Origin of the sequence: Segatella intestinalis (assembly GCF_029348455.1) — a bacterium.
Classification (GTDB): Bacteria; Bacteroidota; Bacteroidia; order Bacteroidales; family Bacteroidaceae; genus Prevotella.
Map to the genome: position 1 here is coordinate 57672 of NZ_JARJVV010000008.1, position 57671 is coordinate 115342.

The following is a 57671-nucleotide window of genomic DNA, read 5'->3' on the forward strand; positions in this document are numbered from 1 at the left end:
GTTTTGAAAGAACAGCATATGGTAAACCTTATCAAGGATGCCATGACGCTTCCTAAAGACAAAGGAACCAATCAGCCTATCGTGAGCTTGGAACAATTGCGCTATGACGTAAGTACGCATTATAAGTACATCAAAAAACTTTTGCTTCTTTATAATGTGGAAACCACAAGACTGCAGAAGGAAGGTAACTTCTTCTCGTTCGATAGGTTTAGATATAACTACAAAATGGTCAACGGAAAGGAAGAAAGAGCCGACAAGACCTGGACTTTGGAGCATATCCATGCACAGAACTCGGATTGTCTCCCGGAAAAGAAAAAGGATTCGTGGTACGAATGGATTGTCTGCAACAAGGATGCTCTGAAAAAGATGTCTTTAGGCAGTCCCGAGCTTACACAAGAGCAAAAGAATATCATTGAGGCATTGGAACGTGACGAGCCTATATGCCGTTCAAAAACATATGGATATGACAAGATTAAAGCCCTGTTTGACGATGTTGCCAGATTTTATGATTTGCTGGATGCTAAAGCCGACAAAGCGGTTGCCGTACACCAGTTGTCAAATATGACATTGTTGGATTTAGGGCAAAATGCAATGGTAGGTAAATCGCCGTTCGAAGTAAAGCGTCAGTTGATATGCAATGAAATATCCTCAAATAAGTATTATCCAATTTGCACCCAGAAGGTATTTTTGAAAATGTATGACCAAGAGGAACTACAGATACATTCTTGGGGGCAACGGGACAGAATTCTGTATTATGAGGATATTAAGAAAAAACTGGCTCCATATATAGTTGCCACGGCATTGTAATTCAAACATGATAATCATGGATAATCAAATAGGATATAAAACTACATTTTGGGAACTGGTCAGCAAACAGCCCATCAGCATACCGACCCTGCAACGTGACTACATCTATGGGGCAGGAACAGAGAAAACGGAAACGGTTCTTTCCAATATGTTATCAACATTCAAGACGGCCTTGGATAGTGTAACGCAAGATCCGAATGACAGGAAAGAAGAAACCCTGGATTTTGTCTATGGGAGTGATTCCATTGCGAAGGATTTCATGCCACTTGACGGTCAGCAACGCCTTACAACACTTTTCTTGCTTCATTATTACGCAGCACTTATCTCTCCTGACACAACAGAGGAGGATTTTGCTACCTTGGCTCGTTTCAGTTATGCAACGAGAAACTGTACCGTGGCTTTTTTCAAACAGATCCTTTTTGCCAAGCACAAGGACTTGGCGAATGAAATCAGTATGAATGGAACAGGAGAAAAGGTCATAAGCGAATATCTGGAAAACTTGGATGAGTTTAGAGGGTCTTTCTACGCTGATCCATCTATCATGTCTATGCTGGTCGTTCTGGATAGAATTCATGAAACATTTGGCCATCAGACAGATTTGTGGGACAAACTAACTTCATGTGATTGCCCCATCAATTTCTATATTCTTGATTTCGGGCGGTTTGATTTGTCTGATGATCTTTACAACAAGATGAACTCTCGGGGAAAGCCCCTGACTTCTTTTGAGATTGTCAAGGCGAAGATACATAAACTGATACGAAAGATTAACATCGATAAGGCGAATAAAATCGCCATCAAGTTTGATACTACGTGGATGCAATTTATATGGGAAGCTCTTGGTTACACGCAGGACTTGAAAGCCGTGGATCCCTCTTATATGAATATGCTACGCGCCATATTTGTTTGCTTTGATTATATCTCTGGGTATGACAAACCGAAATATAAGGATATTAGTGACGAGTGTTTATCTCACCATCTGTCTAGTGCTATCAGAGTAAGGTCGATGGAGATGGTTTTAGATACTTTGTCCGCTTGCCACCAGAATATCCCAGATGAGCTTAAACCCGATTTCAACGAAAGTTTGTCTTCTGCCATAAAGGGAGATATGCATGCTGGTGACTACATCCGTTTGTATTCTTATTTCCTCGGTCTGCACCTTAACCTTGACAAGGAGGAATTTGTTATACGCGAACGCCATCTGCGGAATCTTATCGCCAACAGTGCAGATCAGACCCGTGAAGAAAGATTGACGGATTTGTTGAACGACACTTCGCGTCTGATGCACGGGCAACTACTGAAGTTTAGTAAAGCGAAAGGGTTCAATTCACTTTCATGGAATGAGGAACAGCAAAAGGAAAGTTCAAGAGACGTATGGAGGAGTTTGTATCAATATGAGGATGTCTCCGAAATCAATGGAACACTGCAGGCTTTTACCACAGGATTGAATGACGATGGCAAATTGGACCTTAATAACAGTTCGTTTGTACAGAGCCTGAAAAATCGTTTGGGCAAAGCTAAACATTTCTTTGTGTCATCGGCAAATGAAAAGTTGAGAGAAGAACAGAAACGGTCTGCCCTTCTCTCTTTAGGCGATTATTCCATGTGCCGCTTGAACCATGAGGGATATCGCTACTATGGCGTTATCAACGGTTCCTGGCAAAATTTTACCGGCTATCATAAATTCGGAAGCCGTAACCGTATCATGGAAGTCTTTGACTTGATAGACACGTCGGTTCCGGTAAGCGCAATGGTAGGTTGCACAAAGTCCGTGTGTCCTGAGAACTGGCGCTATTATGCCGTGAAATACGCTGGTGAAATTACTGTAGCCTACCGTTCTACGGACTATGGTTATCTCTATTTTCAAAGAGCTGAAGAACAAAATTCTTTTGACCCAAATGCCTCTTCCCTGGATGTATGCATTCTACAAAGTGGATATTTCTCAGCTACAAATGTGGCTTGGAAGATGTTGAACCGATTGGTGGAATTGCTCTCACAGGAAAAGTATTACATATATCTAGACAATCATGGAGGGAGTCCTATCATACTTTCACGTATCTCCAATGATGTGAGACTGGATATAGAAATCGACGGTTGGCATCTGTACGGCGTTTCTTCGGATGTTTTGCAAGATTTAGGTATCGCACATACTATTGTTGGTACACCATCAGGTGAAGGTGACAACGATATAAATCAGCAAGCCAATACAGTCAACTGTCTATGCTACCACAATAATGGTTCGGACTATGTAGAAGAAGCTATTGCTCTGTTGCAGAAGCTTTCTATTAAATATCCTGATATGTTGGTCGTCAAATAATTTTGTTCGATTCAACCGAGATTATTTTGGATACGCAGATTAGCGCAATCCATACAAAGAGAGAGATTGGAAGGCTATTTTTAGTCCATCCAACCCTTTCTCTTTATAGCCTAATTGTCAATTCAAGTCTGCAGACCTATAAGAATGGAAAATATGGTGTTGCCAACTGGGAAAATCCGCTGACCTGGTATAATAAAAAAGCTAAACACAAAAAGGGGACTACTTAAAAGCACAAAAAAAGTCCTGCAAATCTTTCGACTTACAGGACTCTGTGCGGAGAGAGAGGGATTTTATACCACTCTACCAGCTTCCGTGACTCGTTGATATTCAAGTGCCGTCTTTAAGCATTTTCGCTTATTTAGCACGAAAAATGGCGCAGGACTGGCGCAAGACAAAACGTCTTAAAACACTGTGTATGAATGACTTTTGTTACACAATTTAGCTATTTTAAGAAATCTATCGACTCTATTTTCTACTCCACCCCTCAAATCTTTGAGGAGATTATGGCATTACGACACTCGCTTCTTACTTTTAAACAAGTCGGTTGCCATTGTTTTCTGTTTATCATCTCATTGCCTTTGTATTATGTTTATGAATAGCCCTTATGAAAGGGGGATAATACTACACCATGACCACTATCTTACCATTATTATTCAAATGCCTATAAGTCAAATATGACTCTGAAAGTTGTATCTTTATGTAGCATCATTGATTTTCAAGATGTTACATAACTTTTATAGGCATTGAAATATGTAGCCTACTTGTAGCGTCTTGTAGCACGATGTAGCGTTATATCCTATTATTGGTACAAATTTAGTATAAAACAATTAGAATAAAGATAAATTCCTCGTGTTTAACACTAACTTTGCACCAAAAGATTTTATGTTAGAGGCTACAAACAAAGTCCTTTACCTTTGCTTGGTATTCTTCCTTGGTCATACCTCCAGTCTCTATCATTGAGTCAAGTACATCGCCAAGCTCATCAAAAGCAATATCATGATGATATTCTTTTGTTGTTCCATCCTTCTCTCCATAGATACGGTAGTAGTCAGAACCTTCATCCAAAGCAATATATACCTTAACTTGAAATTGGAAGCCATTCACCTGCATGACAAGTGCCGCCATAGTGAAGTTTTAGTAGTTTGGTTTTATCTTTTCCATTTCGTCTATTCTCCAAGATGTTTTTGCCAAATCGGCTCAAAAGCCCGTTAAATATACATAAAATCGGCTCAAATAAACCCAATTATTGACAAAAAATGAGTAAATTTGAGCCGATTAATAAATAAAGAATATGACAATAAATATAGAAATATTACAGTTTTTACATTATCATCCCTTGGCAAATAGGACAGAGATTATGGCGGGACTTACGAAAGCTCCCAGTGATAGTACAATGAAAAGGTTACTTTCTGCCGCTGTTAAGGAGGGAAATATTGAGACGGCTGGACGTGGTCCTGCTACGAAGTACAAACTTACTCCACAGGCTCACGTAACAATGCCTTTGGATTTAGCTACTTATTTTGATAAAGATATTGATGAACGCGAAGTTCAAGAATCTTTCAACTTTGATTTGATTCGTGATGTTCTGCCTAAGGTGGAGATTTTCACAAAAGAAGAACTTGAAGTGTTGAATGATGCACAAATGGAGTTTGAAAAAAATACTGAAGGTATGACAGAATTGGAATATCGTAAGGAAATGGAACGTCTTGGAGTTGATTTGTCTTGGAAATCCTCACAAATAGAAGGCAATACCTATTCTCTTTTAGAAACTGAGCGATTGTTAAAAGATAAGCAGACGGCTTCCGGGAAGACAAAAGAAGAAGCTATCATGTTGCTTAACCACAAGGATGCACTTGATTTTGTGCTTGACATACCAGATTATTTGAAAGAACTGTCTGTGCACCGAATAGAGGATATTCATTCTATCCTGACAAAGGAGTTGGAAGTTGAAAGAAATATCCGTCATCGTCGTGTTGGTATCACGGGAACCAATTATCGCCCTCTTGATAATGAATTCCAGATTCGTGAGGCTTTGGAAGATACTTGTACATTGGTGAATGGAAAAGATAATGTTTTTGAGAAAGCACTCTTGACATTGGTGCTATTATCGTATATTCAAGCCTTTGTGGATGGGAACAAGCGGACTGCAAGAATCACAAGCAATGCTGTCTTAATAGCAAATGGCTATTGCCCGATTTCTTTTCGAACCGTTGACTCCATCGACTATAAGAAGGCTATGCTCATGTTTTATGAACAGAATAACATCGCTGCTTTCAAGAAAATCTTTATCGAGCAGTTCTTGTTTGCTGTGAAGACGTATTTTTAAAGGAAATAGGTATTTATAAAAAATAGCGATATGAAATTGTTGGAAATATTAAAAAAAATGTTGTCTTGTGCTACAACAGAGACTTCGGAGTCAACTGAGGTTGGGAAATCAACAGCGTTGCCTTTGGTAGATAGCAACAAGGAATCTAAGGATTATGCAGACTTGGATGATATACGTTTAATTGTTGGCGATAAAACTTTGGCATTGGTATATAATGTTTGCTTGGGCGGTCTCCATAATGTGCTTTCTTATGATCCATGTTCACACGATACTCAAGATTGCTTTTCAGAAATAAATGCCATTATAGAAAAGAATCTTGAAGAAGCCTATGAAAGTATTGTTGTCAAGACAGGAGAAAATCAGTATTTACTTAATATTGGAGTAAACTTACTGTTGGGGCCCGGTAGTCTATCTCAACAACTATGTGATGATGTTATAAATGTTTTTTATCCCATCATAAAACGTTTTATTGATGAAAATGTTGTAAACAACAAAGTGGGTGTTTATTCTGTTTTCACGGGTGATGGAACTTCTGTTGGTTTACTTAGCCTGGTCAACCTTTTGGAAAAAGATGGCTACATTTGTTGTGGGGTAGGAACTTCTTACGATAATCACTCATCTCCTTTAAAACGAGCAAAAGGTTGGCATGGTTTTACATATATAGCCTTGGAAGAACTAATAAAAGGCACAGAAAAGTTACCTATGATTAAAATACTTTCTTTGTTACATGATAGGTTGATTGAGAAAATGCAACAAGCTAACGGGCAGAATGACGACAATTCACGAGAGAATACAGAAGATGATAGCATGTGGTGAAGGCAAAGGTCCTCGTAGTGGTCATGAATCATATGAAATGGAACTTGTGAAACCTATATTGGAAAGAGAGGTTAAGCAAGGGAAATATATAAAAGAGAAGCGTGCAAGATGAGACTGTCATAAATCATGGGGCGTATATACCTTTGGGAACAATTGATAAACCTGTTTCCGTTGAAAATTTAGGAAGATTGCATTTTGCATCGAAAAATGCAAAAAAGGATTTTATTGAACAGTATTTAAAGATGCAATAATGGAAAGGACGATTTTTGGACATACAATATGGTTAAAATCTATTGGATGTAATGTTGTTGGTAGAGCTGGACAACCTATATCCCCATCAGTAAACCTTTTTGTAAAAGTTACAAAGGGTTGCAATGCTCATTGTCCTTTTTGTAGTAATGCGGGATGCCAAAATTCCACATCTCCATTTGACGTTGATAAACTGATTCGCATCATACATGAGTTAAAAGACAATGGGATTATTGTTAACCGGGTTAATATTACAGGAGGAGAACCATCTTTGGTGTTACCATTGGTGGTGCGTATCCTCAGTGCTATAAAAAAAGAACGTTTTGATGATGTACACCTACATCTCAATACAAATGGAGCTACGGATCAAGCGCAAGACTTGATGCAACATCCACGTTGGGATAGTATATCTATGTCTTTGCATCATTATGATACTGAGCGCTTATCTGAATTATATAGATGCAAACTATCAACACAATTATTTCAGTTTAAAGGCGTGAATAAGCAGATAGTAAATTTTAGCTGCAATCTTGTGAAGGGTTATATTGATAACAAAGAAGAAGTTCAAAAGATGCTTAATCTGACTTTGGATTTGGGTATTCATCGTATCGGTTTTGTAGCTCTTATGCCTGTTAACGACTTTTGCAAAGAACATTTTGTGGATATTAATGATATTCCTTTCTCAGAATTACCACATGTCTATTTCACTGGTGCTAAGGATCGGGGAGTAAATTGTAAATGTAGTAATTATCTTTATAATCGAGACTTGAAGATATTAGAAATTTATATGCGCAATTATGCCAATCCGCGATATTGTGAGTCTTCCCTTGTTTTTGATGGAGAATACCTTCGTCAAGGTTTTTATAGTGATAACATCATTTATTAATTTATTGATAGGATGGAAGTTCTTAGTGACATTTTCGAAAAGAGGAAGAATGATTCTCGTTGGAATACCTCTTATCCTCTCTCTCCTGATGATTGGAAAGTATATCGTGTATCAGGAGAGTTGTCTTTTTCTGGAGAAAAAGAAATGTCTTTCTATATCCACATTCCATTTTGTAAGGGCTTATGTTCTTTTTGTGAATACACAAGGATGCTTTGTCCAAGTGAGGAGCTGCAGGAACAGTATATAGCCACATTAAAACATGACATTTGGAAATTTATTAAAAAATACCCATCAATCAAACTTTGTGGATTTGATGTTGGTGGGGGAACACCAACAGCCTTGAATGACAAGCCGTTTGAACTGCTTATGGGCTTATGCAAAGAGGTTAGGGCTGCTTTAAATATATCAGAAAGTTTTATGCCAAGCATAGAGACTACATTTGATACTTTATCGGTTTCCAAAATCGAAACATTGAGATCCGCAGGTTTCAGAAGGGTATCACTTGGAGTTCAGTCCACTATGGAAAATGTCTTGTTATGCAATCATCGTAAGTCTATAAAAGTAGATATGATGAAAAGTACAATATCTATGTTGCATAGCAAAGGTATTAGCATCGTAAACTTAGATATGATGTATGGATTGAAAGGGCAAACGGTTGAAAGTCTTCGCCAAGATGTGTTTGTCTTAAAATGTTTGCAACCAGAGCAAGTAACCCTTTATGAACTACGTACCAATATGATAAGAGAAGAAGACCATATGACTAAGGATGAACTATATAATTCTTATTCTTTTCTATATAATTCTTTACGTGATTTGGGGTATTATGCTCGTTTTGGACAAAACACATTCTCAAAAAGGGCAAATGACATAGGCGTGAGTTCTTATTTAAGAGAAAGAATGATGAATGCTGGTGCCTATAAAGGATTTGGCATCTCTGCTCAGAGTATGAGTCGAAATGGTGTATCCTATAATATCGGCAAACTTAAAAAGTCATTCAATGATTTGTTTGCAATGAAATCTTATGATGAAGAATATGTTTATCAACTTCCACCCAAAGAACTTGCGTCAAAATATATAGCCATTAGTGCTTATAATGGTTCTTTCTCATTGGAGAAACTTAGTGAATTATTGGGATGTGATGCTACCACTTATTATTCAGTCCCATTGGATTTTTGTGTTTCACGTGGTTATATTGAGATTTCAAATGAAAGAGTTATTGTTACCCCATTAGGTTTTAAGTATTATGGAGCATTGTTTTCCTTGTTTTATGCTTCATGGTAATTTGGTAAATGTTTTTATCCCGAAAATAATATTTCGGGATAAAAGTTATTTTATACCATCACGCTTATCATTCTTCTGAAGTCATAGATATGGAATTTTACTCTCCCATTTTTGAGATGGAAGGTATGGAGATAATTTCTCATTTGGGCCTTTGTGCGTTGGATAGGGCAATCATCGTCCATATAGCACTCTTGATGAGCAAGTAAATAATTATAGGCAGGAACTCCAAAATAGTCCTCGATTGTGTCAAGATGCCAATGACATATATGACCATCTTCTTGATATCCGAATAGCTCTTTAGCCTTGTATAGCCAATCCTCTATCGGTCTTCCGGTCTCTTTATCTTTGCCTGATTTGTGATAGTAATACTTGAGGCTATAAAGAATTGAAGAATAGTCTTTCAAGTCGAAGTCTTGGTATAATTCATGTTCTTCCATGTTATTAATATTTTAGTTCAAAAATGTATTATACGAAAAAACCGCAAACTTCTGATATTCAGTTGCTTGCGGATTTTAAAAGCGGAGAGAGAGGGATTCGAACCCCCGGTACCTCTCGGTACGACGGTTTTCAAGACCGTTGTAATCGACCACTCTACCATCTCTCCTTGCAAGATGACCAGCTTGGTTTTCTTTAGCGGTTGCAAAGGTACGACTATTTTTTCTTTCTGCCAAATATTTATGAAACTTTTTTTGATTTTTCTTTAAAAAAGTGGTTTTACGCATGCTTGTAGGGCTGTTTATACAAAAACGGGGCTACCGCCGTAGCCCCCAACCTTGATAACCTTAAATCTAATACTATGAAAAACACACTGCAAAGATAAGTATTTCTTTGATACATGATGTCAGATATTCCGAAAATCTTATCTTTTTGGCAGTTGTTTTGTTTATTTTTCATCTAAATATCCCTTTTCCTGAAACTCCTGCATGAGAGGATAGGCCAAAAGTTTGGCATCAGGGTGGGGGGCTCCCGTGGTGCCAAGAGCACGAAGATCGAAGAAATGACGCCAGTCGCTGATGAAAGCTGTATGCACGAGTTCGGTGTTGCAGTCGAGTGGCAGGATGGCTCGTGCCTCCTGTGGTTTGCAACCGGCATTGATCATATTCATATATGAATACTCTGCGGCGAGGTTGGCAAAGAGCCAATACTGCAGTTTGCTCCATTGCTGTGATTTGCCTTCGGCTACTTCCTGACAGAGTGAAGAGAATGTTTCGGGCGATATTTCAGCAGTTGCGTCATCGAAGTCGGCTTGATTGGAAACCCACTCTGGCAGGTTGATGGTTATCTCGTTGCCAAACTTGTTCTTGGTGTAGTTGCAGTAGCGTGTGCTCTGCTCGGCCATGGAGTTGGCACGATGGCGATTGTATTCGCGGGTGATGGAAATCTGGGTGGTGAAATGCACGGTGATGCGCAGCTCATGTCTGCCAGCCACGTAGTCGCTGAGATACTTCAGGTCGGAGAGTGACTTGTTCTCGGCAAGAACGCGCATGTTGGTTGTGATGTAATCCTTGCCCTCGACGGTATGGCAACGGGAGAACTTGTTGGTGAGATAAAGTGGCAGCTCGCCATGATTGCACACGAGATAGACGGTGCCATGTTCGAGCATGGCGAAGTGCTCGCTCTGAATCATTCGCTCGACGAAAGGCCTGGCAGAATCGTCTGTTGTATGGTCTTCACTCTTGTAGCATACTCTTCCGGCACGCTCTATCTGCTTATAGATGCCGGCTTCTCCTGCGATTTGTTCCCAAATCTCATATTGCGGTTTCTGGATTTTCATTTCTTGATGGATTTGATTGTTTTGCATGCAAAGGTACATTAAAAAGCATGGAATACCAAATTTTTTCTTTTTAATTCTTTTCCAAATGGATTTAATTGTGTAATTTTGGCGCAAATTAGAAAATATGGAAATAAAACCAATAGCACATTTTCGCTCACCTTTCAAGAGTAAGTTTGGTGTTCCCAAGCAGGCTGGACTGGTGGCAGAGTTGGAGGGAGAGATCGTCTTTGAGCCCGAATACCGCAACGCAGATGCGCTTCGTGGCATAGAGGGTTTTGACTATCTGTGGCTGATATGGGAGTTTTCTGCCAACAGGCATGCTGCCAAGAGTCCGGTGGTTCGTCCTCCGGTATTGGGCGGCAACGAGAAGGTGGGTGTCTTTGCCACCCGCAGTCCATTTCGTCCCAACAATATCGGATTGTCTTCTGTGCGTCTGTCGCATGTGGAGTGGGAGAGTAGCCGCGGTCCTGTAATTCATGTGAAGGGTGCCGACCTGATGGACGGTACTCCTATTTATGACATCAAGCCCTATGTGGTGTATGCCGACTGTCATCCTGAGGCCCGCAGTGGCTTTGTGGATGAACGCAAGTGGAATAAGTTGCAGGTAGAAATATCTGATACAGTAAAAAACTTTCTGCTGTCTCAGGGAATGACGGAAGAAAAGATTGGAATTTTGAAAGAGGTGCTGGCGCAAGACCCTCGCCCGCATTATCAAAAAGACCCTCATAAGGTATATGGAATGCCTTATGAGGGTATGGATATTCACTTTACGGTATGCAATCAGATACTAACCGTAGTGAAGTAGTCGTTTGCTTTACTTGGCGAAGGTACTGAAGTTGACATTCTCTACCTGAATCTTGCAAGCCTTGTCGATGTCCTGAGCCTGCTTATTGTAGAAGATGTTGCAGTCTTTGATGGTGATGTCGTGGATCATACCTTCCTGTCCATGTGCCACGATTCCGTTTTTACAACCTCTTACATAAACGTTGCTGATATGGATGTCCTGGAAGTTGGGAACGAACTCAGCTTTCTGGACAGCCTCCTTAGGCTGCTTGGCACCTACGTGGTTGTCCCAGTAAGTGGTCTCGAAAGTGATGGCATCGCCTGTGATGTCGGTCATATAGATATGGTCTATGAAGATGTTCTCTGTCTTTCCGCCTCGCTTGACAGCACTCTTGAAACGAAGTCCGGCATCAGTGCCCTGGAAGGTGTTGTTGCGTACCAGGATATTCTTCATGCCACCAGAGAACTCGCTACCAATGACGAAACCGCCATGAGCGTGATATACGGTGTTGTCCTGAATGTTGATATTCTCGCAAGGACCTGCCTTGACACCGCTTTCGCCAGCTCCTCCCTTCATGCAGATACCGTCGTCGCCCGCATCAATGACGTTGTTGACAATGAGTACATCCTTACAGCTTGAGATGTCGATGGCGTCGCCGTTCTGGGCATTCCAAGGACATTTCACGGTGATGCCGTCGATGACGACATTCTGGCAACGGGTAGGGATGATGTGGAAACGAGGAGAGTTGAGCAGGGTGACACCCTGTACGAGAACGTTCTGACAGTCGGTGAAGCGGATCATGTGGTTGCGGTATTTCTCCTGCTCCTCCATCGTGGAAGCCACATTGGGCTGGTGTTTCAGATTGAAAGGATACCAGAGGTCGCCCTTGGCAGAGACACTACCTCCCATTTCCAGGAACTGTTTCCACTCCACGTCGCTAACCTTGCTGCGTTTTACAGCTCGCCACCATTCTCCGTTTCCGTCGATGGTGCCTTCACCTGTGATAGATATGTTCTTGCGCTTGCTGGCTGTGATGGCTGTTGCGGCTCTCAGCTCCTTGGCACCTGTAGTCTTGTCGACCTTGATCAGGTCATTCTTATCCTCGGAGAACACGATGATGGCGTTCTTCTCGAGGTGCAGGTCGATGTTGTCCTTGAGTGATATGAGTCCTGTAAGATAGATTCCTGCAGGTACATTCAGATGACCGCCGCCCTGTTTGTTGAGCTGGCTGATGGCTTTGGCGAAAGCTTCTGTGTTGAGAGTCAGTCCGTCGCCCTTTCCACCACAGTCGAGGATGCTCAACTGATTATCCGGTATGGTGGGCAGGGTGGGTTGTGGCATCTGTACAGGCAGGTTTTGGTAATACTTGGCATAATCGTTGTTGGCTTGTACGGCTGTAACAGCGAGAAGTGCCAGTAAAGAGATGATGATTTTCTTCATAATCTTTAAAATGTTTAGTTGTTTGAATATAGTTTGTTTTGTTTGTTTCCTGATTCTTCATTATAAAAAGAAAGGCGGCTCTAACCGAAGTCAGAAACCGCCAAATGAAAGGAGGAGTGGTACCACCAGGAATCGAACCGGGGACACAAGGATTTTCAGTCCTTTGCTCTACCAACTGAGCTATGGCACCATCGTTTTATTTTGCGGTTGCAAAGGTACAATATTTTCTTTGATTGAGCAAGAGAAAAGAAGATATTTTCTCTTGCTTAATGTTTATTAACTAAAGAATAATCCTTAAAGATGTCGTCAGACTCAGTCTTTCAGCGGGTTCCACCCCTGGGCTTTGAGTTCGAACTCCTGTCCATCTCGCGTGATGAGCATTCTGCCGAGGGATTCCTGTGTGATGTAGCCAATCTGCTTGATGCCTTCCATCTCTTCGATTTTGGCATGGTCGCCGATAGGTACGGTGAAGAGCAATTCGTAGTCCTCACCTCCATTCATGGCGCAGGTGGTGAGGTTCATGTTGAATTCCTCTGCCATGACTGCCGTCTGGTAGTCGATAGGGATGTTCTTCTCGTAGATGCGGCAACCGCAATGACTCTGCTGACAGATGTGCATCAACTCGCTGCTCAGTCCGTCGCTCACGTCCATCATGGCAGTAGGCCGTATGCCTGCCTCGCGCAACAGGGCTATGATGTCACCTCTTGCCTCTGGCTGCAGCTGGCGTTGCAGCAGATATTCCTTGCCAGAGAAGTCGGGCTGGAAGTTACGCATGCCTGCCAACTCCTGGTTGAGTGCAGCCAACTTCTGAGTCTCGCCGGCAGCCTTGGCTTGTGCCATCTTCTTGCGGATGTCTTCCACCTGTCCATAATATACGGCTTTCTCACGTTCCAGAAGCTGTAGACCCATATAGGCTCCGCCCAAATCACCCGACACACAGATGATGTCGGTGTCTTTGGCTCCATGTCGGTAGACAATGTCTTCTTTTGCAGCCTCGCCAATGCAGGTGATGCTGATAGCAAGTCCTGTAAGCGATGAGGTTGTGTCGCCTCCGACAATATCTACGCCAAACTTATCGCATGCCATGCGCAAGCCTTTGTAGAATTCGTCCATGTCCTCTACCGAGAAACGCTTGCTCAGGGCGATGCTTACTGTCATTTGCTGTGGTGTACCGTTCATGGCGAAGATGTCGCTGATGTTGACCATGGCACTCTTGTATCCCAAGTGCTGCAGGTCGATGTAGGTTAGGTCGAAGTGTACTCCCTCCATCAGCATGTCGGTCGTGACGAGAACTTCCTTGTCGGGATAGTGCATCACGGCGCAATCGTCTCCTACGCCATAAACAGTAGAAGCATTTTTGTTTTCGTGTCCTTTTGTGAGATGGTCGATAAGACCAAACTCACCCAATTTTGCAATGTCCAATTTGTTATAAGAATTTGAATTTAGCAAGTTCTGAAGTTGTTAAGACCGGCGAATCATCTCGCGCATGATCTCTGTCATCTTAGGCTGTGCGGCGTTGGCAGCTTTCTGAACCTCCTCGTGGCTGACTTCTACCGGTACGTCGAAGCCTCCCAGGTCGGTGATGATGCTGATGCCGAATACCTTGATGCCACTATGGCGAGCCACGATGACCTCGGGTACGGTACTCATGCCTACTGCGTCGCCTCCCAACAGTCGGTACATGCGATACTCGGCAGGAGTCTCGAAGGTAGGACCCTGTACGCCTACGTATACTCCGTGCTTCAGGTCGATGCCCTTCTCCTGGGCTATGCTGTCAGCCAAGTCGCGCAGACTCTTGTCGTAAGCCTCGTGCATGTCGGGGAATCGAGGACCTGTGGGGAAGTTCTTGCCACGAAGCGGATGCTCGGGGAAGAAGTTGATATGGTCGTCGATCACCATCAGGTCGCCTATCTGGAAGGTTTCGTTCATGCCACCAGAGGCGTTGCTGACGAAGAGGGTCTCGATGCCCAGCTCGTACATCACACGCTCGGGGAATGTCACTTCTTTCATGTTGTAGCCCTCATAGAAGTGGAAACGTCCCTCCATCGCCATGATGTCCTTGCCGCCCAGCTTGCCGAAGATCAGTTTGCCGGCATGGCCTTCTACGGTTGAGACAGGGAAGTTGGGTATCTCACTATATGGAAAAGCGTAGCTGTCAGTTATTTCTGAAGCTAATTGTCCGAGTCCCGTTCCCAGAATGATGGCGGTCTTTGGACTTGTGGTCATCCTTTCTTTTAGCCAGGATGCTGTTTCTTGAATTTTTTCGTACATAGCTTATGATTTTTTCGTTAAAGTTTTCTTCTTGATCGAGCATGAAGCTTACCTTGATGGGCAGCGCATAGATGCTTTGTCTTACGGGTTCACTCAGTCCTTCGGCTTCCTTCAGTCGCACGGCATCCTTCTCTGTCGTGATGATGATGCGTGGCTCGGGCATCGACTCGAAGGTGTCGTTGATGAGTTCGATGTCGCGTGGCTTGAACTGATGATGGTCGCCAAACGACAGGCTTCTGATGTCGCCTACATGGGGCTTGAGGTCGTGCTCCATCTGTTTGGGCGATGCGATGCCTGTGAGGAGCATGACGTGCTGCTGCTTCAGCTCATGGAGTGGGAGTGTCTTGTCGCAGAAGAGGCCCTTGGCATCGTCGTAGTCGATACACGTGAAGTAGAGCTTCTGGAAAGGATAGAGGCTCATGGCTTTAGTGAGCACACGGAACTCCATGGGACGAAGGTCTTTAGGACACTTGGTCACGATGACGATGTCGGCACGGTTCTTTCCGCTTAATGGCTCGCGTAGTCTTCCTGCCGGCAGCATCTTGTCGTAGATGATGAGTCGATGGTAGTCCACCAAGAGGATGTTGATGCCCGGTTTCACATATCTGTGCTGGAAGGCATCGTCGAGCAATACCACGTCCACATCCTTTGTCTCTTCGTCAGACTGCAGTCGCTCTATTCCTCTGACTCGCTTGGCGTCTACTGCCACATAGATGTCGGGGAACTTCTGGTGCATCTGGAAAGGCTCGTCGCCTATCTCGGGCATCGTGGTTTCCTCGGTTGCCAATACATAACCGCTGCTTTTGCGCTTGTATCCACGTGAGAGTACGGCAATCTTCATCTTGTCGTGCAACAAGCGGATGAGGTATTCCACATGCGGAGTCTTACCCGACCCGCCTACCGTGATGTTGCCTACGGATATGACGGGCAGGCTGAAAGTCTTGCTTCGCTTGATGCCTACATCGAAGAGCCAGTTGCGAAGGCGGACTGCCATACCGTATAGCCAGCTCAGCGGGGTGAGCCATTCGTTTATCTTGATAAGATCTCCTTCTGTTCTCATTTTTATTATTTTCACCTTATTATATATAGGTACATCTTGTCACAATAGATGACTGCACTTGGTCATAATAGATAACCGCGCCTGGTCACAATAGATGCCTAAACCTTATTATATATGGGCGGTTGTTATCTGATGTTGAGTACGTAGGGCAGCGAAGCCTGTACGGGCTCGTGCTCGTTGATGTGGCGCAACCACATGAATGGTGTGTACATGTCGCCCAAGGTGAGGCGCAACTGCTCGTCGAGATAGTTGCCGCTTCCTGTTTCTACATTGTTGAGCAACTGATCCATCCAGCTGGCTGGCAATGGATATTCATCGGTGTGATAATCCTTGACTTTAGCCAACTGGGCAGCCTTGGCTACAGCATCGTCCAGTCCGCCCAAGCCGTCGACCAGCTTGATGTTCTTGGCATCCGAACCGAGCCAAACTCGTCCTTGCGCTATCTTCTCCACCTCGTCGACAGACATCTTTCTGCCGTCAGCCACACGTTTGCGGAAAAGCGTGTAGCCACGGTTGACGTATGCCTGCAGGTAGCTCAGCTCTTCGGGAGTGAATGGACGGGCCATCAAAGCTCCCTGATAGCCGCTGTTGCGGTTGGTCTTCACCTCGTCGAACTTGACTCCCAGCTTCTGAGTGATGAGTCCGCTCATGTCGGGGAAGGCTCCGAAGATGCCGATGCTTCCAGTCAGAGTGGTAGGCTGAGCCATGATGTAGCGTGCGCCCATGCTCATATAGTATGCTCCCGATGCAGCCATTCCGCCCATCGAAACCACCACGGGTTTCTTCTTGTTGAGCTGGCTCACAGCTCTCCATATCTGTTCGGAGGCATAGGCGTCGCCGCCTCCCGAATTGATTCTGATAACTACAGCCTTTACGTCCTCGTCTTTGGCAAGGTCGTTCAGGTCGGCAATCACGTTGCTGCTCACAATCTGCTGTTCGCCACCCCACAGACTTGTTGTAGCCTGGCTGGTAATGCCTCCCTGGCAGTAGTAGACGGCGATGGTGCTTCCGTCGTATTTGTCCTCTACGGCAGCATTCACCTCGCTCATGCTTGCCTGTCGGATGCGTTTGGTGTCCTTGATGCCAAGCTGCTTCTTCACGATGTTCTTTATCTCGTCGTAATAGCAGAAACCGTCCACCATCTTGTGCGTCTTCAGCAGTTTGCTGTCTTCGAAGGCCACGAAGCCGTCGGCATAATGGTTGAGCGAGTCTTTGTTGATACCACGGCTCTTGGACACGTCGGTAAGCATCTGCTGCCACAATCCGTTGATGTAGCGCGAAACCTGCTCGCGGTTGGCATCGCTCATCTTGTCTTCAGTATATTGTTCGGTGAAACTCTTGAATTTTCCCACCTTCACTACCGTGTACTTGACGCCAAACTTGGCGTAGAGGTCTTTCAGGAACATGGGCTGAGAAGCCAGTCCGTGCCAGTCGACCGATCCTTCAGGATTGATGTACAGTTTGTTGGCCACAGAGGCGAGGTAATAGCATCCTTGCGTCATGGCGTCGCCATAGGCGATGATCCACTTGCCGCTCTTCTTGAAATCCTCGAGTGCCTTGCGTATTTCCTGTAAGGTGGCATAGTCGGTGATGAGTGCGCCAGGTTCTAAGTAGATGCCTTTTATCTTGTCCTCGTTCTTAGCCTTCTTGATGGCAGAGAGAATCTCGTTCAGCCCTAACTGATTGAAAGAGTTGCCCGTGATTTGTCCCATCACGTCCTCCTGTCCCTGCTCGTTGATGGTGCCTTGCAGCTTCATGACCATGACAGAATTGTCACGCAACGAAGGTTTGTCGCCACTCATCAGCATGCCTATCAGGCTGATGAAGGTAAAGATGCCCATGATAATACCAAAGGCGAAAATGCCCACAACGGTGGCTGCCACGCTCTTGAAAAACTGTTTCATAATGCGCTGAATTTATGTTGATTGTTTGTTTATTGTGCAAATTTAGCAAAAAAGCTACAATTACCAAACTTATTTGTGCTAAAAAGCAATAATTTAGACGAAATAACATCTTGTATTCGGATAAAATGCTTATCTTTGCAAAAGATTGCCGCATCTCAGCAATATGAAAGCAAACATTCCTTTGCTCCCGCAGAAACCTATGATGAGAATTTATTAAAAACTATTCAAAACAAATAACAATTAACTGAATCAACAAACATTATGGAAAGAACTTGGAGATGGTTTGGTAAGAACGACAAGATTACCTTAGCCATGTTGAAAGAAATTGGTGTGGAAGGCATTGTTACAGCCTTGCACGATGTACCTAATGGTGAGGTGTGGACCCGCGAGAAGATCCGCGACCTGAAGGAGTACATCGAAAGTTACGGAATGAGATGGAGTGTGGTAGAGTCTCTGCCTGTGGTAGAGAGCATCAAGTATGCCGGTGCCGACAGAGATGAGCAGATAGAGCGATATAAGGAAAGTCTGAGAAACCTCTCGCTCGAGGGTATTCATACCATCTGCTACAACTTCATGCCTGTGCTTGACTGGGCACGTACCGACTTATTCCACGACAACCCCAACGGCAGTACCAACTTGTACTTCTCGTTCCCACAGTTTGCTTACTTCGATATTCATATCTTGAAGCGCGAGGGTGCTGAGGCCGACTGGCAGGCAAAGGGTCAGGCCATGGGCCGTGACATCCTGAAGGAGGTGGAAGAACTGAAGAACAAGATGACTCCTGAGGACGATCATAAGCTGGTGGAGAACATTATCGTGAAGACTCAGGGCTTCGTGAGTGGAAATATCAAAGAGGACGACGAACATCCGGTAGAGTTGTTCCGTCAGTTGCTCGATCTGTATAAGGGAATCTCAAAGGAGCAGTTACGTGAGAACATGCGCTACTTCCTCAATGCCATCATGCCTACTTGCGAGGAGTGCGACATGTATATGTGTGTTCACCCTGACGATCCTCCATTCCCAATCCTCGGCTTGCCACGTATCGTGACTTGCGATGAGGACATCAACTGGTTCCTCAAGGCTGTCGACAATAAGCACAATGGTTTTACCTTCTGTGCAGGCTCTCTATCGGCTGGCAGTCACAACAATGTGGTAGAGTTGGCTCGTAAGTATGCCGACCGTACATGGTTCGTGCACATGCGCTCTTGCCATATCTTCGAGAATGGCGACTTTACTGAGGCAAGTCATCTGGGTGGACGTGCTGACCTCATAGAGTTGGCACGCATCTTCGAGAAGGTGAATCCCAACCTGCCTATGCGCGTAGACCATGGTATGTGTATGCTCGGCGACGAGAACCGTGGTTATAATGCCGGTTACAGTTTCTTGGGACGTATGTTCGCCATGGGACAGGTGCAGGGTATTCTTGCCACAGTAGACCGTGAGCTGGGCATTGAGTATCATCAGCCTGGTTTCTTTGATTAAAAGACAGAAAACGATTTTGCCAGTTGGAGAATTTGACAAGCCCAACTGGCTTTTTAATAAAAACAAACACATCAACCTAAAAATGTAATTATGAAGAAGATTTTATTGTCTATGGCCTGTCTGATGGCTGTGCTTGCCTTGTCAGCCCAGTCGACAGCTAAAAAGTTCGTACTCAACCTCACGGCTGACGGTGAGAGTAATCTGACCTGCTATTTGCCCCAAAACCCTTCGGGCAGAGCTGTCGTCGACTGTCCTGGTGGAGGCTATTCTCATCTGGCCCTCAATCATGAGGGATACGACTGGGCTGAGTATTTCAACAAGCAGGGCATAGCTTTTTTTGTGCTGAAATACCGTATGCCGCATGGCAGACATACTGTGCCCATGGAAGATGCCTGCAAGGCGATGCGCACCGTTCGCGACAGCGCCTCTGTCTGGAACATCAACCGTGAGGATGTGGGTATTATGGGCTTCTCGGCTGGAGGTCATCTGGCTTCTTCCGTCAGCACTCTGGCAGAATATGATGCTCGCCCCAACTTCTCCATCTTGTTCTATCCTGTCATCTCGATGAAACCAAAGAAGGGACATGGGGGCTCCAGCTATAATCTTTTGGGCGAAGAGGGAGTGAAGGACGAGAAACTCGTAGACCACTACTCAACCGAGAAACAGGTTCGCCGTCATCTCACACCTCGTGCCATCATCCTCTTGGCCAACGATGATGGGGCTGTTCCTCCTGTAACCAATGGCGTGGCCTATTATTCCCGTATGCGTCAGGAAGGAAATGAGTGTTCCATGTGCATTTATCCTACAGGCGGACATGGTTTCGGTTTTCGCAGCACTTGGGCCTATCACGATCAGATGTTGAGCGACCTTACCCGTTGGCTCGACAGCTTCAAGGCGCCTCGTAAGGACGCCATACGTGTGGCATGTATCGGCAACTCCATTACCGATGGTTCCGGTATCGATATGGCTACACAGAAAGGTTATCCTGCCATCTTGCAAAATAAGTTGGGCGATGGATATGAGGTGAAGAACTATGGTCTCAGCGCGCGTACCTTATTATGTAAGGGGGACGTGCCCTATATGAAAGAGATGGGCTGGCGCGATGCCTTGGCTTTCCAGCCTAATATCGTTGTCATCAAGTTGGGCACCAATGACAGTAAGACCCACAACTGGGTACACAAGGCCGAGTTTGGAAAGGATTTGCAGACGATGGTCGATTCGCTCAAGGCACTGCCCTCTAAGCCAAAGATTTATCTCTGTTCGCCTATTCCTGCCTTCAAGCCCTCATGGACCATTAACGACAGTGTGATAGTAAACGGTGAAATCCCTGTCATCAAGAAGGTGGCAAAGAAGAATAAGTGCGGGTTTATCGACTTGCATTCTAAGTACACCTTTGCCGACCTGATGCTCGACGATGGCATTCATCCCAATGGTAAGGGAGCTGTGAAGATGGCGGAAATCATCTACGAGGCAATATCCGAAAAGAAATAAACAACATGATGCTTGCCTGCGCCAGGCATCATGATGAACCCCTTTTGGCAGACGTGACTGACAATTTTGTCAGTTTCGTCTGCCTTTTGTTTCTTTGGCACGTTTTTGGCATAAGTCGAAATCGACAAGGCAAAGGCTCTTGCAGGGTTTTGCCATCAAACAACAAAATAACAATTAAAAAATATAGAATCATGAACATTAAACCATTAGCAGACAGAGTGCTGGTACTTCCTGCACCAGCCGAGGAAAAAGTAGGTGGAATCATTATTCCTGATACAGCAAAGGAAAAACCACAGCGTGGTAAGGTTGTTGCCACAGGAAAGGGAACCAAGGATGAGGAGATGATTCTCAAAGAGGGTGACACCGTTCTTTATGGCAAGTATGCCGGTACCGAGATCGAGTTTGATGGTACTAAATATATGATGATGCGCCAGAGCGATGTTCTCGCTGTGGTGGAAGAGTAGTTTTAAAGGTAAAAAAGTAAAAAGGCTTTTTAAAAGTAAAAAGGTAAAAAAGTAAAAAGGTAAAAAACTTTTTGCTGATATTAAAATATTCTTAGAAAGAAAATATTATGGCTAAAGATATTAAATACAATATGGATGCTCGCGACCTCTTGAAGAAGGGTGTCGATCAGTTGGCTAACGCAGTAAAGGTAACTCTTGGTCCTAAGGGCCGCAACGTGGTAATCGAAAAGAAGTTTGGTGCTCCTCAGATTACCAAGGATGGTGTTACCGTAGCCAAGGAAGTGGAATTGGAGGATAAGTTTGAAAATACTGGTGCTCAGCTCGTTAAGAGTGTTGCCAGCAAGACTGGTGATGACGCAGGTGACGGTACAACAACAGCTACCATCCTGACTCAGGCCATCGTTACTGAGGGCTTGAAGAACGTTACTGCCGGTGCCAATCCTATGGACTTGAAGCGTGGTATCGACAAGGCTGTGGCTGCTGTCGTTGCCTTCATCAAGGACCATGCAGAGCAGGTAGACGACAACTACGACAAGATAGAGCAGGTGGCTACCGTCTCTGCCAATAATGATGCTGAGATCGGTAAGCTGTTGGCTGACGCTATGCGCAAGGTCTCTAAGGATGGTGTCATCACCATTGAGGAGAGCAAGAGCCGTGACACCAACATCGGTGTGGTAGAAGGTATGCAGTTCGACCGTGGTTACTTGAGCGGTTACTTCATGACCGATGCCGACAAAATGGAGTGTGTGATGGATAATCCATATATCCTGCTTTACGATAAGAAGATTTCCAACCTCAAGGAGTTCTTGCCAATCCTTCAGCCTGCTGCCGAGAGCGGTCGCCCATTGTTGGTCATCGCTGAGGACGTAGACTCTGAGGCTCTGACTACTTTGGTAGTCAATCGTTTGCGTGGTGGCTTGAAAATCTGTGCTGTCAAGGCTCCTGGCTTCGGCGACCGTCGTAAGGCTATGTTGGAGGATATCGCTGTATTGACAGGTGGTGTAGTTATCTCTGAGGAGAAGGGTCTGAAGTTGGAGCAGGCAACATTGGATATGTTAGGTTCTGCCGACAAGGTAACTGTCAACAAGGATAATACAACTATCGTGAATGGTCATGGCGAGAAGGCCAACATTCAGGACCGTGTGGCTCAGATCAAGAATGAGATCGAGAACACCAAGTCTTCTTACGACAAGGAGAAACTTCAGGAGCGTTTGGCTAAGCTCGCCGGTGGTGTGGCTGTCCTCTATGTAGGTGCCAACTCTGAGGTTGAGATGAAGGAGAAGAAGGACCGTGTTGACGATGCACTCTGTGCTACTCGTGCAGCTATCGAGGAAGGTATCGTAGCTGGTGGCGGTACAACTTATATCCGTGCTCTTGAGGCATTGAAGGATATGAAGGGTGACAATGCCGACGAGACAACAGGTATCCGCATCGTAGAACGTGCCATCGAGGAACCTCTTCGCCAGATAGTAGCCAACGCAGGTGGCGAGGGCTCAGTAGTAGTCAATAAGGTACGCGAGGGCGAAGGCGACTTCGGATATAATGCCCGCAAGGATGTTTACGAGGATATGCGTCAGGCCGGTATCGTTGATCCTGCCAAGGTTGAGCGCGTAGCTCTTGAGAACGCTGCCTCTATCGCTGGCCTCTTCCTTACTACAGAGTGTGTATTGGTGGACAAACCAGAACCTGCTCCTGCTGCACCAGCAGCTGCTCCAGGAATGGGCGGTATGATGTAATAAATGTAATGTAAAGATATCAAAATGGGGGCTACTCTACAGAGTAGTCCCTTTTTATATGTTTTTTACTATAAAATCTTGCAAATTTTAGCAAAAAAGCTTGGCGCGTATTTGCTTTTTTTGTAACTTTGCAACGTAGAAAAATGAAAAAGACGGCTTAAGCCGCTAAAGATATTTTTTTGATTTGTTTTAGTAGATTAGTTTTTAAGTAGTTTGTTTTTGAAAATCGGTTGTCGTGAGACATCCGATTTTTTTTGTCTTTTTCTCTTTGTAGTTTCATCCTATTGTGTTATCTTTGCAGCATGAAAATGAATTTTGACAGAAAAAAAGCATTGGTCTTCCTGATTGTTATCGGCGGACTGATTTATATTACCAAGGTAGGGTTGGGAATGACGGCGCTCAATTCTTTCCTTGCTACACTTGGTGTGTTGCTCATCTTGTTTGTGGGCGATAACTTCGCTCAGCAGATAGATAACTGGCTGAAACGTCGAAAGATGAATCAGGAAAACGAAGAATAGTAGATTTTTAAATGAAGTAAAGAGTGGAACAGTTAGTCAACCTTTATAGTTCTTGGGCAGGCGAGGAGCCTGCAAGTGTGGTCAAGTTGCCTGGTCAGGGAAGCAACAGGCAGTATTTCCGATTTGTCAAGCAGGACGGCAGCAGCGTCATTGGTGTCATCGGAACGAGTCGAGATGAGAATCATGCTTTCATCTATATGTCACGTCACTTTACGCTCCGAAAGTTGCCGGTGCCTAAGGTCCTGGCTGTCAGCGATGATGAGTCGCGCTATCTGCAGACCGACTTGGGCGATGTGTCGCTCTTTGATGCCATCAAGGGTGGACGTGAAGCTGGCGGAAGATACAACCAAAAGGAAAAGGAACTTCTGAAGAAAACCATTCGCGAGTTACCCAACATTCAGCTCCGAGGAGCACGTGGAATGGATTGGAACAACTGCTATCCTCAGCCCGAGTTTGATATCGACAGCGTACTTTTCGACTTGAATTACTTCAAGTACTGTTTCCTGAAACCCACCGACCTTGATTTCCATGAGTTGAAGTTGGAAGCTAATTTCCGCCTTTTTGCCAAAGACCTGACTTCCGAACAGATGGACTGTTTCCTATATCGAGATTTTCAGGCTCGCAACATAATGCTTGACGAAAATGGCAATCCGTACTTTATTGATTTCCAGGGTGGGCGTAAAGGACCTTTCTACTACGATTTGGCTTCTTTTCTCTGGCAGGCATCGGCAAAGTATTCTTTCAAGTTGCGACGTGAACTCGTATGGGAATATTACCAGTCGCTGAAGAACTATACTGAGGTTCCTTCTGTCCGTCATTTTGTCAACCGTCTGAGTCTTTTCGTCCTCTTCCGTACGTTGCAGGTATTGGGTGCCTATGGCTTCCGTGGATACTTCGAGCGCAAGAAGCATTTCCTTGACAGTATTCCTCCTGCCATTCAGAATCTTCGTGACCTGCTGAAAATGGGCGATAAGGTGTTCCCTTATCCTTATATGATGGATATGCTTCGCCGCCTTACCGAGCTGCCGCAGTTTACCCGCATAGAGAAGTCGGCTGTCAACCGTGCTGATGGTTATCGCACAGCCGATACCAATATCTACACTTCGCATCCGCAGGATGGTCCTGCCACCTTCTCCAAGTATGATGGCAAGGGACCTCTGGTGGTAAGGGTGTTCAGCTTCTCCTATAGGAAAGGTATTCCCGAAGACCCATCAGGCAATGGAGGCGGTTATGTCTTCGATTGTCGAAGCACCCATAACCCCGGCCGATACGAGCCATACAAGAAACTGACGGGTCTCGACGAGCCAGTCATCCGATTCTTGGAGGATGATGGCGAGATACTGACCTTCCTCGATAGTGTTTATCGCCTTGCCGACCATCATGTCAACCGATATATTCAGCGAGGCTTTACCTCTCTGATGTTCAGCTTCGGCTGTACAGGCGGTCAGCACCGTAGTGTCTATTCAGCCCAGCATCTTGCCGAGCATATTCATGAGAAGTTCGGTGTTGAGGTGAGAATCTGTCATCGCGAACAGCAGATAGAGCAAGTGCTTCCTGCAGAATAAGTTTTTCTTTTGTAATCAATTAATGGCGTGCAAATTTGGCTATTTCGTAAAAAGTTAGTAAATTTGCACGCACATTAATAGATAGCTATAATGATGCAAGCAATGATTTTCGCTGCAGGTCTGGGCACTCGCCTCAAGCCACTTACCGACCGCATTCCGAAAGCTTTGGTAAGTGTGGGAGGAGAACCTTTGCTCAAACGTGTCATCTTTCGGTTGAAAGATGCTGGTTTCACTCGCATTGTAGTGAACGTTCATCATTTTTCCAGTCAGATTATTGATTACCTACGCGATAACGACAACTTCGGTATGGATATCCGTATCAGCGACGAGACGGACAAACTGCTCGAGACAGGTGGAGGTATCAGAAAGGCATGGCCGCTCTTCGATGCGCATGAGCCCGTCCTTATTCACAATGTGGATATATTGAGCAATGTGGATTTGGGAAAGTTCTATCAGATAGAGACGAAGGACCTTACAGAAGAGTCGCAGGAAGCCTTACCGGAGGAAAAGCCTCTTGCAGCCCGCCTGTTGGTGAGCGAACGCAAGACAAAACGTTATCTTCTCTTCGATGACAGTATGCGGTTGGTGGGGTGGACGAAAATCGAGACAGGCGAGGTGAAGAGCCCTTATCCTCATCTCGATCCTGCCAAGTGTAAGATGTATGCCTTCTCGGGCATCCACATGGTAGCACCATCCATCTTCCCGCTGATGGAGGAAGAACCAGACAAATTCCCCATCATGGATTTCTATCTGAAGCATTGCGACAAAGTACGCATTGAGGGATATGTGAAGAACGACCTCAGGCTGATGGATGTGGGAAAGCAGGAAACGCTGAAAGAGGCAGAGGCGTTTTTATGTCAATGTTAAAAATTTAAAGTTTAATATATTATGCAACAGAAGATTATTATTTTGGATTTCGGTTCACAGACCACACAGCTGATAGGCCGTCGTGTACGTGAGCTTGATACCTTCTGCGAGATTATGCCTTACAACAAGTTTCCTAAGGACGACCCATCTGTGATTGGTGTCATCCTGAGCGGTAGTCCTTACTCCGTTCATGATCAGGAAGCTTTCAAGGTAGATCTGAGCCAGTTTATTGGTCGCATTCCTGTGCTCGGCATTTGCTATGGCGCTCAGTATCTCTCTTATGCCCAGGGTGGAAAGGTAGAGGCTGCTGACAGCCGTGAGTATGGCCGTGCCAACTTGGAGCAGTTTGATGCCACCAATCCTCTTTTCAAGGGATTTGTAGAGAACTCTCAGGTTTGGATGAGTCATGGTGATACCATCACAGCCATCCCTGAGGATTATAAGTGCATCGCTTCTACAGCGAATGTCAAGTTTGCAGCATATGCTTCTACCAAGCAGCCTGTATGGGCTGTTCAGTTCCATCCAGAGGTGTTCCACTCTTTGCAGGGTACACAGTTGCTGAAGAACTTTGTGGTAGATATCTGTGGCAGCAAGCAGGACTGGAGTGCTGACTCTTTCGTAGAGACTACAGTGGCAGAGCTGAAGGCACAGCTGGGTGATGACAAGGTGATCCTTGGCCTTTCTGGTGGTGTCGACTCCAGTGTGGCTGCCGTTCTTTTGAACAAGGCCATTGGCAAGAATCTTACTTGTATCTTCGTAGATCACGGTATGCTTCGCAAGAACGAGTTCCGTGATGTGATGGAGGATTACAAGTGCTTGGGTCTGAACGTGATTGGTGTGGATGCATCCGAGAAGTTCTTTGCCGACCTGGCTGGTGTGACCGATCCTGAGCAGAAGCGCAAGATTATAGGCCGCGACTTTGTGGAGGTATTCAATGCTGAGGCTAAGAAGCAGACCGGAGCCAAGTGGTTGGCACAGGGAACTATCTATCCCGACCGTATCGAGAGCTTGAATATTACTGGTAAGGTCATCAAGAGCCATCACAATGTGGGTGGTCTTCCTAAGGAGATGAACCTTCAGTTGTGCGAGCCATTGAAGTGGTTGTTCAAGGATGAGGTTCGTCGTGTAGGCCGATCTATGGGAATGCCTGAGCATCTGATTACCCGTCATCCTTTCCCAGGTCCTGGTTTGGCAGTACGTATTCTGGGTGATATCACTCCCGAGAAGGTGCGTATTCTTCAGGATGCCGATGATATCTATATCCGCGGCTTGCGTGAGTACAAGGTGAAGTTGAGTGGTGAGGAAGCCCGCCGTGTATTGGCTGCTGGTGTTCCTGCCGACATGCAGAATGGCGAGATAGAGGTTTCTCTCTACGACCAGATCTGGCAGGCAGGTACCGTATTGCTTTCTACTGTCCGTTCGGTAGGAGTGATGGGTGACGAGCGTACATACGAGCATCCAGTAGCTCTGCGTGCTGTGACCAGTACCGATGCGATGACAGCCGACTGGGCACATCTGCCTTACGACTTCATGGCAAAGGTTAGCAACGAGATTATTAACAAGGTGAAGGGTGTGAACCGCGTTTGCTACGACATCTCTTCAAAACCACCTTCGACAATCGAGTGGGAGTAAGGCTTTCTCCCCGTGATGATTTCTTCGCGGGTAAAGATTAGAAAAGCAGATTCCTGCCATCTATACTATAAATCCCTCCTTCGGGTATCATGCCTGAAGGAGGGATTTTTTTGACCCATATTATTGAGAGATTTTCAACCTTGTCCACAGCCATCTTGGTATGTGACGCCAGAAGAAGACGAGGATGGCGTAGCGCCAGTCTATGACTTTTACTTCTTTCCCTTTCTCAATGGCATGTACGATGTGCCTTGCCACTTCTTCTGCTCTTAGCTGTAGCGGATATTTGCTGCCTGCAATCAGGTCGGTTGCCACAAATCCTGGCCGTATGTCTGTTATCGAGATGGGAAGCTGGCGCATACGTGCTTGCTGGGCAAGGCATTCCAAGTAGTGGTTTTGGAATCGTTTGGTGGCAGAATAGGCTGGGGCAGCACCAAGTCCTTTTGTTCCTGCTATGGAGGTGATGCAGGCAATGCGATATGTATGCTTATTTTCGGTTGTTGTGGTGTGGGCAGCAAACCAGTTGAATGCGGTGTCTACCATTCTTGTGAATCCCATTCCGTTCGTTACCACCGTCTTCAGTTCTTTCTCTATATCGAGCAGGTTGTTTTGCCAACCTATACCCGAACTATGGAAGTATAGATCCATACCTCCCAACTTATCGATGAGTTGCTGCAGTAGGTGAGGAGCATCGGCTGATGTGACATCTATCTGTTGATAGCAGGTGATGCCGTCAGTCATCAGTGCCTGTAGCCTTTCTGTTCTTCTACCGGCTATACCCACTTGCCATCCTTTGGCGGCAAGCAGTTTTGCCACTTCCATTCCGATGCCCGATGTGGCACCCATAACGATAGCTTTCTTTGCCATATTGTCTTTATAAAGGGAAGGTTTGTCTTTATGAGTTGCAAATGTACAAAGTTTTTTGTGTATACGACATCTTGTTGCCGAAAAACATCAATATGCCCCGACGATTTTCCAGTTTTCTATCAGATGGAACAGTTTTGACATGGCAGGTTTGTAATCGTCGGGATAGGTGAGCGAGTAGACGAAGAGGAGTTTGCCACTCTTGATGAATTTGTCGTAATGACTGTAACCCTTCATGCGTACTCCGTTTTCGTATACCGGACCTGCAAGCAGAAATGATGAGTCCCTGTTCATGGTTTTTGTGGCATGAAGCTTTGTCGCCAACGAGTCGGCACATGTCTGTAATGATGTGCAATGATTCTTCGTTACATAACTTTCCAACACCACATTGGCGCGGTCGGTATAGCTGAATCTGGCATAGCTTTGATAGTTGGTGAGCGATGTGTCCTCATGTTCGAAGAAATCGGGATAGCTGATGGTGTAGCCATAGGTAGGGTCGCGATAATCGAACAGCTGACTGATGTCTATCTTTTTCTTGAAGTCTATGTACGGTTTCGACTGATTGCTTTGGTAAGCAAAGGTGCCATACATATTGAAAAATAAGATGATGACGATGACTGCAATGATGATGAAGAAAATCTTTTTCATACGTTTGCTTTTTTATGGGTAAACTGTTGCTTTGAATGTTTGATGACTACAAAAGTATGACAAAGGTTTGAATGTGCCCAAAAAATAGTCTGACATTTGTCTGACAATTTATCTTCTTGTTGAATTTCCAACTGTTCAGCATCCCCTACTGCCACAAGTAGTTACTTTGTTACCATATAAATGTCTTCAGATTGTGATGGAATTGTTTTTTCTCTCTAATGAAATCTTCGTTCAAAGGCTCCGAACGTACATTCAAAGGCTCTGAACGCACATTCAAAGGCACTGAACGCACATTCAAAGGCTCTGAACGCACATTCAAAGGCTTTGAATAGAACTTTTATGGGTTAAACAGAACATTTATATAGTATAAGAGAAAGTTTTTCTCAGTATTAAGTGAACGTTTTATAGGAATTCAAGGCTGCTGACACAAGTATGGCATTTGTGAAAGTTCAGTTAAAATATGCTTTTATGTTTTGTTCTCTTTGTTTTTTTGAGTAATTTTGCAGTATTGGAAAACGAATGATGGGAAGATATGAAGAAAAGAAAGTTTCATATAATAATAGGTGTAGTCTTGGGCATTGTTGTGCTTGTGGCAGCAAGTTTGTATGGAGTAAGCAGCTATATGCTCGCTTACTCGCTCAACTATCCAGAGCAGGAGCGAATGACAGCCGAGCATTGGAAGACGAGAATAAAGAGTGAGTGTCCCTGGATTTCGGTCTGGATGGACTCAGTGTATCAGCATCATTGCGTGAAAGACACCTTCCTGCTGATGCCTTCGGGCTATAAGGCTCATGCCCTTTATCTCTATGCCCCCAAGTCTACTGACAGAACAGCCATTGTGGTTCATGGCTACAAGGTGCGTGCCGAGGGAATGCTCCACATCGCCTATCTCTACAATCATGATATGGGGTATAATGTGCTCCTTCCCGATCTGTATGGACATGGCAAGAGCGAGGGCGATCATATACAAATGGGGGGGAACGACCGATGGGACGTCATCAGATGGTCGCAAGTAGCCCATGAGATATTTAAAGTGAAGAGTAAAGAACGAAGAGTGAAGAATACGTGGCAGCTGATTCATGGCATATCGATGGGTGCAGCTACTACGATGGCTGTTGCGGGCGAGAAGACTCCGGGATATGTGAAGTGCTTTGTGGAGGATTGTGGTTATACCAGTGTGTGGGACGAGTTTGCTGCTCAGCTCAAAGACCAGTTTGGCTTGCCAGCTTTCCCTTTGATGAACACCACTTCCGCGCTTTGCCAGCACAAGTATGGCTGGTCGTTTGCTGAGGCTCAGCAGATATCCCAAGTCCGTAAGAGCACCAAACCGATGCTCTTTATCCATGGCGACAAGGATGGCTTTGTGCCTTATGCCATGCTTCACCCCCTGTACGATGCAAAGGAGAGAGGGCGCAAGGCTATTTTTATCGCCAAAGGCTCAGTTCATGCCATGGCTTACCGCGATCATCATGAGGAATATACCCGTGTGGTGAAAGACTTTGTATTGTTATGTTCTATGGAGTGGGGATGATTTTTTTCTCTTACATTCGGGGCATTCGCCTTTGATGACAAAGGAAACGGAATGAGGACAGAATCCTTCGGGCAGTTCAAAACTTGGAATATGGATGTCGTCCAGACAGAAAGAGCGCTGGCACGTCTCGCAGTAGAAGTGGATATGTCCGTCATGATGGTCGCACTTGCCCTCTTCCTCGCACAGTTCGTAGTTGAGTATGCCACGTCCGTCCTCAAAGGCATGCACCACATCATGCTCCAAGAACAAGGTGAGTGTACGGAATATGCTCGATTTGTCCATCGATGGCATCAAGGTTTCCATGTCGCCAAGGCTCATCGGGGCAGAATGACTGAGCAAAGCCTTGTACACCAATATCCTGTTGGCGGTGGGTTTGATGCCTTTTCTTGTCAACTTGTCTGTAGCTTGCTGGCTGTTCATCTCTTTGGTTACTGTTGGGTGACGGTGAAAATATGAAAGCGGGTATGTCTCTTTAATAGTCACTAAGGTGCAATAATAGCGTAGGTTCAGCAGAGTCTTTTCGTCATAGCGAAACTCTGCCGCCCCACGCCCGATAGAATATGAATGTTACTTGTTCTTCAACAAGTCGCGAATTTCGGTAAGGAGTTTTTCCTCTGCCGTAGGCTTAGGCTCTGGCTTGGGCTCTTCCTCCTTCTTCTTGGCAAATTTGTTGACCAGTTTGATCAGCATGAAGATACAGAAAGCCACGATGAAGAAGTCGAGGCAGGTCTGCAGGAAGTTGCCATAGTTGATGGTGGCAGCAGGCAGTTTCTCGCCGGCTACTTCCACGGTAGGAAGTGAAATCTTCAGTTCCGAGAAGTTGACACCACCGATAATCCATCCAATAGGAGGCATGATGAGATCGTCTACCAACGAACTGACGATTTTGCCAAAGGCACCACCAATGATGACACCGACAGCCATATCGAGCACATTGCCACGCATGGCGAATTGCTTGAATTCACTCAGAAATTTACTCATCTTTTCTTTTTATTATTTTAAGTTTGACATATACACCTTATTATATATAGGGCTGCTGCAACTGCAGTCACGCATTCATACTTTTTATTTTGCAATATGGAGTTGTCAGTATGGCCCCTTAAGGCATGAAAAGACTACGATATTCTGCAACATGCAGTCTTTTTTAAATAATTTAATACTCAATTCGTGTGCAAAGTTAGAAAAAAATTAGTAACTTTGCGCTCGATAAGAAAAAAAATTGCTCAAAAGTATTGCTTTTTGAATGTTTCAGCTCATTGGCAAGTGCTTCGAGGCTTATTAAGGTAAAAATTATTTTCAACCATTAATTTAAATATTAAACAAAATGACAAAAGTTGCTATTAACGGCTTCGGCCGTATCGGTCGTCTGGCTTTCCGTCAGATGTTTGAGGCAGAGGGTTATGAGGTAGTTGCTATCAACGACCTTACATCTCCAAAAATGTTGGCTCACCTTCTTAAGTATGATACAGCTCAGGGTGGCTTCGCTGGCAAGTACGGTGAGGGCAAGCACACTGTAGAGGCAACAGACAACTCTATCATCGTTGACGGTAAGGAAATCACTATCTATGCTAAGCCAAACGCAGCTGAGCTTCCTTGGGGTGAGCTTGGTGTTGACGTAGTACTCGAGTGCACTGGTTTCTATACATCTAAGGAGAAGGCTTCTGCTCACCTTACAGCAGGTGCTAAGAAGGTAGTTATCTCTGCTCCTGCAGGTAACGATCTTCCTACTATCGTTTACAACACAAACCACAAGACTTTGACTCCAGCCGATACAGTTATCTCTGCAGCTTCTTGTACAACTAACTGCTTGGCTCCTATGGCTGACACTTTGAACAAGTACGCAGCTATCCAGTCTGGTATTATGTCTACTATCCACGCTTACACAGGTGACCAGATGATTCTCGACGGTCCTCAGCGTAAGGGTGACCTCCGTCGTTCACGTGCAGGTGCTCAGAACATCGTTCCAAACACAACAGGTGCTGCTAAGGCCATCGGTCTCGTAATTCCTGAGTTGAACGGTAAGTTGATCGGTTCTGCACAGCGCGTTCCAACTCCAACAGGTTCTACAACTATCCTCATAGCTGTTGTTAAGGGTAAGGACGTAACTGTTGAGGGTATCAACGCTGCTATGAAGGCTGCTTCTAATGAGAGCTTCGGTTACAACGAGGATCTGATCGTATCTTCTGATATCATCGGTATGCGTTACGGTTCTCTCTTCGATGCTACTCAGACAATGGTTAGCAAGATTGACGACGATACATATCAGGTACAGGTTGTTTCTTGGTACGACAATGAGAACTCTTATACTTCTCAGATGGTTCGTACTATCAAGTACCTCGCTGAGTTGAAGTAATACCGCAGAAGCGATATTCAACAATATTATAGGCCTGGCATTGCAAAATGCCAGGCTTTTTTGCGTTTAACACCCGTATGAAACCTTATTTCGGGTCTTTAAGTGATGCTAAACTTCTTTTTTTCGCTTTCTTTGTTTAGCTATATCAGAAATTTTTGTATCTTTGCCACCATGAAACAGACGATGATAACGATATTGGGTCCTACGGCAAGCGGAAAGACCAGTCTTGCTGCAGCCTTGGCTGCTGCTTTTCCTTCGCGTATGGACGGGATGGAAGCCGAGATTATCAGTGCTGACAGCCGACAGGTGTATCGCGGAATGGATATAGGAACGGGTAAGGATCTGGCCGACTATACTGTAGGGGACAGGCAGATTCCCTATCATCTCATAGATATCTGCGAGCCAGGAACCAAGTACAACCTCTTTCAGTATCAGCAAGACTTCTATGATGCCTATCAGGATGTTCTTAGAAGGGGGAGGTTGCCCATCCTTTGTGGCGGAACGGGACTTTATATTGAGTCCGTACTCAAGGGCTATCACCTCTCGCCTGTGCCTCAGAACCCTTTGCTTCGTGAGCGTCTTGCCGACAAGAGCCTGGCTGAGCTTACAGAGATGCTGCAACAGCTCAAGGCAAGGAACGGCTCGCATATGCACAACCGCACCGATGTCGACACAGCCCAGCGTGCCATTCGTGCCATAGAGATTGAGACTTATAATGCCGAGCATCCCATGCCCGAGAGGGAGCTGCCATCGGTTGACTCCTTGATTATCGGTGTGAGCATCGACCGTGAATCTCGTCGTGAGAAGATTACACGCCGACTGAGGCAACGCCTTGATGAAGGTATGGTTGATGAAATCAGATCGCTTCTCGACAGGGGCATTCCTGCAGAAGACTTGATATACTACGGCTTGGAATACAAGTTTGTCACAGAATATGCGACAGGTAAGACATCCTACGACGAGATGTTCCGAGGCTTGGAGATAGCCATACATCAGTTTGCCAAGCGACAGATGACATGGTTCCGCGGCATGGAGCGCAGAGGCTTTACCATACATTGGGTGGACGCCTTGCAGCCCATGGCAGATAAGGTGGAACAGATATTCGAACTGACAGGCGACGTGGACAGGTAAATCTTGAAATATAAAAAACAAAATATAGATCATGGCGGTTAATGAAAACAAGTGGGGATTGCTCTATTGCCCCCGTAACGGGTGGCGTGAAGGAAAACGCTGGCTCAAGATAGAGAAGGTGTTGCGCCAGCAGCATATCGACTACGACTTTGTGCAGAGTGAGAACCAGAAAAGTGTGGAACGGTTGGTGAAGATGTTTATCAACAATGGCTATAAGACAATAGTCATTGTGGGAGGCGACTCTGCACTCAATGATGCCGTCAACTGTCTGATGCAGGTAGACAAGGCTACTCGTGAAGGGATAGCCCTTGGCGTAATCCCTCATGGCATGATGAACGACTTCGCCCATTTCTGGGGATTCTCCGACAGCGATTATGAGCAGACTATCAAATGGTTGAAACAGCGCCGTATCAGGAAAATCGACTTGGGCTGTATCCGTTATACGAACAAGCGCGACGAGAAGTGCCATCGTTACTTCTTGAACTGCATCAACGTGGGCTTGATTGCCGCTATCATGAATCTGCGCCGCAAGACCCATCACTTCCTGGGTTCCCGCACACTTTCGTTCATCTCTTCTTTTGTGCTCATGATTTTCCAGCGCCTCGACTACAAGATGCATGTCAAGATCAATGAGGATGAGATACAGCGCAGGGTGATGACCATGTGCATAGGCAATGCCTCAGGATATGGGCAGACACCTAACGCCGTGCCCTATAACGGACTGCTCGATGTGTCGGTGGTGTATCATCCGCAGATCACACAGCTCTTCGAGGGATTCTATCTCTTCGTGCGTGGTAAGTTTCTCAACCATCGCAGTGTGCATCCTTACCGTACCCGTGAGGTGGAGGTGAAGGAGGCTTCGCATGCCCTCATCGGTGTGGATGGCCGTCTGATGAACACCCCTAAGGGTAGTTATAAGATAACGGTAGAGCAGGAGGTCATCAATTTCCTGATTCCTGCCTGATAAGAGGAGCGGGTAACTTGCTCCTCTTTTTTCGTATAAAGTGGTTGACGGCTGCCAGTCTGGGTGTTGTCAACATGCTGTTTTGCTCAAAAAGTAAGTTGATTTGGCTAAAAAAACATGATAAAGCAAAATTTCAACTATTTTTATCCGAAAAAACTTTGTTATACAACAAAAAATCGTTACCTTTGAACCAATCTAAAGTAATGTATTAAAAACTAAAACCTTAATATAGATCTATGAGTTATCTAAAATTCGAAAAGGCCCTGATGACTAACCTTCAAGAGTCATTGCCCAAGGAGTTGTTGCGTACCAACCGCTCTGGTGCTTATTCGTGCTCTACGATTGTGGACTGTAATACCCGCAAGTATCATGGTCTATTGGTTGTGCCGGTTCCAGAACTGGACGATGACAACCATGTGCTCCTGAGCTCGCTCGATGTTACGGTGATTCAGCATGGCGCTGAATTCAATCTTGGACTGCACAAGTATCAAGGCAACAACTACAATCCGATGGGACACAAGTACATCCGTGAATTCGATTGCGATAAGGTTCCTACCACGTTGTATCGTGTGGGAGGCGTCATTCTGAAGAAGGAAGTGGTGTTCCAGCATTATGAGAATCGTATTTTATTGCGTTACACCTTAGTGGATGGACATTCTGCCACTACACTGAGGTTCCGTCCTTTCCTTGCATTCCGCAGCGTGAGACAGTTTACTCACGAGAATGCGACTGCTTCAAGAGATTATGCTGAGGTCGACAATGGCATCAAGACATGTATGTATGCCGGTTATCCCGACCTGTTCATGCAGTTCTCCAAGAAGAATAATTTCATCTTCCAGCCCGACTGGTATCGTGGTGTGGAGTATCCCAAGGAGCAGGAGCGCGGCTATGCTTCCAATGAGGACCTCTATGTTCCCGGCTATTTCGAGATGAACATCAAGAAGGGTGAGACCATCGTCTTTGCCGCTTCCACATCCGAAATCAAATCGCGCAGTCTGAAGGCACTCTTCGACAAGGAAGTGAATGAGCGGGCGCCACGCGACAATTTCTTCCATTGTCTGGTCAATGCAGCCCATCAGTTCCATCGTCGCGAAAGCAACGACGACCGATACATCATTGCCGGTTATCCTTGGTTCAAGTGCCGTGCCCGCGACACGTTCATTTCTTTGCCTGGTCTGACACTCTCCATCGAGGAAGACGACTACTTCGAGTTGGTGATGAAGACCGCTATGAAGGGTTATTACGAGTTCATGGAGGGCAAGCCTGTCACCGTACATATTGCAGAGATTGACCAGCCCGATGTGCCTTTGTGGGCAGTATGGGCTTTGCAGCAGTATGCCAAGGAGAAAGGAAAAGAAGCTTGCCTCAAGAAGTACGGCAAGTTTATCAAGGATGTAGTGATGTATGTGAAGTGCAATCATCACCCCAACCTGAAGCTGATGCCCAACGGACTTCTTTACACCGACGGCAAGGACAAGGCTGTGACATGGATGAACTCCACTGCCAACGGGCATCCTGTTGTTCCCCGTACGGGATACATCGTCGAGTTTAATGCCTTGTGGTATAATGCCCTTTGCTTCTGTGCCTCTCTGTGCGAGTTGGCAGGCAAGGAGAAAGATCAGCAGCAGTTCCTCGAGGCAGCCGAACTTGCCAAGCAGTCGTTCCTCGACACTTTCCTCAACGAGTATGGTTATCTATACGACTATGTTGACGGCAAGATGATCGACTGGAGTGTTCGTCCCAATATGATATTCCCTGTAGCCTTCGACTACTCTCCATTGTCGCAGGACCAGAAGAAGCGTGTGCTCGACATCTGTACCCGAGAGCTTCTTACACCTAAGGGGCTGCGTTCACTCTCGCCAAAGAGTGGCGGATACAACCCTGTCTATGTAGGTCCGCAGAGCCAACGCGACTATGCTTATCATCAGGGTACAGCATGGCCATGGCTGGGTGGCTTCTATATGGAGGCAAGTCTGAAGATGTATAAGCGTACACGTCTGAGCTTCGTAGAACGCCAGATGGTGGGCTATGACGATGAGATGTCATGCCATTGTTTGGGCACTATCAGCGAGCTCTTCGATGGCAACCCTCCATTTACAGGGCGAGGTGCTATCTCCTTTGCCATGAATGTGGCAGAGATTCTGCGTGCGCTCGAACTACTTGAAAAATATCAATATTAAATAAGGAGGACTGCAATATGAAAGTATTAATGTTTGGATGGGAGTATCCTCCTCATGTATTTGGTGGCTTGGCTACTGCCAATTTTGGTATCTCACAGGGATTGCATGCTCAGGGCGATGTGGATATCACTCTCTGTCTGCCTCATCCTTTTGGTGATGAAGACCGCAGTGCCGCTAAAATTGTAGCCATGAACTGTGTGCCTATAGCCTGGCGCGATGTCAACTATGACTATGTGAAGCAGCGTGTGGGCAACATCATGGACCCTAATGACTATTTCCGTTATCGTGATCATATCTATGCCGACTTCAATTATATGAATGTCAATGACCTCGGCTGTATGGGCTTTGCTGGTGGATATCCTTCCAACCTTCACGACGAAATCAATAACTATTCTGTCATTGCAGGAGTGGTGGCTCGTTCTGAGGAGTTCGACATCATTCATGCTCACGACTGGCTTACCTTCCCCGCAGGTATCCACGCTAAGAAGGTGAGTGGAAAGCCTCTGTGCATCCACGTGCATGCCACCGACTTCGACCGAAGCCGTGGCAAGGTGAACCCTACTGTTTATTCTATCGAGAAGGATGGTATGGACAACGCCGATTGCATCATGTGTGTGTCGGAGCTTACCCGTCAGACAGTCATCAATCAGTATCATCAGGACCCACGCAAGTGTTTTGCCATGCACAATGCTGTTTATCCATTGAAGCAGGAGTGGCAGGACATTCCTCGTCCTGACCATAAGGGCAAGGAGAAGGTGGTAACCTTCTTGGGACGTATCACTATGCAGAAAGGTCCGGAATACTTTGTCGAGGCTGCCAATATGGTGTTGCATCGTACTCGCAATGTGCGTTTCTGTATGGCTGGTTCCGGCGATATGATGAATCAGATGATTTATCTCGCTGCAGAGCGTGGCATTGCCGACCGTTTCCACTTCCCGGGATTCATGCGTGGCAAGCAGGTGTATGAGTGCCTGAAAGACTCTGATGTCTATGTCATGCCTTCGGTGAGCGAGCCTTTTGGTATCTCTCCTTTGGAGGCCATGCAGTGTGGCACGCCTACGATTATCTCCAAGCAGAGTGGTTGTGGTGAAATCCTGACCAACTGTATCAAGGTAGACTACTGGGACATTCATGCTCTGGCTGATGCCATCTATAGCATTTGCCACAACGAGAGTCTCTTCGACTATCTGTCTGTGGAAGGCAAAAATGAGGTCGACCAGATAACCTGGGAGAAGGTGGGAGCACGCATCAAGGACCTTTACCTCAAGACACTGGGGTGGAAGTAGGTGTGAAGTGAAGAGTGAAGTTAAACGTTCAAATTTTATTTTTTTTATGAAGACAATTTGTTTATATTTCGAAATACATCAGATCATCCATCTGAAGAGGTATCGTTTCTTCGATATCGGTACCGACCATTATTACTACGATGACTATGAGAACGAGCGTAATATCAGTGATATTGCTGAGCGTTCTTATATGCCTGCCCTCACAGCTCTTGAGGATATGATCAAGGCTAACGGACAGTATTTCAAGGTGGCTTTCTCTATCTCTGGTGTGGGTATGGAGCAGTTGGAGCTACATGCGCCTCAGGTGTTGGAGAAGTTGCAGGATCTCAACAAGACTGGTTGCGTAGAGTTCCTCGCCGAACCTTATTCTCATGGCTTGGCATCTCTCGTCAACGAGGAGAGTTTTAAAGCCGAAGTACAGCGTCAGGCTGCCAAGATGGAGGAGTACTTTGGCAAGAAGCCACAGGTGCTGCGCAACTCTTCACTCATCTATAGCGATGATATCGGTTTGCAGGCTTCACAGATGGGTTTTGCCGGCATGCTTACCGAGGGTGCCAAGCATGTGTTGGGATGGAAGTCTCCTCACTATGTTTACAACTGTGCCCTGGCTCCAAAGCTCAAGCTCTTGCTGCGTGATGTGCGCCTGAGCGATGATGTCTCTCTGCGTTTCAACAACAGCAACTGGGACGGCTATCCTCTCTTCGCCGACAACTATATCAATCAGATTGCTGCCCTGCCTCAAGAGGAGCAGATAATCAATATCTTCATGGAGCTGTCTGCTCTCGGTATTGCCCAGCCCTTGTCAAGCAACATTCTGGAGTTCCTGAAGGCTCTGCCAGCTTGCGCCAAGGAGAAGGGCATCACCTTCTCTACTCCTATCGAGATTTGCAAGAAGATGAAATCGGTAGGCGAGTTGAATGTTCCTGATACCCTGAGTTGGGTAGACGAGGAGCGCGATGTCAGCACATGGTTGGGTAACTCTATGCAGCGTGAGGCTTTCAACAAACTTTATAGTGTTGCCGACCGTGTCCGCATTGCCAACGATCCTCGTATCAATCAAGACTGGGATTACCTGCAGGCAAGTAACAACTTCCGCTTTATGACCACCAAGCCCAGCAATGTGGGTCTCGACCGTGGTATCTACAGCGATCCTTTCGATGCTTTCACCAACTATATGAATATTCTTGGCGACTTCCTCAATCGTGTCAACGACTTGTATCCTTCTGATGTGGATAACGATCAGCTGGAGGGCCTTCTCACCACCATCAAAAATCAGGATGAGGAAATCGAGGTAAAGGACAAGGAGATTGTCCGTCTGCAGGCTAAGCTCGAGAAGATAGAGAAAGAGGCAGAAAAACTCCGTGCCGAGAAACCTGCTGCAGCTAAGAAGGCTCCAGCTAAGAAGACTGCAACAAAAGCTCCTGCTGCAGCCAAGAAGACCCCAGCTAAGAAAGCTGCTGTTAAGGCTGAAACGGCAGAAAAGAAGTAATTGTATTATTTCCTATAAACATAAAAAGGCAATCTGTCAAACAACAGATTGCCTTTTTGTTTCTTCTATATTGATAGGTGATAAGCTTGCCGTTATGAGCATTGGTTACTTCACGACAAACTTTTTATTGTTGAAGATATAGATACCTTTCTTCAGACCTTCGGAACCATTCTGTGCCACTACACGGCCACCGAGGTCATAGATATTGTTGTCTGCCATTGCTTGGTTGTCAACTCTCACGCCAGCTATATTGCTGGAAGCTTCGCTGTAGAGCGTTATAGCCAATATACATTGCTTCACTTTAGGAGTAAAGGTGAGGGTGTGTTCTACAGGTGTTGCAAAGCTGATGCTGTATTTCTTTACGCTTTTATCCTTAGGAAAAATATAGGTCGTAGCATCATAGTTTACACAATTAATCTCGCCAATGTATGCATCAGCGGTATCATAGTTGTTTCGTCCCTCTATATCCATCTTGACTATCTTAATACCATCAGGAATGTTGATGGTATATTGGTTAGCACTAAACTTGATGTAGTTAGTTCCTGAGCCAACGTCGTATTTCTTGCCATTCTCGTTAGAGATAGAGAAACCATTGCTGAAGGTTCCTGCAGTAGCATCAGTTAGGGTCTTTGAATTCAAGGTAAAAGGCCCCTTTGTATCTGTAATGGAAGAACCTGTAGATGTCGCATTGCACTGATCCTCGTAGGTAGAGTCAAACTTCTTGAGCCAGATAGCACCATTGCTTACGGTAATCTTAGAACCATTCTTGAATACGAGATTATCCACGAAACGGATATCGATACCCTTCTTGGCGGATATCTGTACGTTGTCGAGTGTCACGTTCTTGATGTGGCTCTCAGGGCGACCAACAAAGAAGATAGCGTTGCCATCGCAAACATCTGTTGTCTTCACATTCTGCAGATAAATACCATTATAGGTTGGGGTAGTGCTATCCAATGCTCTTGCGTTAGCCTTGTCTACCGCAGGATCGCTATTGTAGTTTTTGTCGTAGAAGCAGTCGATAGAGAGTGGGTTCTTAACCTTGGTCATAGTGAAGTTAGTAAACTTCCAGTCTTCCTCACCACCGCCACGGAGAGTACCATCACTATTGATGCCTGTCTTCATACGGATACCAGCTGTGGTACCATTCATGGTGATGTTATCGAACCATACATGCTTGATGTTCTTAGTATAGCTACCGATAGAAGCACCATGGCCTGTACCGAAGTCGCAGTTCCATACATGGATGTACTGTGCGTCATTGTCGCAAACTACATTATCGTCACCATTGCTGATATTACAGTTGTAGATGTTGACGTATGGACCCCAGATAGAGACACCATCCGTGTTATGAGATGCCTTGCCCTTTCCTGCTTCTGAAGCAGGTTCGCTGATGGTTACGCCATGAATAGTAGCATGACTTGCCTTACCGCTATTACTGATGGTGATGTTCACACCTGGAGTATTCTGAATTTTGAAGTTGCGGAGCAAGAAACGCTGACCCTGTTCGAAGCGTATCATCGCACCAGGGTTGAAGGTCTCGCTTTGCTCTTTTGCCAGCCACCAGCGTGCGCCCTGGCCGTCGATGATAGAAGTCTCGCCTTCACCCTCGATAACAACATCGGTAACATTCTTGCCCTTGTTCTTACAACCGATGAATACTGTCTTGTTGTTAGGAGCCTTACCATATTCCACGAGCTTCAGGGTGGCACCTGCGCAAAGGTGGAGTACGGTCTTAGACTTGATGCTGAGTACCTCGGTCTTACTTGTCATCTGGTCTGTGCTGCCAAACATCCATGTACCAGCAGGAATTACTACCATACCGCCAGTAGTAGGAACAGCATCCAGTGCTTTCTGAATAGCTTTGGTGTTGTCTGCTGCCGATATGGAGGCACCGTAGTTAGTGATGTTAAATGTATTTGCTGATGTGATGGCTGGCAATTGTGGTAACTCAACTGCTGTCCATCCTTCAGGAGTGTTCTGGGCATTTTGCTCAGCGTTGATTCCCGCAAAGGTAGTCTGTGCCTTTGCGAGTACGGGTAATGTCATAAGTGCTGCAAGCACCATTTTTTTGAAAAAAGTCTTGTTCATAAATTAGGCTTATATTTATTATATGGCAAAATTACAATTATTCTATATATAACAAGGTGTAAACCTCAGAAAATTATACGAAAACGATTACGTATAAGGAATACTTTTATGTTCACTTCCTCTTCGATGAATCTACGAGACAGTCTTGTTCTTTGGAAGTAGGGGAGTGGTAATGAAATAAAAAAGTGCAATGCCCAATGTGAGCATTGCACTTCCTATGCGCTTATGATTTTAATTTCTTGATTTCCTCTATAGATAAACCTGTGGATTGGAAAATGATGTCAATTGGTGTGTTTAAAGCAAGAAGTTTGAGGGCGATTTCTTTGGCTTTTTCTTTTTCTCCTTCTGCTCTTCCTTCAGCTCTTCCTTCGATTCTTCCTTCTGTTAGACCATCTTGATATCCTTCGTCACGGCTGGTATCGAAGAGGCTCTTCATGTGTCTAACTGCTTCTAAATGGCGGTAATAGGCTTGTTTGTCTTTTTGAGAGAGTGAATCTACACGCAGGCGTTCGCGTGCCTCTGGTAATCCTGCAGCAGTGGCTTTTGAACTGATAGAACCTGTTTTTAGAAATTCAATCCATTCATCAAGTGGAGTGGTCGCTACCTTGTCAAAATCATTGACACGTAGTATGTAGTACTCTGGGAACAAGTCACCAGGACTCTTCCTTAACTCCAATTTATCATCTTTGATACCAAAGAATTTCTCATTCTGTCGGATGGAGAGTTTAAGTGTATCATGTGGTTCGTGTTCACCGACGAACTCGGTTTTGCCATGGTAAACATAATCTTTGCCTTGTCCCAGTTCAAAATAGACGATGTTGATGGAATACACCTTGCGGACAGCTTCGTATGGCTTGCCAAGACCAATATATTCCGTTATCGCTTTAGAAACTCCATAGAGCATGCGATGGAAATAGGTTTGCTCTCGACTGTTTTGTACTTCAATGATGCACAACTGTTCGTTTTCGCTTTCTGCCAGAATATCTACTCGGTTATATTTATCGTCCTCGTCTTCTTGGTTGCTTTCGCTCTCTAAGAAACGGTGAATCTTAAATTTCTTTCCTAATAATGAAGACAAAAAGCCCTCAAGCACAACATAGTTAGCTTTGTTGCGCAGCAGACGTTTCATCGCCCAGTCGAATCTTATATAATTGTCTTCGTTAGTTACCATATCTTAACTATTTTAATACCTCGCTGCAAAGATACATTTTTCTTTTGTAACTTCCAAGTGAAACAACAAAAAAAGTGCAATGCCCGATGTGAGCATTGCACTTCCTATGCGCTTATGATTTTAATTTCTTGATTTCCTCTATAGATAAACCTGTGGATTGGAAAATGATGTCAATTGGTGTGTTTAAAGCAAGAAGTTTGAGGGCGATTTCTTTGGCTTTTTCTTTTTCTCCTTCTGCTCTTCCTTCCACTCTTCCTTCTGCTCTTCCTTCAGCTCTTCCTTCAGCTCTTCCTTTTGCTTCTCCTTTTATTATTCCTTTTTCCTCTGCATGCTTATATACTGCATAATTGTCCCACATGACCATCATGCTGTTGTCGTATTTCTCCTGCTCTTCTTTTGTCAGGGTCTTTGAGTCTGCTATTTCTGCCAGTCTCTTGAATATTTTGTGCTGAGCCTCAAAAGGCATTTTCTCTAAAGTCTCCATATGCTTCAAATTATAAATCCAACAATCTAAAAACGTATTACACTCCTCTTCTTTCTTTTTGAAAAGGGGCATCACCAAGTAGATGAAACGGATTTTGTTAGAATAAACTTCTCCGCTTTCTTTGTCTGCCAGCACAACGTCTGTTCTAAACTTCTTAGGTGTATTTTCGTCTACATCGAAGTTCATGAAGCAGATTACGTAAACAGGCGTAAGATGGTAGTCCCATTGTCCTTTTACGCCTTGGTCAACTATCGTTTTAGAAGCATAAAACAGAGAGCGGTCTATGAAATAAGCCTGACTTTTGTTTTGCATCTCGACGATAATGTGCTCGCCAGTGTCAGTTGTACAAAAGACATCGTATATGATTCCTCTTTGGTCTTTTGTTTCCGGCAACATTTCCTTGTCCTTAAACTTGACATTAGTAATGTGTTGTTCTCCTAAGAGAAGTTGGTTTAAGAATTCTATCAGCAAGTCTTTGCTGTATTCTTGACCGAAGATTCTCTTGAACGACCAGTCTGAGAAAGGGTTGATGTATCTTGCCATATTTTAACTATTTTAATACCTCGCTGCAAAGATACATTTTTCTTTTGTAACTTCCAAGTGAAACAACAAAAAAAGTGCAATGCCCGATGTGAGCATTGCACTTCCTTTATAGTTTGTTATAGCGAAGCATCTTGTGGATGCTTGCTATTTGCTTATTCTGCTTTGTACCAGCGTGGGTCACCGATACGGTCGTCTATCTTCATTGTGAAGTTGTGGTTGGCAGGATCAGTGAAGATCTCATCTGATGTCAAGCTGCCTGCAGCGAACTCCTTGATGTCGTTAGAACCGTAAACACAATCCTTTGCACGCATAGATTCGTTGATAACAATAGAACCTGTAGTGCGGACACCTCTTGCTGCTGCATCCATGGACATACCAAGAACAGTTCTGATGATAGTCAGGTTGGTGCTCAACTTGTTGGAATCCATGAAATACTTACTACCGGCAACGTTGTTGTAGAAGGTACAGTCGCTGATAGTCACGCCGCCAGAGATAGCAGCCTTCAACTGGATGAAGTTGTGGCTTGTAGTATCGAATGTAGAATTCTTCAATTCCAACTTACCTACATTTGTGTTGACATGACCGATGTAGAATACTGGGTAACCACCACCAGTAGACATGTTAGTCATCACGCAGTTGTCAACCAAAATCTTATCAACGCTAACTACACCACCCTTTGTACGGAATACAGAACTTTCGAAGCCAGAGAATGTACAATCTGTGAATGACAATTCACCTACAGCAGCATCTTTATCCTGATTGATGAGGTATTGGCAACCTGTATCCTTCATACTTACGTTCTGGAAACGGATGTAAGCGTGTGAGCCTGCGATGTCGAGGCACTTCTTCCAGTTCAAAACAGGTTTGCTCTCGCCAGCCAAGCCGAAGAATGTAACTGAAGCACCCTCAGGAATCTTTACGTTGGCATCTGTACCATCCTCTGCTTTAGAAACCAGAGTGTAAGTCTGACCAGCCTGCAAACCGATGGTAATAGCAACATTGGTCTTACCAGTCTTCTCCTGAGCAGCTGTTACGATGTTTGCAATCACGTCGTTGTTGATGGTTGTGATAGATGGATCCAACTCTACCTTCTCGTCACCAGCAGGCATTGCAGCTGCAGTGCTTGCTGTAACAGAACCACGCTTTGTGTCATTGTAATAGATGTTGATGGTGTAATTGGTTGAAGGTGTCAAACCTGTAATGGTATAGCGGCCTGCAGCCTTTGCCTCGTCATCCAACTCGATGGTGCGTGGCTCCTGTCCTTCCTCTTCTGTACCATCTGATACAGTCAACTTGGTAACAGCCTTGCTTGCGTCCCAAGATACGGTGATGAAGTCTTCGCCACGATCAGCGTTTGCTACAGCATTCATGATCTGTTCTGACTTGGTCTTGAAGGTAGTCTTTGTGCTTGAAGCATAGTGTACCCAATGGCTGGCAGTCTTCTGAGAAGAGAGCGCACGTATACGGAGTGAGTACTCTGTATCGCCGATAAGACCAGTGATGGTATAAGGACTGTTATCAGTCTCGAAGGTAAGCACCTCGTCAGAATTGTCCCATGCCTCATCGTTTTCCAAAGTTGCAGTAGTCACTTGAATCTCAAATTTCTCTGCACCATTTGCCTTCATCATGCCGGCATCGAAGGTGACTTCAGCCTCAGTGTCTGTTGGATCTACTGACAGAGATGTTGCGCTAAAGCAGCGGTCTAAGGTTGGGTCGATGTCCCAGTCCATCTTGTCAGTACAAGAGACCAATGTTGCAGCGAGCAACATGATGGCCCAAACTGAATATTTTATTGTTTTCATTGTTGTCTTTTGTTAATGATTAGAAACCATAAGAGTTTGCCAAAGCGTTTCTTGAGTCGGCAATAGTCTTGGTGTAGATAGGCAAGATGTAACGGTTCTTCACACCATGGTCAGGTGTTTCTAATGTACCGTCGATGCTTGTACCTACAAGACCTGCACTGATGGTCTTCAGGTTTTTAGTATACTCAGAGTCAGATTTGTCTCTTGCCTCTTCGTCTTTATAACCACAACCTGTAGCTTTGTTATCATAGTCATTCTCGGTCTTGCCATTCTCTAAGCCATACCAAGCGATAGAACTCTCGTCGATGCGAGTCTTGGTGGCATCGGTATAGTTGAAGTAGATAGTGGTAGGCCACTCCATACATTTCTGAGCATACTCAGCCTTAGCTTCTGCTATTTTGCTTGCCAGCATACCCCAACGTACGAGATCCCACTTACGTGCACATTCGCCAGTCAACTCCCAAGCATTCTCCTGAGCGATATCGTTCAAGAACTGCTCCTTGTTGTGGTTGGCAGCAGCCTGCAAGAAGTCACCTTCGATAGAAGTATCGTTGTTGCTTTCCTTCACACCACGGTTATGAACCATAGCCAAAGCCTGAAGTGCTGTCATGCCTGCATCGCCCTGGTAGTTGCCATTGGCACCAGCCAACTCGTTCATTACCTCAGCATACATCAACAGAACCTGTGAGTAACGCATCTTTACAACGTTAACACCAGTGGTTACCTTATCTGTAGAAGCCTTTGCAGCAGCCTTCCACTCTTCGCCCATCCACTCAGGACGCCACTTACCAATAGTGATGCCGAATGGCTTCACGCTCTGCTTGTCTGGCTTCACATCTCCAAAACCTTCTACTGTTTGACCATTTAATTCTCCATACTGTACAGGGCAGCATGTTACGTTGCGACGAGTATCCTCTTTCTCGTAAGAGTAGAGGAGGGTAGCTGTGGTATTCAACTTACCAGAAGAGTTACCTTTTTTGCCAAATTCTGATGTAGAACCTTTGATTCGCTTACCTACTGTATAGCCAAGCTCACCTGAAACATTCAGCAACATAGGAAGCTCGAAGATATTCTCTCGGTAAGTCTGGTCGAGTTGACGCGCATTGAGAAGCTGCCACTCGTTCTTGAAACTTGGGTTCATACTGTGCTTACCACTATTGATGAGTTCAGTCAGCTTAGCCAAAGCCTTCTCGTAGTATACCTTACGGGTAGCCTCGTCAGGACGCTGAGTAGGGTAGGTAGGATCTGAGAACTCTGGGAGAGTCTCGTAACCTTCCTTAGCACTTTCACGGATAGCATAGCCTGCACGAGTCAGTGCTACCTGTGCATAGAGCGCATCAGCATAGCCCTTGGTAGCATGCTCGGTAGTATAGTTGCCTGTACCTGCCCATGGTAGCAAGTTAGAAGCCTCTTCCAAGTCTACAAGCAGACCATCGAGAATTACATCACGGTCGGTCTTTCCCTCGTAGGCATCGCTCAAGTCTGGCTTGGTAGCAGATGTCTTGTAAGGTACATCACCCCAAAGGCGAACCAAGTCGAGGTAGAGCATAGCTCGAAGAGTCAGTACTTCGCCCAAGTAGCGCTTCATGGCTGTTTCTTCAGCGATAGAACTGCTACGGATACCCTCGATGGCTTTGTTGCAATATTCGATACAGCCATAGATGTTGGTCCATGTTGTACCCAAGTTAGCCCATCCGTCTGCAGTACCATTGTAGTTCATGTAACCACGCTCGTTAGAAGATGTTGAGGTTGATCCCAAACCATCGATTAACTCGGTATCTGTGTTGGCACCGTATGAGATGGTCATACGGTTGGCATACATATTATCCTGTCCGAAATCACCATAAATTTTGTTGATTTCAAGACCTGTGAAATAGCTTGAGTTGAACACGTTCTCTTGGTCCAGAGCTGAGTCAGCTTTCTGATCAAGGAAGTCGGAGCAACTTGTCAGCATGACACCCATTGAGAGTGCTGCTATTCCTAATATCTTTTTCATATTTTGTTTTCTCCTTTGTCTAAATTAGAAAGTCACGTTAATACCAGCTACGAAAGAACGGCTCTTTGGATAAGCTGCGTAGTCGATACCTGGTGTCATAGGATTGCCCTTAGAAGATGTGTCCACCTCTGGGTCGTAACCACTGTAGTTGGTGAAGCAGTATACGTTGTAAGCAGTGAAGTATACACGTACGCTCTCAAGCCAAGCTTTCTTTACCCAGTTCTTAGGCAATGTGTAACCTACGGTAATGTTGTTGATGCGCAAGAATGAAGCATCCTCCAAGTAGGTATCCAAAATCACCATATTGCTGTTGGCTGCTGGATTCCATACGTTAGCATTGGCGTTGATCTCGTTGAGACGGCTCATCAAGCCCTCAACACCACCATAAGCTTCTACAGTTGACCTTGAAGGACGACCGAGGTTCAAACCATTTTCTGGGTCTACCCATGTGTAACGATTGTTAGAGTTGTAATCATTGATAATGTTCCAACCTGGAGAAGAATTGCTGTAGAAAGAAGCACCCTGAGCTGTAGCATTGTAGATCTTGTTGCCCAAAGAATAGTTACAGAAGATGTTGAAGTCGAAGTTACCGAAGTTAGTCTTCCACATACCATCGAAACCGAAACCACCAGTTACTTCAGGAACGGTATTGCCCAAGCGCTGGAAGACAGGATCACCATTCTCATCACATTCTACCTTGGCACCACCAGGATAGAGAGAACCACCAAACTTAGAGTAAGATTTGTTATTTACGTCACCACCTACATGACCGTCAGCCTCTGTAGCCAAGCGCCACTTGGCACCATCATAGATAAGGTCGCCTGTGCCTGTTGCAGGGTCGAATACGGTATAGAAACCTTGCTGCTTGTAGCCCCAAAGCTCACCTAAGCGGCCACCTTCCTCGAGCAGGAAGTCACCATTACCCTTGGTTACCTTGGTACCACCCCAGCTTGATGTCTCAAAGTGCTCGCCACCTTCCAACTTGTCAATCTTGTTCTTGTTGTAAGAGATGTTGAAGTTGAAGTTGAGGTTAAACTTCTTGCTGTCTATGATAGCAGCATTCAGTGCCCACTCAATACCCTTGTTAGAGGTAGTACCTACGTTCTGGTACTGACGCTCATAACCTGTTGCTGAAGGCAAAGTCTGAAGCATCAACAAGTTCTTGGTTGTATTCCAATAGAAGTCCAATGTACCGTAGATGCGGCCACGGAGGAAACCGTAGTCGATACCGAAGTTACGGGTTGTAGTGGTTTCCCACTTCAAGTTAGGATTGTAGAGAACGGTCTTGCCGTTAGCCTTATAAGACTCGAGCATACCAGTGTTCACCTCATTGAAGCCTGGGTGCTTGCCAGCAGCATCAGCCACGCCATAAGTAGGAGAAAGCATACCAGAAGGGATGCGGTTGTTACCTGCTGTACCCAAAGAGAGACGAAGCTTCAAGTTAGAGAGCCACTTGTCGGCACCCTTCATAAACTTCTCGTCAGACATACGCCATGCCAAAGCCAATGATGGGAACAAGCCCCAACGATTGCCCTTACCAAACTTAGAAGAACCATCCTCACGCAGAGTGAAGGTCATCAAGTACTTGTCTGCCAAGGTGTAGTTGATACGACCGAAGAAAGAAAGCATATTGTCCTTAGCCTTGATGTCTACCTCGTTGCCAAGAGTGCTTTCTGCTGTATTGGTGAAAGAAAGAATCTGATCGATAGTGAAATCAACAGGGAAGTCTACTGATGTGCTGGTACGTGTAGTCTGCATATCAGAGCTCCACTCATGACCAATCAATACGTTCAGGTGATCACGGCCACCGAAGAGCTTATTGTTGTCATAAGTCAAAGTATTGGCGTTGCGCCATGACTTGTATGTGTCGCGTACGAACTGAGCTTGAGGACGACCATTGTGACCAAACTTAGAGTTGTTAACAGCCAAAGCAGTCCATGCCTGGTCTGTGTCATAGTATTTCCAGCCATAGCCAAACTCGGTCTTGGCTGTCCAGTGCTTGAATGGTTTCCATGTCAGAGCAGCATTGTAGTTCTGCTGGAAACGTGTCTGCAATTTGTAAGTACCATCCAGACGCTCCATTGGTGAGCGGCGTGAAGAAGATGAGTTTTCCTCGTCTTCATCAGCAGATACCAACTCCTGGATAGGAGCGAAGGTGATGGTCTGTGCTACGGTTGAGTTGGCTGCATTGCTATCATTGGTGTCAGCACCACCGCTAAGGCCCTTGATCTTCTGGTATGCCATACGAGCATTAAAGTCGAATGTAAGCCACTTGTTGAGCTTGGCCTGCAACTTAGCACCGATGTTGTCCTTGTTGTAGCCAGATTTCTCCATGATGCTGTTCTCCTGATTGTGAGCATAGCTTACATTGTACTTGAAGTCCTTGCTACCACCACTTACGTTGGCATTGTAGATAGCCTGTGTACCTGTACGACCGAATACCTCATCCTGGAAGTTGTGACCTGCTCTTGATTTCCAGATGTCATAGTCTGCATAGTTACCATAGTTGCTACCACCCAGGTTTGATGGGTTGTTGCTGGCGCTTGCAGTTTCGTACTGGTAGAGTACGAATTCATAAGGATTGAGAACTTCGATTTCCTTTGCGTTCTTCTTCCAGCCGTAAGATGCGTTGAAGTTTACCTGAGTCTTACCTTCAGAACCACTCTTGGTAGTAATGATGATAACACCATTAGCACCACGGGCACCATAAATAGCTGTAGAAGAGGCATCCTTCAAAACGTCGATGGTTGCAATTTCGCTGGGAGCGATATCGCTGATAGAGCTTACAGGGAAGCCATCGACAATGTAAAGAGGAGAGTTGTCCTGTGACAGAGAACCACCACCACGTACACGAATCTTCACATCAGCATCAGGTGAACCTTCAGTTGTGGTGATGTTCACACCAGCCAACTTACCTGTCATGGCCTCGCTGACGTTAGAAACTGGAACGTTGGCGATTTCCTTAGAAGAAATGGAAGACACAGAACCTGTCAAGTCCTTCTTCTTTACAGTACCGTAACCGATAACGACAACATCGTTAAGGCTGTTGGACTCGTCCTCGAGCTTAACGGAAACGGTTGATTTACCTGCAACATTCACGATCTGAGTCTTCATACCGATGTATGAAATCTTCAGTTTCTTACTGTTGCCTTTCAATGTTAAGGTGAAATTACCATCAATATCGGTAGCAACGCCATTGCTCTGCACACCCTGCTCGAAGACAGAGGCGCCGATAACTGGCTCGCCCGTATTGTCGATAACTGTACCCTTTACGGTTTGCGCAGATAGGCTTGCTGCAAAAAACAGCATGATGCTAACCAACGCAATTCTAATTTGTTTTAAATTACCAGACATACATTTATTTGGTTAGATTAGTAAAAAAATATATTTCTTCGCTGCAAAGATACTATCTTTTTTGGTTTTTTAATAAATATGGTGTGTTAAAATCTACGTAAACGTTTTCAATATTTGCGTAAAAAAAATTTTTACGTATAAAAAACAAAAGGTGCAACACCCACGAACGGGCATTGCACCTTTTTTATTTATTCAGAAGTTTCTTTTACTTCAGTACCACTTTGCTGGTCTTCTTGCTACCGTCAGTCATGGTCTTTACGACGATGTTGATGCCACGCTGCAACTTGCTTACCTGAACACCATCGGCAGAGTAGATCTTGGTGCTCAAAACATCGGAAGAAGTTGCGATGCTCTCAATGCCGGTGCTGGTGCTTGCTACGGTAGCCTCGCCAAGACCACCCATCTCGTTGGCTGCACGGACACTCCATGTAGCAGAAGCATCGTCAACGTTGTAGGTAGGCTCAACGGTGAAGTCAACCACCTTGCCGTCTTTGCATACTGCCCAGAGCAGAGCATAGTTGCTGTTGTCCCATGTCAGGTTGTTACCAGCAATCTTCACATTAGTTGGAGCTGAAGCCTGTTCGGTGGCAGCAGTTGGATCCCAGTCATCATCACCGCCCATAACGGTTTCGATAGTGTAGAATGCAGCTTCTTCTGCTGTGAGGACAGGACTTTCTGCTGTCTCGTTGCGACGGTTGGTATAGTTATTTCCATCCTTTGCATCGTAGGCATCATAAACCTGTTTTCTTCCACTCAGGTCTACTGCAGTGCCTGTAGCTGTGGTAGAGTTGTATTCAGCAAATCGCTTAGGATAGCCACCGCTCATCTCGTCCCAACCTGCTGCTGTAGGAATCACTTCCATCTTGGTGTCGATGAAGAGAGCGATAGGAGTGCCCTTGCCCCAAGGACGACCGAGTTTGTACTTGCCGTTGATACCTGTGCTTGATCCGTCCTTGATGGTACAATCCTTGAAGATGTAACCATACTTGGTAGGCTGTGAAGGAACGGCGAGATAGCCTGTGCCACACATCAGGAGATCTACATTATTATAATATACGTCACCCTTACCGCAGAGGTAGTCGGTGTTGCCACGCAGGATACCACCCTCGAAGTAGAAGCGGCCCTTCTGGTTGTTGGATACGTAGGTGTCCTGATAAGCCCAGAGGTTGACGTTCTTACAGATAGTCTTGTTACTCTTATCGTTGAGTACAATGTCACGACCCTTGCCGTCGCCCATACTGCTGTACATCTTGATGTCCTGGAAGTAGGTGTTTGTAGCACCGCTTTCCAAACTCAATACATCACCACGTCCGATACCTTCCAATACGTTGGCGATATTGTAGCCATTGCTGCTTTCTACTGCAGGTACGGTATTGGTGATAGAAGTATTCTCATTGCTTTCACCGATGATAGATACATTAGGAGTATTCATATAGGTGGTAGCACTTGGATACTGCTTGCCATCAATACCAGTCACCATGCTGTTCGGGTTGGCAGGAATCTTATAGTCGCCCTGCTTGATGAAGATGCGGAAACGCTTGCTGGTATCAGCACGCTTGGCTGCTGCTGCGAGAGCTTCAGTGAATGAACCGTCTGTTGGTACGATGAAGTCATAGAGAGCCTTGGTCACTGCAGGCTTCTCCTTGGTGGTGAAGCTGAAGGTGATGTCGCTCTGGATAGCATTGTTTGTCAAGTCGGCTACTGAACCTGCAGCGAGTGCGAAGGTATATTCTGTAGCGTAGCTCAAACCCTTGTAGGCAAAGGTGATGGTCTTGCCAGATACGGTACCTGTCAACTCCTGACCATTGAGGGTTGCCTTGGCACTTTCAGTCAGTTTTACCTTCTCATCGAAGGTCAATACAATCTTACCATTGGCTGAAGCATTGGTTGCACCTATTGCAGGTACCTGGCTCTGGAGAACAGGAGCTGTGCCGTCATCGAAGAGCTTGGCTGTACCTGTGATATAGATCTGAGCGAGAGCGATACCGTCGTTGGTACCTGTTGTTCCCTTGACAGATGAAGTCTTGTCGGCAATCCAGCGAACAAATACTGCAGCCTGGTTGTTGGCATCGGCAGGGAGAGTGAACTCACCTACAGTCCAAGCCTTGGCTCCTGGCATCGTGATGGCGCCAACCTTGGTCCATTTTTCGCCATCAAGAGAGTACTCTACATTGTAGGTCTCGTAAGCATTATAGTTGTAGAGCATGCTGCTCTTTACCTTGATGTCGGTGAATGCTGTGGCGTTGAACTTGGTCTGCCAGTAGGTTTCACCCAGAGCCTTTGTTGTAGTCTTGGTCCAGTTGACAGCTGCATTCTTGCCTTCGTAACCACCAGCCGTGTTGCTCTTGTCGAGCCAGCCGTATGAGTTGCCTTCAGCATCACGGAGTACGAGCTGTACAGCGTCATTGTCTGCTGCAGCAAAGTCGGCAGTGCGACCTTCCTTGCCTTCCTGATAGAAGTCCCATGCCACGATGTAGTCCTTGGCCGAGAATGTGGCAGTGAAAGTCTGGTCTGCATTCATCGTCGTCTTGATTTCTGCTGTTGTCTCACCATTGCTCCAGTTGTTGAAGTCGATGATGTCGTTTCCTGTTGCGGTAAGAGTTACCTCTGTACCTTCTTCATACATCTTCTTGCCATCTACCATCTCTGGGGCAGGAGAGAGAGTCACCATATAGTCCTTGGCGCCACCTTCTACGTTTATGTCGAGCGCATAGGTCTTTACCTTCTTATAGTTGGCAGTGAGAGTCTGGTCTTCTGTCACGGTGTATTTGAATTTGCTCTCAGTAGAAAGCACTGTGCCATTCTTGTCTGTCCAGTTGACAAAATTATAACCGAATTTATCGGCTGCAGTCAGTGTTACCTCGTCGTTCTCCTGATATTCGTCAGACTTAGGATAGACGGTAACGTCTGCGATGCCTTCAGGGTTGGCAACTGCAGAGAGTTTGTATTTGTTCACTGCTACGAGTGTTCCGTTGACGGTGCCTTCGATAGTGACAGGACCGAAAACTGCCTGCTTGTTAGAAGCTACACCGATAGTAGATGTCAGATAGAAGCCTTCGGTACCAGCCAAGGCTGCCTGCTGTTCTGCTGTCAGTGTGATTTCAAACTGATGGATAGCGGTCTTATCATATGGCTGTTTTGATGTAGCCTTTCCTTGACGCCATGCGGTATAGGTGCCCAGTGCTACCACTTCTCCGTTAGCCTTATGGGCGCTGATAACGATTCCGTTTTCAACATCTGTACCACAGCGGTTTACATAACCGCTCACCTTGTTAGGGGTGAAAGTAAGTCCTGCTGCAGGACGAACAAACCAGTTGATTTCTGTTTCCTTCTTTCCTGAGTCATTATTTATTTTGAGACCATTGATACCTGATGCGGTACCATCCGCCTTGGTAATTTCTAGAATTCCTTTCAAAGATAAGTTTGCTCCGTAATCAAATGCAATGGTGCTGAAAGCATCAGTAGGAGCTGTTGTGTTGGCACTTGCATTACTGAGGTCGTTCATAGCAAATACGACGCTGGCAGCCTCATTGTTGAAAGTCTTGCCAGCAGGTTTGCTTGCAACGACAGGAAGGGTAATCTTCAAATAGCTATAGTATGAACCATCGCCAATGACGATGTCCACAGTTTCAGCACTTGACGCAATGGTCTGGCTGATGACTGTACCCGGTGTATATTCTGCCTGACCATCAATTGTTGTCGTTGTGATGTTGTCGTATGCAGCCATTTCAATGGTTGCACCCTTGCAAGAAGGAACGGTGATGATGCTGTTTGCATTCATCTGTGCCCATTGGTCTGCACGACCTGCATTGTTGAACTTAGCTCCGCTTGGTGTTCCATCAAGGTCAATCTTTACATCAATGCTTTTACCATCGACAGTCGCCTGGGTTACCAAAATGCCTTTCTTTCCTTCATAGTTGATATCCTGCGCACCATTCTTGTGTCCGAAATAATAGGTGAGGGTAGTTGCCTCTGTGCGGTTGGCAAGCGACTTGGTGTTGGCTGTAAAGACAGGAGTCAACGTAGCGCTTGCGCTTGGAGCAGTGATGGTTTCACCAGGCTTGTAGGTGTTGGTGCCATCTGTCCAGCCTGTCAAAGTGCAGCCAGCAACGTAAAGAGTGGTATTGACAGGAAGAGTATAACTGCTTCCCACTTCTACCGTCGCGTTTGCAGGGAGTGTTCCTTCTGCTGTCGTCGTTCCCAAAGAATAAGTGAGGGTAATGTCACTTGCCAAGTCAGCAGCGTTTACTGCCTCAACTGCCAAATAAGGAACATAGCCTCCACCTTCTATAGTAAGGGTAGTGGCTTCTGTGCCTTTGTAAACGCAAGAGGTTACATTGGCGGTTTTGTTTCCATGCCAGCAATTTCCTGCTTCTTTTACATTAATTGTTCCGATGGTGGTTCCTTGTGCGTCTTTTACAGTGGCAGTACTACCATAGGTACAATTACCCATTGTGATTTTTACGGGACCTGTTACAGGGACTGTTGCCTTGAAGTTGGTCACTCCATGTTGATTGTCATGATACTTGCATGAAATCGCAACATTAGCATCCGTTGCATCTGCCGCAACACGAGTCGCGCTTCCGTCGGTGGCTATTGAGACTCCGAAAGACGTAGCCGACTTAGTTGACATTTCATCAGCAGTAAATAAACTGCCGCCTGCCAAGTCGAGTTTAATGTCTCGGAAATCACCCGCCTTTGTAACGACTGAAACGAGTAGGACTAAGCATAGTAGTCCGAATCTTAGTAGATTTCTGTTCATTTGTTTGTTACTTTTTTAGGTTATATATACTTTATATTGTTTCCAGTAAATAAGATTAGGAGTTAAGGGTACTGCTTTTGGGTACAAAGTCTTTGCAAACGAGCGCAGAACATCAAACTTGCTTGAATGTTATGCCGAGTGCAGCTTAGACTTGGGTACAAAGGTAATGCAAAATCTTGATAGTTGTTCCTCCTTAATCTAATTAAACTCACGTAAACGTTTACGATGAATTCTTGCATTTTTGTCTTGCATTTTTTACGATTAAGTTGTACTTTTGCATCGTAGTCATATCAAAGACTAATTTCTAAAACATAAAACAAACAAAACAAACTAAAAACAAACGATTATGAAGAAATTCTTTACTCTTATTGCCGCTGTCGCTATGGCAGCAAGTGTGAATGCACAAGTTCTCACTTTTGATACTGATTATGCTGCAGGAGCAATTCCTGCTACTATTACTTCCAATGGATTGGTATTGTCTATAGTGGATACGAATGCTAAAATTTCAGTAGATGGTAATACTGCCTATTTTGGAACTAAAGATTCTTATGTAAGATTTGCTAAAAGAATGAAGAGTGGTGGTAAGTCATCGTCAAAAAATATGTTGACTCTTGCTTTGCCTGCTGATGGTACTCTTAAGGTGTACGCTCGTACAGGTAGTTCTGGTGCCACAGATCGTAATGTGATCCTGACTCAGAATGATGTAGAGTTGTATAATCAGGTTGTCAAAGAGGCTGATGCTGTTACAGTTAATATGATAAATGGTGAAGGTATAGAGGAATCAAAGAAAGTTTATCCTGCAATCTCTGTCCCTGTAGTGAAGGGTGATGTTGTTATTACATATCCTATAGGTAGTATCAATTTCTATGGTTTCGAACTCGTAGCTGCAGGCACTTCTGGCATTTCAAACATCAATGCTTCTGAGGCAGCTAATGAGGGCGCTACATTCAACCTTCTCGGTCAGAAAGTGGCAAGCAATGCCAAGGGTCTTGTTATCAAGAACGGCAAAAAGTTCATCAACAAGTAATTTCGTTTTCTCTTGCAGTACTTCGTTCCTGCAAGTCGCAAAAAAAATATAAGGTCTTCTGTTTCGGCAGAAGACCTTTTTTTATTCAACTATCGCAAGTAAGCGCCACATGCTCTGAGGGTGCAGAAGCTCCTATGACCTTTTGCCTCGCACCTTCGCCAATACGCATCAGGTATCAAAGTACCGCATGGTAAGAGCTTGGAGAAGATGCGAAAAGGCATTGCAAAAGTAAAAGGAGATATTGATGCTGGTATGTTGATAGATAGACCAGTTCTACAATATGTATAAGTCAGTCGGCTTCCATGTCAGTTGTACTTCATGTGAAGTGGTG

General features: G+C 45.3%; 41 protein-coding genes, 2 tRNA genes and 2 pseudogenes (1 of these 45 only partly in view). 24 read left to right on the plus strand and 21 right to left on the minus strand.

Translation table 11 applies throughout. The features are described 5' to 3' along the window. Together P3T48_RS06835 and P3T48_RS06840 are read left to right on the plus strand one after the other, a co-directional pair. A protein-coding gene (locus P3T48_RS06835; protein WP_276506139.1) for a DUF262 domain-containing protein crosses the window boundary here: on the plus strand, positions 1–807 show its 3' end. 1176 nt of this gene lie to the left of the window's left edge; only the last 807 of its 1983 coding nucleotides appear in the window; its start codon lies off the left edge, out of view; the stop codon is at positions 805–807. 16 nt (positions 808–823) lie between these two features. Further along, positions 824–3121 carry a GmrSD restriction endonuclease domain-containing protein gene (locus P3T48_RS06840; protein ID WP_276506140.1) on the plus strand — a complete coding sequence of 766 codons (2298 nt, stop codon included), beginning with the start codon at positions 824–826 and terminating at the stop codon, positions 3119–3121. Between the two features lie 885 nt (positions 3122–4006). Here P3T48_RS06840 and P3T48_RS06845 read toward each other — a convergent pair. Continuing rightward, the gene (locus P3T48_RS06845; RefSeq protein ID WP_276506141.1) at positions 4007–4246 is read right to left on the minus strand and encodes a hypothetical protein; all 240 of its coding nucleotides are present in this window, start codon (positions 4244–4246) and stop codon (positions 4007–4009) included. Positions 4247–4412: 166 nt separating this feature from the next. Here P3T48_RS06845 and P3T48_RS06850 point away from each other — a divergent pair, with 166 nt between their 5' ends. The 4 genes from P3T48_RS06850 to P3T48_RS06865 all read left to right on the plus strand — a co-directional run bounded on the left by P3T48_RS06850 (position 4413) and on the right by P3T48_RS06865 (position 8679). Next, positions 4413–5447 carry a Fic family protein gene (locus tag P3T48_RS06850; RefSeq protein WP_276506142.1) on the plus strand — a complete coding sequence of 345 codons (1035 nt, stop codon included), beginning with the start codon at positions 4413–4415 and terminating at the stop codon, positions 5445–5447. 30 nt (positions 5448–5477) lie between these two features. Further along, positions 5478–6263 (plus strand): hypothetical protein, encoded by a 786-nt coding sequence (locus P3T48_RS06855; RefSeq protein ID WP_276506143.1) that lies wholly within the window; start codon positions 5478–5480, stop codon positions 6261–6263. Between the two features lie 250 nt (positions 6264–6513). Further along, a complete protein-coding gene (locus P3T48_RS06860) occupies positions 6514–7398 on the plus strand; it encodes a radical SAM protein (protein WP_276506144.1) in 885 nt (294 codons plus the stop codon). A gap of 12 nt (positions 7399–7410) precedes the next feature. Then, positions 7411–8679: a radical SAM protein gene (locus P3T48_RS06865; RefSeq protein ID WP_276506145.1), complete on the plus strand. Its 1269-nt coding sequence runs from the start codon at positions 7411–7413 to the stop codon at positions 8677–8679. A 50-nt stretch (positions 8680–8729) separates the two neighbouring features. Here the strand turns inward: P3T48_RS06865 and P3T48_RS06870 are convergent, their stop codons facing one another. The 3 genes from P3T48_RS06870 to P3T48_RS06880 all read right to left on the minus strand — a co-directional run bounded on the left by P3T48_RS06870 (position 8730) and on the right by P3T48_RS06880 (position 10453). Further along, complete coding sequence (locus P3T48_RS06870) at positions 8730–9116, minus strand: hypothetical protein (RefSeq protein WP_276506146.1); 387 nt, start codon at positions 9114–9116, stop codon at positions 8730–8732. A gap of 82 nt (positions 9117–9198) precedes the next feature. Next, positions 9199–9283: transfer RNA gene (locus P3T48_RS06875), tRNA-Ser, on the minus strand. 279 nt (positions 9284–9562) lie between these two features. Then, the gene (locus P3T48_RS06880; protein WP_276506147.1) at positions 9563–10453 is read right to left on the minus strand and encodes an FAD-dependent thymidylate synthase; all 891 of its coding nucleotides are present in this window, start codon (positions 10451–10453) and stop codon (positions 9563–9565) included. Between the two features lie 124 nt (positions 10454–10577). Between P3T48_RS06880 and tsaA the strand changes: the two genes are divergently transcribed. After that, positions 10578–11258, plus strand: a complete 681-nt coding sequence (gene tsaA / locus P3T48_RS06885) for a tRNA (N6-threonylcarbamoyladenosine(37)-N6)-methyltransferase TrmO (RefSeq protein ID WP_276506148.1) — start codon at positions 10578–10580, stop codon at positions 11256–11258. Between the two features lie 9 nt (positions 11259–11267). Here tsaA and P3T48_RS06890 read toward each other — a convergent pair whose 3' ends face one another. The 6 genes from P3T48_RS06890 to sppA form a co-directional block, all read right to left on the minus strand. Beyond that, positions 11268–12677: a glycoside hydrolase family 28 protein gene (locus P3T48_RS06890; RefSeq protein ID WP_276506149.1), complete on the minus strand. Its 1410-nt coding sequence runs from the start codon at positions 12675–12677 to the stop codon at positions 11268–11270. A gap of 117 nt (positions 12678–12794) precedes the next feature. Next, a tRNA-Phe gene (locus P3T48_RS06895) sits at positions 12795–12867 on the minus strand. 122 nt (positions 12868–12989) lie between these two features. Continuing rightward, positions 12990–14099, minus strand: coding sequence for a thiamine-phosphate kinase (gene thiL / locus P3T48_RS06900; RefSeq protein ID WP_276506150.1), 1110 nt, complete (start codon positions 14097–14099; stop codon positions 12990–12992). A gap of 39 nt (positions 14100–14138) precedes the next feature. After that, a complete protein-coding gene (locus P3T48_RS06905) occupies positions 14139–14948 on the minus strand; it encodes a purine-nucleoside phosphorylase (RefSeq protein ID WP_276506151.1) in 810 nt (269 codons plus the stop codon). Further along, positions 14833–16008, minus strand: a complete 1176-nt coding sequence (lpxK, locus tag P3T48_RS06910) for a tetraacyldisaccharide 4'-kinase (RefSeq protein WP_276506152.1) — start codon at positions 16006–16008, stop codon at positions 14833–14835. Before lpxK ends, P3T48_RS06905 begins: the two co-directional genes overlap by 116 nt. A 125-nt stretch (positions 16009–16133) precedes the next feature. Continuing rightward, a complete protein-coding gene (gene sppA / locus P3T48_RS06915) occupies positions 16134–17912 on the minus strand; it encodes a signal peptide peptidase SppA (protein WP_276506153.1) in 1779 nt (592 codons plus the stop codon). Positions 17913–18173: 261 nt separating this feature from the next. Here sppA and uxuA point away from each other — a divergent pair, with 261 nt between their 5' ends. The 9 genes and pseudogenes from uxuA to P3T48_RS14450 form a co-directional block, all read left to right on the plus strand. After that, positions 18174–19394: a mannonate dehydratase gene (gene uxuA / locus P3T48_RS06920; protein ID WP_276506154.1), complete on the plus strand. Its 1221-nt coding sequence runs from the start codon at positions 18174–18176 to the stop codon at positions 19392–19394. A gap of 90 nt (positions 19395–19484) precedes the next feature. Next, the gene (gene axeA1, locus P3T48_RS06925; protein WP_276506155.1) at positions 19485–20885 is read left to right on the plus strand and encodes an acetylxylan esterase AxeA1; all 1401 of its coding nucleotides are present in this window, start codon (positions 19485–19487) and stop codon (positions 20883–20885) included. A 191-nt stretch (positions 20886–21076) separates the two neighbouring features. After that, complete coding sequence (locus tag P3T48_RS06930; RefSeq protein WP_022251967.1) at positions 21077–21349, plus strand: co-chaperone GroES; 273 nt, start codon at positions 21077–21079, stop codon at positions 21347–21349. A 107-nt stretch (positions 21350–21456) separates the two neighbouring features. After that, the gene (gene groL, locus P3T48_RS06935) at positions 21457–23085 is read left to right on the plus strand and encodes a chaperonin GroEL (RefSeq protein ID WP_022251968.1); all 1629 of its coding nucleotides are present in this window, start codon (positions 21457–21459) and stop codon (positions 23083–23085) included. 302 nt (positions 23086–23387) lie between these two features. Continuing rightward, positions 23388–23603, plus strand: a complete 216-nt coding sequence (locus P3T48_RS06940; protein ID WP_022251969.1) for a hypothetical protein — start codon at positions 23388–23390, stop codon at positions 23601–23603. 23 nt (positions 23604–23626) lie between these two features. Further along, entirely contained in the window at positions 23627–25168 is a 1542-nt protein-coding gene (locus P3T48_RS06945) for a RapZ C-terminal domain-containing protein (RefSeq protein ID WP_276506156.1), read from the plus strand. Between the two features lie 90 nt (positions 25169–25258). Continuing rightward, positions 25259–26035, plus strand: a complete 777-nt coding sequence (locus P3T48_RS06950; protein WP_276506157.1) for a nucleotidyltransferase family protein — start codon at positions 25259–25261, stop codon at positions 26033–26035. 21 nt (positions 26036–26056) lie between these two features. Then, positions 26057–27302 (plus strand): annotated as a pseudogene (gene guaA, locus P3T48_RS06955) (glutamine-hydrolyzing GMP synthase); the annotation flags it as partial. A 98-nt stretch (positions 27303–27400) separates the two neighbouring features. Then, positions 27401–27667, plus strand: a pseudogene (locus P3T48_RS14450) (GMP synthase (glutamine-hydrolyzing)); the annotation flags it as partial. 120 nt (positions 27668–27787) lie between these two features. Here the strand turns inward: P3T48_RS14450 and P3T48_RS06960 are convergent. Together P3T48_RS06960 and P3T48_RS06965 are read right to left on the minus strand one after the other, a co-directional pair. Then, entirely contained in the window at positions 27788–28531 is a 744-nt protein-coding gene (locus P3T48_RS06960; protein ID WP_276506158.1) for an SDR family NAD(P)-dependent oxidoreductase, read from the minus strand. A gap of 87 nt (positions 28532–28618) precedes the next feature. Continuing rightward, on the minus strand, positions 28619–29176 hold the full coding sequence (locus P3T48_RS06965; RefSeq protein ID WP_276506159.1) for a hypothetical protein: 558 nt from the start codon (positions 29174–29176) through the stop codon (positions 28619–28621). A 532-nt stretch (positions 29177–29708) separates the two neighbouring features. Here P3T48_RS06965 and P3T48_RS06970 point away from each other — a divergent pair. After that, positions 29709–30707: an alpha/beta hydrolase gene (locus tag P3T48_RS06970; protein ID WP_276506160.1), complete on the plus strand. Its 999-nt coding sequence runs from the start codon at positions 29709–29711 to the stop codon at positions 30705–30707. Here the strand turns inward: P3T48_RS06970 and P3T48_RS06975 are convergent. After that, positions 30684–31127, minus strand: a complete 444-nt coding sequence (locus P3T48_RS06975; RefSeq protein ID WP_158464171.1) for a Fur family transcriptional regulator — start codon at positions 31125–31127, stop codon at positions 30684–30686. The two genes, P3T48_RS06970 and P3T48_RS06975, sit on opposite strands and share 24 nt — an antisense overlap. A gap of 147 nt (positions 31128–31274) precedes the next feature. Next, positions 31275–31688, minus strand: coding sequence for a large-conductance mechanosensitive channel protein MscL (mscL, locus tag P3T48_RS06980; RefSeq protein WP_276506161.1), 414 nt, complete (start codon positions 31686–31688; stop codon positions 31275–31277). Positions 31689–32031: 343 nt separating this feature from the next. Here mscL and gap point away from each other — a divergent pair, with 343 nt between their 5' ends. The 6 genes from gap to P3T48_RS07010 all read left to right on the plus strand — a co-directional run bounded on the left by gap (position 32032) and on the right by P3T48_RS07010 (position 40110). Further along, positions 32032–33060: a type I glyceraldehyde-3-phosphate dehydrogenase gene (gap, locus tag P3T48_RS06985; RefSeq protein WP_022251978.1), complete on the plus strand. Its 1029-nt coding sequence runs from the start codon at positions 32032–32034 to the stop codon at positions 33058–33060. Between the two features lie 171 nt (positions 33061–33231). Further along, complete coding sequence (gene miaA, locus P3T48_RS06990) at positions 33232–34191, plus strand: tRNA (adenosine(37)-N6)-dimethylallyltransferase MiaA (protein WP_276506162.1); 960 nt, start codon at positions 33232–33234, stop codon at positions 34189–34191. Positions 34192–34222: 31 nt separating this feature from the next. Then, entirely contained in the window at positions 34223–35155 is a 933-nt protein-coding gene (locus P3T48_RS06995) for a diacylglycerol/lipid kinase family protein (protein WP_276506163.1), read from the plus strand. A gap of 236 nt (positions 35156–35391) precedes the next feature. Further along, the gene (locus P3T48_RS07000; protein ID WP_276506164.1) at positions 35392–37335 is read left to right on the plus strand and encodes a glycogen debranching enzyme N-terminal domain-containing protein; all 1944 of its coding nucleotides are present in this window, start codon (positions 35392–35394) and stop codon (positions 37333–37335) included. Positions 37336–37352: 17 nt separating this feature from the next. Next, the gene (locus P3T48_RS07005) at positions 37353–38621 is read left to right on the plus strand and encodes a glycosyltransferase family 4 protein (RefSeq protein WP_022251983.1); all 1269 of its coding nucleotides are present in this window, start codon (positions 37353–37355) and stop codon (positions 38619–38621) included. 46 nt (positions 38622–38667) lie between these two features. Continuing rightward, positions 38668–40110, plus strand: a complete 1443-nt coding sequence (locus P3T48_RS07010; RefSeq protein ID WP_276506165.1) for a glycoside hydrolase family 57 protein — start codon at positions 38668–38670, stop codon at positions 40108–40110. A gap of 105 nt (positions 40111–40215) precedes the next feature. Here the strand turns inward: P3T48_RS07010 and P3T48_RS07015 are convergent, their stop codons facing one another. From P3T48_RS07015 to P3T48_RS07045, 7 genes are all read right to left on the minus strand, one after another. Beyond that, positions 40216–42159, minus strand: a complete 1944-nt coding sequence (locus P3T48_RS07015; RefSeq protein ID WP_276506166.1) for a glycoside hydrolase family 28 protein — start codon at positions 42157–42159, stop codon at positions 40216–40218. 265 nt (positions 42160–42424) lie between these two features. Next, positions 42425–43372 (minus strand): Rpn family recombination-promoting nuclease/putative transposase, encoded by a 948-nt coding sequence (locus P3T48_RS07020; RefSeq protein WP_276506167.1) that lies wholly within the window; start codon positions 43370–43372, stop codon positions 42425–42427. Positions 43373–43484: 112 nt separating this feature from the next. Then, positions 43485–44399, minus strand: coding sequence for an Rpn family recombination-promoting nuclease/putative transposase (locus tag P3T48_RS07025; RefSeq protein ID WP_276506168.1), 915 nt, complete (start codon positions 44397–44399; stop codon positions 43485–43487). A 152-nt stretch (positions 44400–44551) separates the two neighbouring features. Next, positions 44552–46201 (minus strand): DUF5123 domain-containing protein, encoded by a 1650-nt coding sequence (locus tag P3T48_RS07030; RefSeq protein WP_276506169.1) that lies wholly within the window; start codon positions 46199–46201, stop codon positions 44552–44554. A gap of 19 nt (positions 46202–46220) precedes the next feature. Further along, positions 46221–48197, minus strand: a complete 1977-nt coding sequence (locus P3T48_RS07035; protein WP_276506170.1) for a RagB/SusD family nutrient uptake outer membrane protein — start codon at positions 48195–48197, stop codon at positions 46221–46223. A gap of 24 nt (positions 48198–48221) precedes the next feature. Beyond that, complete coding sequence (locus P3T48_RS07040) at positions 48222–51551, minus strand: SusC/RagA family TonB-linked outer membrane protein (protein ID WP_276506171.1); 3330 nt, start codon at positions 51549–51551, stop codon at positions 48222–48224. Positions 51552–51756: 205 nt separating this feature from the next. Then, positions 51757–56313, minus strand: coding sequence for an InlB B-repeat-containing protein (locus tag P3T48_RS07045; protein ID WP_276506172.1), 4557 nt, complete (start codon positions 56311–56313; stop codon positions 51757–51759). Between the two features lie 346 nt (positions 56314–56659). Between P3T48_RS07045 and P3T48_RS07050 the strand changes: the two genes are divergently transcribed. Next, positions 56660–57340, plus strand: a complete 681-nt coding sequence (locus P3T48_RS07050; RefSeq protein WP_276506173.1) for a hypothetical protein — start codon at positions 56660–56662, stop codon at positions 57338–57340. The last annotated feature ends 331 nt before the right edge of the window (positions 57341–57671 follow it).

Bases quoted from the DNA above. Each gene is read 5' to 3' on its own strand.
- P3T48_RS06840 (WP_276506140.1), top strand. From the start codon at position 824: ATGGATAATCAAATAGGATATAAAACTACATTTTGGGAACTGGTCAGC.
- P3T48_RS06845 (WP_276506141.1), bottom strand. From the start codon at position 4,246: ATGGCGGCACTTGTCATGCAGGTGAATGGCTTCCAATTTCAAGTTAAG.
- P3T48_RS06850 (WP_276506142.1), top strand. From the start codon at position 4,413: ATGACAATAAATATAGAAATATTACAGTTTTTACATTATCATCCCTTG.
- P3T48_RS06855 (WP_276506143.1), top strand. From the start codon at position 5,478: ATGAAATTGTTGGAAATATTAAAAAAAATGTTGTCTTGTGCTACAACA.
- P3T48_RS06860 (WP_276506144.1), top strand. From the start codon at position 6,514: ATGGAAAGGACGATTTTTGGACATACAATATGGTTAAAATCTATTGGA.
- P3T48_RS06865 (WP_276506145.1), top strand. From the start codon at position 7,411: ATGGAAGTTCTTAGTGACATTTTCGAAAAGAGGAAGAATGATTCTCGT.
- P3T48_RS06870 (WP_276506146.1), bottom strand. From the start codon at position 9,116: ATGGAAGAACATGAATTATACCAAGACTTCGACTTGAAAGACTATTCT.
- P3T48_RS06880 (WP_276506147.1), bottom strand. From the start codon at position 10,453: ATGAAAATCCAGAAACCGCAATATGAGATTTGGGAACAAATCGCAGGA.
- tsaA (WP_276506148.1), top strand. From the start codon at position 10,578: ATGGAAATAAAACCAATAGCACATTTTCGCTCACCTTTCAAGAGTAAG.
- P3T48_RS06890 (WP_276506149.1), bottom strand. From the start codon at position 12,677: ATGAAGAAAATCATCATCTCTTTACTGGCACTTCTCGCTGTTACAGCC.
- P3T48_RS06905 (WP_276506151.1), bottom strand. From the start codon at position 14,948: ATGTACGAAAAAATTCAAGAAACAGCATCCTGGCTAAAAGAAAGGATG.
- lpxK (WP_276506152.1), bottom strand. From the start codon at position 16,008: ATGAGAACAGAAGGAGATCTTATCAAGATAAACGAATGGCTCACCCCG.
- sppA (WP_276506153.1), bottom strand. From the start codon at position 17,912: ATGAAACAGTTTTTCAAGAGCGTGGCAGCCACCGTTGTGGGCATTTTC.
- uxuA (WP_276506154.1), top strand. From the start codon at position 18,174: ATGGAAAGAACTTGGAGATGGTTTGGTAAGAACGACAAGATTACCTTA.
- axeA1 (WP_276506155.1), top strand. From the start codon at position 19,485: ATGAAGAAGATTTTATTGTCTATGGCCTGTCTGATGGCTGTGCTTGCC.
- P3T48_RS06930 (WP_022251967.1), top strand. From the start codon at position 21,077: ATGAACATTAAACCATTAGCAGACAGAGTGCTGGTACTTCCTGCACCA.
- groL (WP_022251968.1), top strand. From the start codon at position 21,457: ATGGCTAAAGATATTAAATACAATATGGATGCTCGCGACCTCTTGAAG.
- P3T48_RS06940 (WP_022251969.1), top strand. From the start codon at position 23,388: ATGAAAATGAATTTTGACAGAAAAAAAGCATTGGTCTTCCTGATTGTT.
- P3T48_RS06950 (WP_276506157.1), top strand. From the start codon at position 25,259: ATGATGCAAGCAATGATTTTCGCTGCAGGTCTGGGCACTCGCCTCAAG.
- P3T48_RS06960 (WP_276506158.1), bottom strand. From the start codon at position 28,531: ATGGCAAAGAAAGCTATCGTTATGGGTGCCACATCGGGCATCGGAATG.
- P3T48_RS06965 (WP_276506159.1), bottom strand. From the start codon at position 29,176: ATGAAAAAGATTTTCTTCATCATCATTGCAGTCATCGTCATCATCTTA.
- P3T48_RS06970 (WP_276506160.1), top strand. From the start codon at position 29,709: ATGAAGAAAAGAAAGTTTCATATAATAATAGGTGTAGTCTTGGGCATT.
- P3T48_RS06975 (WP_158464171.1), bottom strand. From the start codon at position 31,127: ATGAACAGCCAGCAAGCTACAGACAAGTTGACAAGAAAAGGCATCAAA.
- mscL (WP_276506161.1), bottom strand. From the start codon at position 31,688: ATGAGTAAATTTCTGAGTGAATTCAAGCAATTCGCCATGCGTGGCAAT.
- gap (WP_022251978.1), top strand. From the start codon at position 32,032: ATGACAAAAGTTGCTATTAACGGCTTCGGCCGTATCGGTCGTCTGGCT.
- miaA (WP_276506162.1), top strand. From the start codon at position 33,232: ATGAAACAGACGATGATAACGATATTGGGTCCTACGGCAAGCGGAAAG.
- P3T48_RS06995 (WP_276506163.1), top strand. From the start codon at position 34,223: ATGGCGGTTAATGAAAACAAGTGGGGATTGCTCTATTGCCCCCGTAAC.
- P3T48_RS07000 (WP_276506164.1), top strand. From the start codon at position 35,392: ATGAGTTATCTAAAATTCGAAAAGGCCCTGATGACTAACCTTCAAGAG.
- P3T48_RS07005 (WP_022251983.1), top strand. From the start codon at position 37,353: ATGAAAGTATTAATGTTTGGATGGGAGTATCCTCCTCATGTATTTGGT.
- P3T48_RS07010 (WP_276506165.1), top strand. From the start codon at position 38,668: ATGAAGACAATTTGTTTATATTTCGAAATACATCAGATCATCCATCTG.
- P3T48_RS07015 (WP_276506166.1), bottom strand. From the start codon at position 42,159: ATGACATTACCCGTACTCGCAAAGGCACAGACTACCTTTGCGGGAATC.
- P3T48_RS07020 (WP_276506167.1), bottom strand. From the start codon at position 43,372: ATGGTAACTAACGAAGACAATTATATAAGATTCGACTGGGCGATGAAA.
- P3T48_RS07025 (WP_276506168.1), bottom strand. From the start codon at position 44,399: ATGGCAAGATACATCAACCCTTTCTCAGACTGGTCGTTCAAGAGAATC.
- P3T48_RS07030 (WP_276506169.1), bottom strand. From the start codon at position 46,201: ATGAAAACAATAAAATATTCAGTTTGGGCCATCATGTTGCTCGCTGCA.
- P3T48_RS07035 (WP_276506170.1), bottom strand. From the start codon at position 48,197: ATGAAAAAGATATTAGGAATAGCAGCACTCTCAATGGGTGTCATGCTG.
- P3T48_RS07040 (WP_276506171.1), bottom strand. From the start codon at position 51,551: ATGTCTGGTAATTTAAAACAAATTAGAATTGCGTTGGTTAGCATCATG.
- P3T48_RS07045 (WP_276506172.1), bottom strand. From the start codon at position 56,313: ATGAACAGAAATCTACTAAGATTCGGACTACTATGCTTAGTCCTACTC.
- P3T48_RS07050 (WP_276506173.1), top strand. From the start codon at position 56,660: ATGAAGAAATTCTTTACTCTTATTGCCGCTGTCGCTATGGCAGCAAGT.